Source organism: Rufibacter ruber (assembly GCF_001647275.1).
Lineage (GTDB): Bacteria > Bacteroidota > Bacteroidia > Cytophagales > Hymenobacteraceae > Nibribacter > Nibribacter ruber_C.
Genome location: NZ_LRMM01000039.1, coordinates 1 through 43,809 on the forward strand (window position 1 = coordinate 1; position 43,809 = coordinate 43,809).

31 protein-coding genes are annotated in these 43,809 nt (G+C 50.2%); 4 read left to right on the forward strand and 27 right to left on the reverse strand.

What is annotated here, in order from left to right:
• Positions 1-112: 112 nt before the first annotated feature.
• From A8O25_RS14380 to A8O25_RS14475, 18 genes are all read right to left on the reverse strand, one after another.
• Entirely contained in the window at positions 113-550 is a 438-nt protein-coding gene (locus A8O25_RS14380; RefSeq protein WP_338152751.1) for a helix-turn-helix domain-containing protein, read from the reverse strand.
• 258 nt (positions 551-808) lie between these two features.
• A complete protein-coding gene (locus A8O25_RS14385; RefSeq protein WP_066836073.1) occupies positions 809-1,027 on the reverse strand; it encodes a DUF4287 domain-containing protein in 219 nt (72 codons plus the stop codon).
• A gap of 220 nt (positions 1,028-1,247) precedes the next feature.
• The gene (locus A8O25_RS14390) at positions 1,248-1,865 is read right to left on the reverse strand and encodes a YdeI/OmpD-associated family protein (RefSeq protein ID WP_066836074.1); all 618 of its coding nucleotides are present in this window, start codon (positions 1,863-1,865) and stop codon (positions 1,248-1,250) included.
• On the reverse strand, positions 1,862-2,257 hold the full coding sequence (locus A8O25_RS14395) for a DoxX family protein (RefSeq protein ID WP_066836075.1): 396 nt from the start codon (positions 2,255-2,257) through the stop codon (positions 1,862-1,864). The genes A8O25_RS14390 and A8O25_RS14395 overlap by 4 nt, the downstream gene beginning before the upstream one ends.
• Before the next feature lie 7 nt (positions 2,258-2,264).
• Positions 2,265-2,732, reverse strand: coding sequence for an SRPBCC family protein (locus tag A8O25_RS14400; RefSeq protein WP_066836076.1), 468 nt, complete (start codon positions 2,730-2,732; stop codon positions 2,265-2,267).
• 3 nt (positions 2,733-2,735) lie between these two features.
• On the reverse strand, positions 2,736-3,059 hold the full coding sequence (locus tag A8O25_RS14405) for an ArsR/SmtB family transcription factor (protein WP_066836077.1): 324 nt from the start codon (positions 3,057-3,059) through the stop codon (positions 2,736-2,738).
• A 188-nt stretch (positions 3,060-3,247) separates the two neighbouring features.
• Positions 3,248-3,688: an NAD(+)--rifampin ADP-ribosyltransferase gene (arr, locus tag A8O25_RS14410; RefSeq protein ID WP_066836078.1), complete on the reverse strand. Its 441-nt coding sequence runs from the start codon at positions 3,686-3,688 to the stop codon at positions 3,248-3,250.
• 181 nt (positions 3,689-3,869) lie between these two features.
• A complete protein-coding gene (locus A8O25_RS14415; RefSeq protein ID WP_066836079.1) occupies positions 3,870-4,337 on the reverse strand; it encodes a MarR family winged helix-turn-helix transcriptional regulator in 468 nt (155 codons plus the stop codon).
• Between the two features lie 580 nt (positions 4,338-4,917).
• A complete protein-coding gene (map, locus tag A8O25_RS14420) occupies positions 4,918-5,679 on the reverse strand; it encodes a type I methionyl aminopeptidase (RefSeq protein WP_066836080.1) in 762 nt (253 codons plus the stop codon).
• Positions 5,680-6,069: 390 nt separating this feature from the next.
• Positions 6,070-7,596 carry a malate:quinone oxidoreductase gene (locus tag A8O25_RS14425; RefSeq protein WP_066836116.1) on the reverse strand — a complete coding sequence of 509 codons (1,527 nt, stop codon included), beginning with the start codon at positions 7,594-7,596 and terminating at the stop codon, positions 6,070-6,072.
• A gap of 595 nt (positions 7,597-8,191) precedes the next feature.
• Positions 8,192-9,976: a T9SS type A sorting domain-containing protein gene (locus A8O25_RS14435; protein ID WP_082893657.1), complete on the reverse strand. Its 1,785-nt coding sequence runs from the start codon at positions 9,974-9,976 to the stop codon at positions 8,192-8,194.
• An 18-nt stretch (positions 9,977-9,994) separates the two neighbouring features.
• A complete protein-coding gene (locus A8O25_RS14440; protein WP_153042760.1) occupies positions 9,995-12,799 on the reverse strand; it encodes a hypothetical protein in 2,805 nt (934 codons plus the stop codon).
• Positions 12,800-13,382: 583 nt separating this feature from the next.
• Positions 13,383-14,720: a T9SS type A sorting domain-containing protein gene (locus A8O25_RS14445; RefSeq protein WP_066836085.1), complete on the reverse strand. Its 1,338-nt coding sequence runs from the start codon at positions 14,718-14,720 to the stop codon at positions 13,383-13,385.
• A gap of 1,602 nt (positions 14,721-16,322) precedes the next feature.
• Positions 16,323-16,871: an REP-associated tyrosine transposase gene (locus A8O25_RS14455; protein WP_066836087.1), complete on the reverse strand. Its 549-nt coding sequence runs from the start codon at positions 16,869-16,871 to the stop codon at positions 16,323-16,325.
• A gap of 647 nt (positions 16,872-17,518) precedes the next feature.
• Positions 17,519-18,370, reverse strand: coding sequence for a hypothetical protein (locus A8O25_RS14460; protein WP_066836088.1), 852 nt, complete (start codon positions 18,368-18,370; stop codon positions 17,519-17,521).
• 106 nt (positions 18,371-18,476) lie between these two features.
• Entirely contained in the window at positions 18,477-21,842 is a 3,366-nt protein-coding gene (locus A8O25_RS14465; protein ID WP_066836089.1) for a UvrD-helicase domain-containing protein, read from the reverse strand.
• A 90-nt stretch (positions 21,843-21,932) separates the two neighbouring features.
• Positions 21,933-22,898 carry a glycosyltransferase family 2 protein gene (locus tag A8O25_RS14470; RefSeq protein ID WP_066836090.1) on the reverse strand — a complete coding sequence of 322 codons (966 nt, stop codon included), beginning with the start codon at positions 22,896-22,898 and terminating at the stop codon, positions 21,933-21,935.
• Positions 22,873-24,342 carry an ArnT family glycosyltransferase gene (locus A8O25_RS14475; RefSeq protein ID WP_074987986.1) on the reverse strand — a complete coding sequence of 490 codons (1,470 nt, stop codon included), beginning with the start codon at positions 24,340-24,342 and terminating at the stop codon, positions 22,873-22,875. The genes A8O25_RS14470 and A8O25_RS14475 overlap by 26 nt, the downstream gene beginning before the upstream one ends.
• Positions 24,343-25,069: 727 nt before the next feature.
• On the opposite strand from A8O25_RS14475, the gene A8O25_RS14480 reads away from it, so the two are divergent.
• Both A8O25_RS14480 and A8O25_RS14490 read left to right on the forward strand, forming a co-directional pair.
• On the forward strand, positions 25,070-27,757 hold the full coding sequence (locus A8O25_RS14480; protein WP_066836093.1) for a TonB-dependent receptor: 2,688 nt from the start codon (positions 25,070-25,072) through the stop codon (positions 27,755-27,757).
• Between the two features lie 1,247 nt (positions 27,758-29,004).
• Positions 29,005-30,873 (forward strand): DEAD/DEAH box helicase, encoded by a 1,869-nt coding sequence (locus tag A8O25_RS14490; RefSeq protein ID WP_066836097.1) that lies wholly within the window; start codon positions 29,005-29,007, stop codon positions 30,871-30,873.
• An 857-nt stretch (positions 30,874-31,730) separates the two neighbouring features.
• On the opposite strand, the gene A8O25_RS23255 is transcribed toward A8O25_RS14490, so the two are convergent.
• The 3 genes from A8O25_RS23255 to A8O25_RS14500 form a co-directional block, all read right to left on the reverse strand.
• Entirely contained in the window at positions 31,731-31,880 is a 150-nt protein-coding gene (locus A8O25_RS23255; protein ID WP_161947752.1) for a hypothetical protein, read from the reverse strand.
• Between the two features lie 58 nt (positions 31,881-31,938).
• Positions 31,939-33,165, reverse strand: coding sequence for a BaiN/RdsA family NAD(P)/FAD-dependent oxidoreductase (locus A8O25_RS14495; protein ID WP_066836117.1), 1,227 nt, complete (start codon positions 33,163-33,165; stop codon positions 31,939-31,941).
• Between the two features lie 217 nt (positions 33,166-33,382).
• Positions 33,383-34,207 carry a Rossmann-fold NAD(P)-binding domain-containing protein gene (locus A8O25_RS14500; protein ID WP_066836099.1) on the reverse strand — a complete coding sequence of 275 codons (825 nt, stop codon included), beginning with the start codon at positions 34,205-34,207 and terminating at the stop codon, positions 33,383-33,385.
• A 64-nt stretch (positions 34,208-34,271) separates the two neighbouring features.
• Here A8O25_RS14500 and A8O25_RS14505 point away from each other — a divergent pair, with 64 nt between their 5' ends.
• Positions 34,272-35,735 (forward strand): phytoene desaturase family protein, encoded by a 1,464-nt coding sequence (locus A8O25_RS14505; protein ID WP_066836101.1) that lies wholly within the window; start codon positions 34,272-34,274, stop codon positions 35,733-35,735.
• Positions 35,736-36,241: 506 nt separating this feature from the next.
• Positions 36,242-37,117 carry an SDR family oxidoreductase gene (locus A8O25_RS14510; RefSeq protein ID WP_066836103.1) on the forward strand — a complete coding sequence of 292 codons (876 nt, stop codon included), beginning with the start codon at positions 36,242-36,244 and terminating at the stop codon, positions 37,115-37,117.
• Positions 37,118-37,661: 544 nt separating this feature from the next.
• Here the strand turns inward: A8O25_RS14510 and A8O25_RS14520 are convergent.
• The 6 genes from A8O25_RS14520 to A8O25_RS14540 all read right to left on the reverse strand — a co-directional run bounded on the left by A8O25_RS14520 (position 37,662) and on the right by A8O25_RS14540 (position 43,568).
• On the reverse strand, positions 37,662-39,899 hold the full coding sequence (locus A8O25_RS14520; protein ID WP_066836105.1) for a S46 family peptidase: 2,238 nt from the start codon (positions 39,897-39,899) through the stop codon (positions 37,662-37,664).
• Positions 39,900-40,103: 204 nt separating this feature from the next.
• The gene (locus A8O25_RS14525) at positions 40,104-40,481 is read right to left on the reverse strand and encodes a YkvA family protein (protein ID WP_241499035.1); all 378 of its coding nucleotides are present in this window, start codon (positions 40,479-40,481) and stop codon (positions 40,104-40,106) included.
• A gap of 700 nt (positions 40,482-41,181) precedes the next feature.
• Positions 41,182-41,838: a hypothetical protein gene (locus A8O25_RS14530; RefSeq protein WP_066836108.1), complete on the reverse strand. Its 657-nt coding sequence runs from the start codon at positions 41,836-41,838 to the stop codon at positions 41,182-41,184.
• 246 nt (positions 41,839-42,084) lie between these two features.
• On the reverse strand, positions 42,085-42,381 hold the full coding sequence (locus A8O25_RS22725) for a hypothetical protein (RefSeq protein ID WP_153042761.1): 297 nt from the start codon (positions 42,379-42,381) through the stop codon (positions 42,085-42,087).
• Between the two features lie 281 nt (positions 42,382-42,662).
• Entirely contained in the window at positions 42,663-42,821 is a 159-nt protein-coding gene (locus tag A8O25_RS24380) for a maleylpyruvate isomerase N-terminal domain-containing protein (RefSeq protein ID WP_377047851.1), read from the reverse strand.
• Between the two features lie 210 nt (positions 42,822-43,031).
• The gene (locus tag A8O25_RS14540) at positions 43,032-43,568 is read right to left on the reverse strand and encodes a hypothetical protein (protein WP_161947753.1); all 537 of its coding nucleotides are present in this window, start codon (positions 43,566-43,568) and stop codon (positions 43,032-43,034) included.
• Between the last annotated feature and the right edge of the window lie 241 nt (positions 43,569-43,809).

Here is a 43,809-nt window from a genome sequence, read left to right on the forward strand (position 1 = left end):
GTTTTGGCTGTTTTCTGAAAAACAGCCCGAAAACAGAAATAAAACTCTCTGCAAAACATCTTACTGTCAAAACTCTAAACAGCTTCAAGCTTAACAAAGTTGTCTTCTAACTTTACATTAAATTTGTTTCGGCTTTCAGGGCTTTGAAAACTTTTAAAACCGTGTCTATGGTGGCGCTATTGGTACTATTCTCCAGCTTAGAGATTTGAGCCTTCTGCACACCCACTAATTGGCCTAATTGCTCTTGCGTTAAATTGCGCTGTTGCCGGGCAGTTTTAATCATTTTGCCTAACACCTCCATGTGAAGTTCATACTCGTATTCGTCTCTCTCCTGTGTGCCTACTTTGCCAATGAATTTGTCTTTCATTTCAGCAAGGGAGGAGGATTTTATTTCTTGGGTTGCCATAAGATTACTTTCTCTGTTTGTTCTCGAAATACCTTTTTCTAAACGCTTTAAACCTTTCTTGAAAGTTAGGGCAGGGTCCTGATAAAAAGGTGGCCGCTCTTCAGGATTTGCAATCCGGAAGCAGGTATAGAGGGGATTTGCCATCCCGGTTGCCAGTTCCGTGCCTACTGCAGCGCGGATTGCAAATCCGCGTGATATGTAAGTTCGGGATTGCAAATCCCGAACAGCGGCGAATGGCGGGAATGGCGCTACTTATCCGCTGTTCTAGTTCGCCCACAAGGTCCTTTCAGGATGACAAAAGGTGGAGAAAGTAAAATAAGCTCCGTATAGCGCCAGTACCAGCAGGCACTTACGTGATACGGGGTAAGCCATCTGTAATCAGAGGGCTAAAGTAGCTCCTTCTTATTCCGTCTTCCCTTTAAACGTGGCATAAATGGCCATGGCATGCCCGTGCCCTAACCCGAAGTCTTCTTTTAGCCAATTGGTGATTTCTGTGACTTTAGTGGCGGGGTTCAGGTTCCCGTTTATTATGAAGCCTTTTTCCTCGGCTAGCTTTTTAAAATCGGCGGGCGTCTTGCCTGTCTTGGCTTCAATGTTGTCTATATACGCTTGAAAGGACATGATTTTACAAGTTAAAATGATGGTATGGTTAGGAACAGTTTCGCCAGTAAGACAGGATAGAGAAGGTAGCAAAGCACCAGCAGACGGTTGGCCAGCCGTTGACCCCAATCACCCCCTGCTGTAATTTTGCCAGCGGCGGCGCGTCTGGTCCAAACTCAATGCCCGCTGATTTAAAGCTTGAAAATAACAAAAAGATAGTGACACACAGTTTGGCGCAGCCTTAGTCATGCAGCCCCATTCCCTGAAGAATCTTTTCCCGGCACCTGGCAATGCGGCTGAACCGGGTTTGGGTTTGCTTGGGTTGGGAGAAGAAAAGCACATAGCCCCTTTGGCGGCCGGGGGTGAGGCGGTAGAAGGCGTGTTGCAGGTCGGGGTGCTCTGCAAAGGTGGCCAGAAGCTCGTCTGGTACCGGTTCCAGGTTTTTCTTGAACGCCACTTTTAAGCCCGCTTTCTCTATCTCAATGGCTTCCTGCAGATACTGCTTGATTACCTCCTGCTGCTGCAGCACCTGGTCTGGGCTGGTGAACCGGAGGGACCTGGTCGATTGGGAGCTTTCGCCGTGGGCGGTGAGGAGTTTGGCTTCGTCTTTCAACAAGACCCCTTTGAAGAAGTTGAGGGCGGCGTAGTGCTTGAAGGCGGTGACCATGAAAATGTTTTTGTTGCCCAGGGTGTAGCAGGGAACGCCCCATTTGACTTCCTCGGTGAGGCCGCTCTCCAACGCAAGGTGCCGGAGCAGCACCAACTCGGCTTGCCAGGTATGCACTTTGCACTGCGGGGTGCCGCCGTATGGGCAGCGCATACAACCGTCCAGGAGGTATTTGTCTACGTGTGGGTTCATGCGTTCTTAAAGGTAAGAGGGTGGGTGACTTTTCTTTGGGCAGGTCTAAAATACCGAGAAACAGCGGTCAATACAAGCAGCAGGCCAGGGCCGAAGTACTCCGTTAACGGGTCGCGGTGGGCAAGGTGCGAAAAAAGGGCACTCGTCATTAAGAAGAAGAAGCCTGCATAGGCCCACTCTTTTATCAACGGGAGGCGGGGAAGCAGCACCGCAGTGACGCCCAACACTTTGCAGAGGCCAAGGAAGGGCAGGAGGTAGAGCGGATAGCCCAGTTCGCTTATTTTTTGCGCCTCTTCCTCCAGCTGAAGGAGCTGCACCACGCCCGTAGAGGCCATACCCAAACAAAGCCAGGCGGTGGAAACCCAGTAGATGATGTTGTCTCTCTTTTTCATAGGTTGGCTACTTTCTATTCTCCATAAAGGTCTGAAGACGGTTGTGGGCCATGTTGATGCCTGCTGCAAAGGGTAGTTTCAACATGTTGTCTCGGTCGGTGACCGATTTAAAGATCAGGTGCATGGTAAGCATGCTCCTTTCTGCTGTAAGTTCTTTAAAATCTAGGAACTCCAGCTGCACCGGGAAGGGCGTGTTTTCCATTTCAAAGGTTCTAGTGATGTATTGGTTGGGTGCAAACGAATGAATGGTGCCATTCGCGCGGAACAAGACGTTTCCTTGCGCATCTCGGGTCTCAAACTGATAACCGCCGTGGGCTTTGTTTTCCAGTTTCAGGACTTTGTTGCCCATCCATTGCTCCACCAACTCAGGCTCAGTGTAGGCTTTAAAAAGAAGGGCAAGCGGCAGGTCAAAGGTTCTGGTGATGACAATGTCATGCTTGCCTTCTTCGGCGGTGAGGTGGGTTCTGCTTTCCATAAATTATTTTTTAGATTGATAGGCTTTCATGACCTGCTCCAGCTTATTGAAGCGGTCATCCCAGTGTTGGCGGAAGGGCTCCAGAAAATCGGCAATCTCTTTCATTTTAAAGGCGCTGAGATGGTAATACACCTCGCGTCCCTTCTGTTCCTGCGCCAGCAGTTCACATTCAGTGAGTATCTGTAAATGCTTGGAAACGGTAGGCCGGGCGGAGTCAAAGTTGGCGGCAATAGCCCCCGCCGTCATAGACTGGCTGGCCAGCAAAAGAAGGATGGCCCTTCTGGTGGGGTCTGCAAGGGCTTGGAAAACGTCTCGTCTTAAATTCATTATGAAGTTATTTGGCTACAAATATACATGTAGTTAAATAACTTCATAATGATAGAAGAACTTTTTTCAGAGAAGAGGATAGGCCGGGTGCCTACTCAGGTGAATGAAAACAAAAAGCCTGTGCGGAGCAGGATACAGAAGCTGCTGGATAATGAACAGGTAAGATCTTGCCACCGGCAGCAGCTACCTCACTCGTCGTTTAATAATGAGATTCCCTGCGCTAATAGTTTGGCTAGGCCTGCCCTCATGGCCTGCACTTGCTCCTGGGGGTGCCCTTGCCAGCGCGTCACTTCGCCTACTACCCTGAACGGATGCGTGGAGCGGTACGACTGGGTGGGGTTGCCCGGGAATTTCTTGTCGGTGAGATCAGGGTCGTTTTCAAGGGGACCGGTGGGTTCTACCAGGTAGATTCTTTCCCGTCCTTCGCCCCAGGCCAGCTCCGCGCCCCAGATGGCGGCGTCTAAAGTGGCGGTGAGAAAGATGTACTTGGCCTGTTTCCGTTCCCCGAAGTTGGATGGGTAGCCGGGATTTATCAAATCCCCCAGCTGAAGTTCAGCCTTGGTGCCGTGAAAATATGTTTGGGCAAAAGTAGTGGGTTGTGCCGGGTTTTGTGGTTGGTTCGTTAGCATGGGAGAAGGCGGTATAAGGGTGAATTGATAATTATCAGATAAGTATGGGGAGATTGCCTTTTGCTGACGGCATACGCCCCTGACTGGGGCCTGGCCTTTTCTGTAGAGGCAGGTGCTGTTTTTTTCAGGCACCAATCAGCTCAGAAAAAGAGCCGTCAAGCGGATAAGAAATGAGGGAGTTTTATTCATTCGCATCAGGCTGGCTGAGGATCTCAATTCTCTGGTTCATGATGGCTAGCGCCTGGGAGAAATACCGTTCAATAACCTTGATTTCACTTATTGAAAAGGACGATATCAGGTTTTCGGTCTCACGCCTGAATTCTTCATACAGCGGAATTAACAGGGTCATGATGAGCCCAGTGTTAGGTTTGAGGAGCACCTTGCGTCGGTCTCCCTCGGCAAAGTGCCGGGACAGGAATTTCTTCTTCTCCAGCCGGTCTATCAAACCGGTCACGGCCCCCGTGGTCAAACCAGTGGCCTTTGCGAAGTCACCGGCCGTCATTTCTCCCTTCTCCAGCAAGAACCCCAGGTATTTGTGGTCGGTGCCTGATAGGCCTGCCTTGCGGGCTACCGCCTCGTGCATTTGAAGGGAGGTGTAGGCGTGCTGCTGGGTAAGTTTCCTGATTTGTTTTACCAGCTCCTCTTTCATGGATTATCTTTCTACCTAAATATCTTAGGCGCTAAGATAACTGTTTTCAAATGTGCCGCCAAGTATTTTTTCTAAGCTTCTGAAGAAAGCTATTTAAACGTGGAGCATGTTTGTAATATCTTGTGTGCTGTTAACGGGCCTCTACACAACCTGACTTGGCGGTAGCTGCCTCGCACCTTGGCGCTGCTAAGTGGCTCTAAAAAACACCAAGGAAGAAACTTGCGCTCCCCGGTTTCATCTGCAAGATCAGAAATGAAACAAGCTTTTATCTGCTAATGCCAGATTGGTTCGTAAGGGGGGAATTTCTGTTTTGGGGCTGTTTTCCAAAAAGTAGGCCCAAAACGTGGATTTAAGCAGTGGCTGCACCCGGCTAAACTCCTTAGAAGCAAGAAAAAAGTAGGCTCCCAACAGAGGCAATGTCAGAGACCTGGCGGGGAGGAAAGGGGCGGGGAAGAGGACTTATGGCAGTGAGAAACAGTAGAAATAAAAATGCGTTTTAGTCCTGTTTTTAGAAAAACAGGACTAAAACGCATTTGTTGGTGGCGCGCACATACGCTAATTCTGCGTCTGGCAGAAGTGGTTAGTAAATCAGATTGGCCTCGGTCAGGATCACGGGCGCACTGTCTGTAATCAGCACCGTGTGCTCGTGCTGGGCCACATACCCGCCTTTGTTCCCCAGCAGCGTCCAGCCATCGCCTTTCTCATAGGCCATGGTGCTTTTGTCTGAGATGAAGGTTTCTATGGCAATGACTGAGTTTTTCTTAAACCGCATGCGGTTAGAGGGGTCATAGTAGTTGGGTATCTCTGAGGGGGCCTCATGCAGGCTTCGGCCCACGCCGTGCCCCATCAGGTTTCTGATGACTTTGTAGCCTGCTTTCCTGGCTTCAGTTTCTATCAGGCGCCCTACCTCTGCAATGCGTACGCCGCCCTTGATCTGGCTGATGGCTTTGCGCAGAATGGCCTGCGAAGCCTGTACCAGCGGGTTCAGGTGGCGGTGGTCCTGGCCCAGCACAAAAGAGCCCCCGTTGTCAGCGAAGAAGCCGTTCAGTTCAGCTGAGACATCAATGTTCACCAGGTCGCCCTCGCGCAGCATCACTTGGTCTGACGGGATGCCGTGCGCAACCTCCTGGTTCACACTGATGCAGGTGTACCCGGGAAAGTTGTACATGAGTTTGGGCGCTGGCTTGGCCTTGTACTGCTGCAAAATGGAGAATCCGTACTCATCCAGTTCTTTGGTGGTGATGCCCGGTTTGGCATATTCGCGCATCTGGCGAAGGGTGAGCGCCACCACTTCGCTTATGGCTTTCATGCCGGTGAGGTCAGCGGCTGATTCTATTGACATCTTCTTCTGGGTTGGTGCTTAGACAAGGTACAAAAAGAAATGGAACAACCATTGAATGCACGTCCTTTGAACCGGCGGGATGGTGGCTTGAGGCCAAAAACATGCGTGAGTGATTTCTCTGATAGGAGACTTTCCCCGAAAGCCGAGCTTCAGGATTGTCTTTGAAACCGTTGTCACCAGCGTTCGGTTGCGCTTTTACAGACCCATCATGAGGTAAACTTCTAAGCCTCTCAAGCCAGATCATTGAAAGAAAAGGCTTTGTTTGTGTAAAAGGCCAATGAATAGTCAGGCCGGGTGCTGTCTGTTGGTGCGGCAAATGCCGATAAAAGAAACGTGCGTTTTTTGAGCTGTTTTCAGAAAAACAGCTCCAAAACGCACAGGTAGTATTGGTTAGGATTCCCGCTGGACCAAATGGTTCTCTTTCAGTTGCAGTACGCGGCTGGTGTGTTCCCTGATCTCCTCACACAGCTGCGGGTTGTCTTTCAAAGATTGTCCGAAAGACGGGATCATCTGCTTGATTTTGGCCTGCCACTCCGGTGACTTCGCCCGGTTGGGGAAGCAGCGGTGAATTAGGTCCAGCATGATGGAAACAGCGGTAGAAGCCCCCGGAGAAGCTCCAAGTAACGCGGCAATTGAGCCATCGGCGGAGCTGACCACCTCGGTCCCAAACTCCAGCACGCCGCCTTTTTTGGGGTCTTTCTTGATCACCTGCACCCGTTGGCCGGCCACTTCCAGCTCCCAGTCTTTGGAGTTGGCGGTGGGAACGTATTCCCGCAGCGAAGCCATGCGGTCTTCGGGGGACTGGAGTACCTGGCTGATCAGGTATTTGGTCAAGGGTATGTTGGTGTAACCGGCTGCCAGCATGGGCCGCAGGTTGTTCACCTTTATGGAAAGCGGCAAGTCAAAAAACGACCCTTTTTTCAGGAACTTGGTGGTAAAACCGGCATAAGGCCCAAACAGGAGGGCTTTCTCCCCGTTGATCACCCGCGTGTCCAGGTGCGGTACTGACATGGGCGGAGAGCCAACGGCCGCCTTGCCGTATACTTTGGCCTGATGCTGGGCAATGATGTCTGGGTTGGTGCATTTGAGCCACTGGCCGCTCACCGGGAAGCCGCCAAAGCCTTTGCCTTCGGGAATGCCGGAGGCCAGGAGCAGGGGCAGTGATCCGCCGCCGGCGCCAATGAACACAAACTTGGCCCGCACGCGGCGCTTCTCATCGGTGCTGCGGTCTTTCACCCGCACCCGCCACAGGCCGTCTTCCTTCTGCTTGAGTTTGGTCACCTCATGGTTCAGGTGCATGGTCACGCCGCCCATCTCTTTGAGGTACTTGAACAGGTTGCGGGTGAGGCAGCCAAAGTTCACGTCGGTTCCCATTTCCATGCGGGTGGCGGCCAGGGGCTGTGACCGGTCGCGGCCCTGCATGATGAGCGGCATCCAGTTTTCCAGCTGTTGGGTGTCTTCTGAGTACTGCATACCCTTGAACAGGGGCGAGGTGGTCATGGCTTCAAACCGTTTGCGCAGAAACTGCACATTTTTTTCGCCCCACACAAAGCTCATGTGCGGGGTGCTGTTGATGAAGCTGCGCGGGTTCTGCATCACGCCCTTCTCCACCAGAAAAGCCCAGAACTGGCGGGACTGCTCAAACCATTCGGCTATCACGTCTGCCTTGGAGATGTCAATGGTGCCGTTGGCTTTCTCTGGGGTGTAGTTGAGCTCACAGAAGGCTGAGTGGCCGGTGCCGGCGTTATTCCAGGCGTCTGAACTTTCGGCGGCTACCTCATTCAGGCGCTCATATATTTCAATGGTTAAGTCAGGTTGCAGTTGTTTCAGCATCACGCCCAGGGTGGCGCTCATGATACCGGCCCCAATCAAGACAACGTCTGGATGGGTGACCATAGAATTTTCGTTTTTTGCCATGGTAAAAGTATTGGTACTTGGCATACGAATAAACCAATAGGAAGTGTTTAATTAATTATTGGTCTTTCAGCAGCGGCCATTGCGGTCGCAAAAGTAACCCAAACAGATAAGCCGCCCAATGAACTTCTGCTATTTCCTTCTGTTTTTCGGCCTGTTTTTGTAAAACACGAAAAACAGAAATCCCATTATTTGTTTGCAGTAAGGAGGGGGGGCGCTTTCTTACAGAACCCAGGAAGCTTTTACGGGGTTGCGCTTGTCCCTTTGGAGTCAAGGCGCCCTTCTCAGGTTTGGAGCTGTCATAGTGGGTTGATAGAAGTAGCCAGACGTTAGCCCTGCCTGACTGCCTGCTCAAGGTGTAGGGCTCTACCCAGAAGGAGTTCTTGCTGTTTTAGGCCTGTTTTCAGGAAAACAGACCTAAAACAGCAAGAACTCCTTCTCCTTCTATAAGGTCACTGACATTTCGCCCGACAGTTACAAGGAAACCTGTTTACAAAGGACTGTCAGGAACCGCGGGAAGCCCTGACCGGAGAGGCGTAAAAAAGAAAAAGCCGGTGCTGTGGCACCGGCTCCTTGCTTGGGGGATCTGTCAATTTATTTAAAAGCTCTTCACCAGTTTCTGTACCGCAACCTGGGTACCGGAAACCACCTTCATCAGGTAGATGCCGTTTGGCAGGGTGCCAATATTGTCAACGGTGTACTGTTGTACGCCGGCTCCCCCTGCTAGGTTTTTAGTGTAAACCGGTTTCCCGTTCAGATCCAGGAGCAGCACCTGAATGGTAGCGGCGGCGGCAAGTTTTAGCTCCAGCACAATCTTGTTCTGGAACGGGTTAGGGAAGGTAGAAATGATGGCAATAGATTCCTGCGCACTAGGCGTGTGGTTGATGGAAATCAATTTAGAATACTCAGACTTGCCGTCAAAGTCTACCTGTTTTAAGCGGTAGTAAGAAGTGCCCGCCAGCGGTTTGGTGTCTGTGAAGGAGTAGGAGAGAAGGGTGTTGCTGGTTCCATTGCCTTCTACGGTACCCACCGGCTCAAACCTCTGGGCATTCTTGCTCCGCTCCACCACAAACTCTTTGTTGTTCAGCTCAGAGGCCGTTGTCCAGTTCAACTTAACCTGGTTTCCGGCAATAGAGGCCTCAAACTTGGTAAGGGTTACCGGCAGGGCGTTGTCTTGCAGGTCAAACTCCCGCTGCAGCTCAATGACGCCGTGCTCCAGCCCGTCATAATTTTTAAAGGTGGTGCTGTGGCCTTGTTCCCCGGTGATGGCCTCTAAGTAAATATCAATGGGTTGGAGCCCTTTGGTGGGGTGCATGACCTCATTGAACACCAGGGAAAGCACGTTTTGCGGAGCATTGGGCTGCCACTGATCATCCCGCTGGCCGTTGGCGCTGCTGACAAACCTGATGCGGCGGTTGTAATATGACTCTTTTACTTCCGGGGAGCCGTTTACGGTATAACTTCTGAACACCAACGGGATTTCTTCTAAGGTGATGGACCCGGCTGGCCAGCCAAAATTAGAAGCCAGTGCTAACAAATCTCTGGTGCGGCTGGCGTCATATGAAGTGTTGGCCGTGTTGAAGTAGACATAGAAGCCCACAGAACCAGCCTCCAGGTTAAAGGTTTCCCTGGAGGTCACATTTACCAGGATGGGGTTGTTTACCGTACCCGTTCCGGTAGAGGCCAGAAGGAGCTTGTTCTTGTCCTCTTCCCGCTGTACAAAGATGGTCTCTGCGGTCAGTTGCTTGTTGGGCTCAGAGTCTACTACCTCTTCGTTCAGGAGAATGATCTCAAAGTCGTCTTTCTCGTTCAGCCACTTCAGGTTGGCATACCCTGTGCCAATGATCTTGAACTTGAGGGTAAGGACTGTCTGCGTCTGATCCAGGGGAAGGAACTTGGAGATGTTGGAGGCGGGGTTTACCTGCAGCGTCTCATTCATCAACTGGTTGTTGATGTTGATCTGGTAGGTTTTGTTACCGGTAGTGGTACCGGTAGGCAACAGGCCCTTGGTCACCGTGAGGGTCTCGTAGCCATTGTTCGGCGCTGAGTCTGAGGAACCACGGAGATCATTATGGAAGAAATAGTCACCGGTGCTCAGTTTGTTGTCACTGTCACGGGGAGACTCTGCTATAGGCGTTTCCTGCAGCTGCAGGATAGTTTCATCATAGGTGAATTTGAGGGTGGCGTTGGCCAACCGGCGCTGGGTAGACTGTAACGTGAATGCTACCACCAGGGTGTTGTTGACGCTGCTCACCTTCTGGATGTGCCCGTTCACAAAACTGGTTCCGTTGTTGTTCACTTGCCCAAAGCTTGCCTGCGCCACTAGCACCAGCAGGAAGCAAAGCATCATCTTTTGGGAAACTGTTAATAAAAGAGATTTCATGATTTCCTGTTAATAAGACTATCTGGGAGCCTGGGTTACTTTTCCGTTATTCTTAAGCCATAGTGCCCTATAATCATGCACATTCACCACCCCGTCCATGTTGAAATCTGTCAACTGGTAACCGGTGCGTTGGTTGTCTCTGATCCAGCATTCGTTCCAGTCGGCGGTGGTGACGCTACCGGTACCGTTGCCGTCTCCGGCGTACATGGCAAATTTACCGTTAGGCATTTCCTGCTGAGGGAAAACCCCGGAAGCTTTCTCCAAGGCTTCGCTGAAGTCATACAGCGGGGTGCTGGCGGTAAGGTTCACCGGTTTCTTGGAGATGATGGGCAAGTGGTTGCGGTGAATGACTACTACGTAATAGTTTCCTTCCACCACATTGAGAAAGTCTGGGAGGCTCTTTCCATCCAGGTCAACAATTAAGCCGTCTTTCTTCAGGAAGCAGGCTTTTCTGCTAACCAGCTGTCTGGGGTCAAGTTCAGTTCTGATTTCTACCAGAATCCAGTCTACAATGTCTGGGTTGTTGCTGAAGAAGTTGGAGGCTACTGCCTCATTCCCAGCGTAGTTGTAGGTACCAAAGTTGTACGGCTGGGTAAACGGCAACCGCTTGGTTTGGTTCAGCGACGTGCTCATTAAACCTGTAGAAGGATTGTAAGGCCCTTCCAGCAATACTTTCAGGTTTACGGCCAGGCTGGCGCCTACGGTTAAAATTGCCGGGTTGGTAACCACCTGTTGGCTGCAGCCTGTGATCACGCAACGGTATGAGTAGTTGTTCTCTGCGTAGGTGATCTTGGTCAGCTTAAGGGAGTTGGTAGTAGCCCCTGAATAAATGCCGCCATTCTGGATCGTTACCCAAGAATCATTGCCTGTATTCACCTGCCATTGGTATGTAAGGTTGTACCCATTGGCAGAGACAGTGAAAATGGCATTGCTGTTCATGGTGTTGGTAACCAGGGAAGCCGGTTGCGTAACAATAGACGGAGTGGCGTTTACCGTGAGGAGGGCCGCGTCTGAAGTCAAGATTGTGCCGCTCCCGGTCACAACACAACGGTACTGGTACCCATTAGAAGCGGCCTCCACATTGGTCAGGGTGAGGGTGGCCAGGGTGGCTCCGCTCACTGCTTCCCAGGATGTTCCTTTGTTGACCTCCCACTGATAAGTGACTCCGGAGCCGCTGGCAGTCACGGTGAAGGAGGCATTCAACCCGGCGCAGATGGTAACTGCCTGTGGCTGGCCTGTGATCACGGGTGGGGTAGAGGTAGTGACGGCAAGGGTACCGCAGGTATTGTCTGCCTGCACTTTTACTTCACCGTTCTGGGTGCCCACCTTTACCGTGATGCTGGTGGTTCCCGCCCCTTTGGTAATGGTCCAGCCGGCAGGTACCGTCCAGGTATAGCTGCTGGCGCCAGAAATGGCGCCAGTAGAGTAAGTAACGGTAGAACCCGGGGTAACAGCAGCCGGACCAGTCACAGTGGTGGTGTAGTTACAGCAGAGGGCGGCAGCCGTGTAGTTGCCGCAGTTGGTGACAGTGGCCGCCACGGTGGCACCGTTGCGCGAAGGCTCATCTACTATTTTACCGGCAGAGGCGGCAGAAGGATCATACACGCACTGGCTGCCTTCAATTCTGGCCTGGTCAGAGTTCATGGAGTACCCTTCAATCTTGGTTTTGCCTGAACCGGTGTAGACCGCCTGAGACATGTTGGTAAAGTCTTTCTTCACCTGCACATTCCCGTTGTTGGTCAACGTGGTGCCGGAATTGACATTTAACAGGTTGCCGTTAATAAAGAGCGAACCAGTGTTCTGGAATTTGGCTCCGGCCGTCAGGTTGAAGTTACCCACCACTTTGATAAAGCCTTTGTTGGTAACAGAAGAAACGCTGTTTCTCACCTCAAACACCTGTCCTGAGGTAGACTGCTCCAGATAGGCACAAGACTCATTCACTATGATTCCCTGGTTTACCAGGAACTCCACCGTGCTGATGTATTCGCCTTTGTTGTACAGGGAGGAGGTGTTGTTGAAGTAGGTTTTGCTGGTTTTGAAGTAGCCGTGGTTGGTCAGGTTATTGAAGGCGCTGCTGGAAGGGCCGCTGGCCAGGTTGGTAGTACCTTTCACTTCTGTGCGGCCGTAGTTGTAGAACAGACCGCTGTTGATGTTCAACGCGTCAGTTGCCGTAGAGTTGATGGTCAGGCTGCCGCTGTTGGTGATGGTAGAGCCAACGTTGATATGGACGCCATTTAAACTAATAGTAGCCTTCTCAGCATTTTTAAACGTGATGTTCTTCAGCACAATAGAGGGGGTGATGGTCAACTCCCCGTTGTTCAGAATAGAGCCTTTGCCCAGTTCCTGAATGCTGGAGATGGTGGCAGAACCGTTGTTGAGGAAGAAGGCAGAATCATTCCTGTTCACCCCAAAGGTAAAGTTATTGCTGAGGGAGAGGGTACCGTGGTTGGTCAGCTTTGAATTGTTGTTCAGGATAGTCAGCCTGCCAGAACCGGAAAGTGATGCCCCATCCTCAATGACAATCTCGCGGGCAACAAAAGTGTTGTTGGCTTGGTTGCCCAGGGCAAAGTCAATGTTCAACGTCACATTATGCCCTGCCTTGATCACATACTTAACAATGCTGGGCACTCTGCTGTCACCGTTGTTGTACTCATTGCTGCCGGGGGCATAGGTCTCACCCCAGGTAGCGGTGCTGTTAAAATTCCCAGATTGTTTTGAAGTATAGGTTACTTGGGCAAAAGAAGGGGAAACAAGAAAAAAGCTGCCTACGAGCAAAAGCAGGAACAAGTGTGATTTCTTGGTGTACCCTCTGAAACGAGGCATAAAAGTTCCCTCAACAAATGAAGTGCGAAGGCGGGTAAGCTGTTTTGGATAACCCAAAAATGCAAACTTGTGCATATTTCTTTCCATTGTAATCAGGAAAAATGTGATAATCAAAGGTACTCTTTGCTTTTCCTTAGGCCAAGGGGGTGGTGGCACGCAGGAGGTCAATTTCGATAAACAGTGTGATCCGGGGGGTGAACCTGCTGATATCGACGGTGAATATTCTAATTATTTCTAAGCTAATTTCTGTTTTATCTGATTTTCAGGTAGCAGAACCTAACTTCCTCATAATTACGTTGCAAAAATAGAGTTTAATTTTGTGTCCTGCTAATAAAAAATCAGAAAAAAATAAGTTTAAAGAATGATTTATGTCATTTTCTAAAGTCTTTTTTGAACGGGCATACCAGCTGAATGATATGGTTTTAAAGAAATTGTGCTATAGGTGAGGTTGGCTGAGAGGTTATAACCTGTTATGAATGAGAAGGGTTATCTGAGGTGAGTTAAGGGAGTTGTTTTGAAAAGGCGTTTTTACTTCAGCATAAGAAAACGTTAGGCCTCTCCCGCCCCCAATCAAAACAGGTGCTTAATTTTTCACCACTCTCAAGGTCATGGACTGTTGTCCCTGGCTTACCTTTAAGATATAGATACCAGGCTTCAGGTTGCCTGTCTCTGTAATCCGGAAGCTGTTGGTGCCAGCGGCGGCCGACTGGTTGGCAGCAACTTTTCCGGTCAGGTCAAACAGGGTGAGGGTGGTGGCCGTCTCGGTGCCAGAGGTGAAGTGAACGGTCAACTCCCCCTGAAAAGGATTAGGGTAAACAGACTCTACTGCCAAAACTGGCGCGACAGTGGCTGGTTTAAGGGCAACAGAGATGGCTTTAGAGTATTCATAGGCGCCGTCTAGGTCCACCTGCTTTAATCTGTAGTAGACGGTTCCTTTGGCCGGAGCGGCATCTGTTGTCAGGTAGTTCTGCACGGTGTTGGTGGTTCCATTGCCGGAGACCGTTTGTACCGGCTCAAAATTTACCGCATCATAGCTTCGCTCCAGAATGAATTCTTTATTGTCTCTTTCTGAAGCGGTGGCCCAGGCCAGATTCACCACATTCGCTTTGGTGGTAGCCGTAAATGAAGTCAAGGTTACCGGCAAAGCTCCGTCAGAAAGTTCATAACCCGCCACGGCCAAAGATCCAAAGCTGTAGGTTCCCTGTCTCACCTGCATTTCACCAGTCTTAGCCGTACAGATACAGGTAACGGTGTTGGTTCCCTGTCCGCTTACAATCACCCAACCCTCGGGGGCGGTCCAGATATAAGGTGCATTCAGTTGATTGGCTGGCACCGAGTAAGAAACCCTGGTATTGGCTTCTACCATGGCTGGACCTGCAATCACCAGTTTTGCCGGCTCGCAGGTTTGGGCTCTGAAAGAAACAGTACCCACAGAACCAGAGGCTTTGGCCTCTACTCTGATGGTAGAGAGTTTGGCAAACTCGGCGGCCGTCAAGGTGTAAGAGAAGTGGTCAACGGCTCCGTTCTTGAAGCCTTCAGCGCTGGTGGCCTCAAACTTTAAAGAGTAGAAAGGGTTGTTGGTACCATTTTCATAAGAATAGGTGAACCTGGTGTTGGTGTTCCTGGCGTTGGTTGCTTTAGCGCCCGCAGGCAGCTCAAAGGCCACATGGCTCAAGGCGTTTCCGCAGTTGGTCTTAACTGAAAAAGAAAGGGTGACGGTATGGTTGCTATTCCGGGTAAAGCTGGTGTAGGTAACGTCAAAGCACTCATCAGAAGCTTTACAACCAAGCGAAGTGGTTTGAGCCTGTACCGCATTAAAAGGAAAAGTGAGTAATAAGAAGCAGATTAAAATTGAATAATGTAAAGCTTGAATTGGGTTACTTCTTTTCTGGGGGAAAGGGTATTCTGGAAATTGTTTCATGACTAGGGGTGAAATTGTCACTTTCTTTGTTGTTGTATGATGATGCAAAGGTAAGTGGACCAGGAGGGGCAGAGGGAAACATTCGATCAACCCCTGTATTTCTGGGATGAAGGCAGGAAAACCGTTGAACTGTTCCAGGTTTCAACGGTGAATGGCTGCTTTTGCTCGGTCAATGGAGAGCTTCTGCGCGTTCTTCCGGTGAATACTTCTACAGCGGCTAGCCAGAAAGTGGTCTGTAAGAAAGGAAAGGGTAGCCACTGCAGGATTTTAACGCTTTGATTCCCGCACATCGAAAGAGGGGGCTGCAGCTTGCTTCCGCCTCTGGTGGGGCAGCATCCTGTTTTCAGGACAGCTTCAGGAAAACAAGCCGGAAACGGAACCTATGAATAGAGTGGGTTACCATTTGATGTTACCGTAGAAAAGTGCCGGAGAAAGGTTCTGCTGTAGCAATTTTAGAGCAGTTGTAGCAATTTTAGAGCAGTGTGGTACCCCTCCGGGACGGGAAACGTGGGTTTTTATGGCGTTTGGCAGCGGTAAAGCTTCTTACCCCATGCTCTTAGCTTGGATCTCTTACTACCAAGGAACTGCTGAAAATACCTGGTGCTTCTGTTGCAGTCTCTAGCTTATGCCGTGAGGGGCCAGAACCCCACCCTTCTACTAACAAGCAGCGGTCTCCTAGTGGGAGGCTAACTTAGATTTCCGTTTTTGGCCTGTTTTTCAGAAAACAGGATAAAAACAAAAGACACACTCGTTTTGCTGCACATTTTAAGAAAAGGCAGTTATGGAATGGCCTTTAGGGACCTGTTCCTGCCTTTGGGTTTTCTTACAGGAAACAGGAAAGCTGTTTGGAGTTTTTAATTCTGGTCATAGCGCCCTTGTCTGCTTGCTCCTGCACGCATGGCTGGTCTTTTATTGGTGGTGCCTTGTTCTGCCTAGGCTACGCCGAAGGCAATTCATAAAACCCTTTTTGGCTTGTTTTTCAGAAAACAGGCCAAAAACGGAAGGGCAGAAAAGGAAGCTCAGCCATGTGTGCGGACACAAACGGACGCGTGCGCCCAAAAAGTGCGTTTTTGACCTGTTTTTGTTAAAAGAGGTCAAAAACAAGTAGGAAACACAGCTTGTTTGAAGCAGTGTTCTGTTATTCAGAAATATACAGTTTGACCTTGTTCACCGTCTCTAAGCTAAAGCCGGAGGAGGATTTGAATCTGTTCTTGTCAAGCTCGTTCACTAGCCCGACCCCGTTGTAGTCCATGAGCCAAAGGCCCCCTGGTTGGGCGGGAGGAGTTTTTGGTTTGTTTTTATGGAAAGAGGTGTAAAACATTGGAGGCACAAGCGGACGCTTGCGCCATAGTTTTTAATATTATGAAGCTGTTTAGAGTTTTTGTAACTGCCAGGCAAAGGCTACCGGATAAGTTTTTTCATATACCAGTGGTTTCTGTTTTCGGGCTGTTTTCTGAAAAACAGCGAAAACAGAAATAAAACTCTCTGCAAAACATCTTTCTGTCAAAACTCTAAACAGCTTCTTATAATATTACCTCAGTAACTTTATTAAAAGTGTTTGCACATGGCGCAAGCATCCGCTTATGCCTGGTCTTTACGATTTTACACAATAAGGATTACGTTTAATAATCCTATGCCGCCGGCATAATCCCGGGCACTGCTGTACAAGTAATTCTCTGGTTGATCAACAAAACCAGCTTCCACCGGATTGGTGTGCACGTATTCCAGCTTCTGCTGCAACAGGAAGTTACTGTTCAGCACCAGCGGGTGGTTGTGCTGTTGCCAGAACTGGAACCCGCTGTTGTTGCCATTGCGCCCGCCTGCGCGCTCCATCATCCAGAGCATCCATTCTTTCCGGCTTTCCTGCGGATGCTCTGTGATGGCTTTTCTGAGTTGGGAGGACGTAAAACTTTTAAAGTCCCGCAGAATATCAGCCATCGGGGCACCATGCGTTCCAATAATTAGGTGCACGTGGCTGCTCATGAGGCAGTAGGCATACACCTCCAGCCCTTTCTTTTTCTGGCAGAACGTGAGACTGTCCAGCAGGACTTGCCGGTATTCATCCCGTATAAACACATCAATCCAATGCACCACGGCAAAGCTCACAAAATACAGCTTGTCCTGGTCTCTGAACTTATACTTCCGGCTCATGCCATTTTGTACGGCAATTATAGCAGAGAAGATAAATCACCTACTCCAAAAGAAGTGTTCTATAACTAAAACATGGCGCAAGCGTCCGCTTGTGTCTGCACGCATTGCAAGGTTTTATTTCCTGTCAAAGTTTTTATGCTACGCTAAAAGCTGTAGCGTGAAAAGCATTTCCGGCTTGTTTTGGCAAAATCAGGTCAAAAACGGAAGGTCAGGGAAAGAGGCTCAGGAATACGTGGGGACACAAGCGGACGCTTGCGCCATAAGGTGCATCTACTGCCGTAATCTCTAACGCCAGTTTGGGGCTATCGTCCTCGTCCTCTTGGCAGCCAAGGAAGAAGATACAAAGGCAAAGCAGGGCAATGGGGAGAAACCTCATTTGGGATAATTATATGGTAAAAACCTATACGTCAGGTTGTAGCATTTATAAGTTAAGGTACTAGATTGAGAAGTTGTCTAAAGGAAGTGGTGTGAGCCTAACAGGTCTTTTTATTTCAGAGCCTTTGAGGGAGAGCAAAGTTTAGCTGTTTAGGAAAATCCGTTTTTGCCTGTTTTCGCCAAAACAGGCCAAAAACGGAAGGCAGGGAAAGAAGAGCAGGAATAAGTGAGGGCACAAGCGGATAATTACGCCAATTAGGGGCGGCAGTGGTTTACGTTTTTTTAATGTGGTGCTGAATCCTTGCTAATTCACTATTTACTTCTCTTTCACGCTTAGCTTTTTCTTTTTCAACTAACTTTTCGTCTTGACAGAGCAAGATACACTCTTTAACTGCATTGAAATATAGTAAACATTCATCTCCATCCAATTCATGTAGTCCCTTACTTAAAATAGAATAAATGTGCGGGTTGTTTACCAAGTGTGAAGGCAAATTATCTTTCAACAAGCCTATTTTTTCCTTAAATCTGAGATCTTTATATGTATTTTCCTGCCAATCAGGTTCAAGCTTCCTTTGATTATAAGCGCTATCTATAAAGAAATTTTCTATAATCCTTCTTAAATGCGCAAATGCAGCTATTCCAAACTTGTTTGAATAGAACATTAAAGCATTGTAGAGATCTTTATAATTATCGCCTAATAATTTCTTGTATTTACTTATATTACCTTTTTGTATATCAAATAAGGATGGGCTTTGACCCACTTTAGTAATAGTTTTGTTTTCAACTTTATAAAATATATTTAAGGTATGTGTATCGTTTCTTGAGCAAGCGAAATCTAATTGATATATAGTAGGTTGGATAAACTCATCTAATGGGTCTACCCTCTTCTGGTTATTTCGATACGAAACAATACTATTGTTAAATATTATTTGTTTGTACTCTGATATCTCTTTATCAAAACTATTGATGTTTTTGTATACAGTAGATTTTCGACAATAAGGACAATAGCAATCAATTGTTCCGTTGTAAAATACTATTTCTATAAAGTTTTTTATTGAAGTAATCTCTTTTTTCTTAAATAGAGGCTCTTCTAAAATAAACAATAAAGCTTCATGTCTTTCCATAAAAATTTAAGCAAAATTCTTTTTATAATTTGTTCTGGAGTTTTTAATCAAAAATTAAGATAAAAAAAGCACTGTTTATTATACCTAATGGTGAAATTTTCTGTTTCTACCCAGCCACTTCCCCCACAAACTCCCACTCCTCCACGCGTTCTTCTTCGAAATAGTACACCACGCACGTAATCCTGCTCATCATCAACTCCCTGAACAGCGCCGCGTAAGAGTTCAGGTTCTCCGCATATTCCTCCTTGGCCGGTGGTAATTTGTAGTCAATGAGCGTCACATCTCCCGTCTCCCCGAACACAATGCGGTCTGGTTTGTAGCGGTTGGTGCGCACGTCCAGCACTTCGCGCTCATTCTCCACGGTTACGGCGCGGCTGAAGTAGCGCTGCATTTGGGGGTGTTGAAGCACGTGGTCCACCATCTGGGTGAGGGTGGGCAGTTCGCGCTGCGAGATGATGCCCTGGTGCACCAACTGCCGAAGGGCTTTGGGCGCTTCCTCGGCGTAGGTGATGCGGGCGAGGGCGTAGTGCAGCTTCCGGTTCCAGCGGCGGTGCTCCTGCTGGGTCTCAAAATCAAAGACGTTGTTGGCGTGCTGCTTCAGCTTCAGGTTCTGCGCCCAGTCCGCCGAGGTGAATTTGTCCAGCACGTACACGTCTTCAGAAAGAGTTTTGTAGCTCACCGCCTGCGGCGCGCCTTTGGCGAGTTGATAGCAAAATTGGCCCTCTTGCCAGAGTTCTTTGCTCTCCAGGTATTTGTGCAGCCAGAAACTTACGTTCTTTTGCGCGCCGCCTTTCTTGAAATCCTGGGCCTTGCCAATGAGGTAAAGGCGGTCCACAGGGCGGGTGAGGGCCACGTAGAGCATGTTCAGGCTTTCAATGAAGGTTTTCTCCAGCTTTTGGGCGTACTGGTCGGCTAAAGCGGTCTGCTCCAGTTTTTTGTTCAGGTTCACCACGGCCGTGCGCAGCTTTCCGCACGCGGCCACACTCTCCGGCAACGTGCCCCAGAGCAGCGACGAGGTCTGCGGTTCCAGGCTCCAGTCGCAGAAGGGCACAATCACCACAGGGTAATCCAGTCCCTTGCTTTTATGGATGCTGGTGATGGTGATGGCGTCACGGTCTTTGGGCGTGTTAATGCTCAGGTTCTCCTTGTGCAAATCCCAGTACTGTAAGAAGTTGTTGAGGTTGTTGCTGTACTTGAGCGTGTACTCCAGCACCAGATCTAGGAACCGGAACAGGTACTCGCACTCGTTGTTCTTGCCCAGTAAATCAAACACCCGTATCAGCTTCTCGGTGAGCTCATAGATGGAGAGGTTCCCGGCATCGCGGTACGCCAAATCAAATCCCTGCTGCTGTAAGAACTGGAAGAACGGGTCAATGCTCGGCTCCACGGCCAGCGCGGCAATCTTGCCCGTGGTGGCGCTGTCGGGCAGTTCCTGATGCACTACTTTATACACCAGATACAAAGCCTGCGACCGCGCCAGACTGTTGGCGGGCTGGTTCAGAATTCTAAAGAAGGCGATGATGAGATTGATGACCTCGGCGAACTGCAACGAAAGTGAATCCTGTGAGATAATGTCGTATTTCTTCTGCTTCAGGAAGTTGGCTACTAGTTTGCTGTTGCGGTTGGTACGGCTAAGAATAGCAATATCACGCGGCGCGTAGCCATCGGCCTGGGCCTGCTGCACCATCTGCAAAACCAGCTGCAAGGTGCTTTCCTGGTAGGAGAGGAGGTCGTCTTCGGCGTAGCCTTCGTAAATTTCCTCGGTTTGCTGGCAGGCATCTAAATCCACTTTAAAAGGCGGCACTTCGTCCTGCGTGAAAAGTACCTGCAGATGGGCTTTGCCCGATTCTTTCCCTGCGGGTGATTCCTGCTGAAACTTGTCGTCATAAATGGCCTGCAACAGCGGGAACTGCGGATTGCTTTGGCTGATGAACCCGAACAGCTCATTGTTGAACTGGATGATTTCTGGGGCGCTGCGGTAGTTGGTGTTCAGGTTGGCGGGCGAGAGGGTCCAGCGGAGGGTATCATAGCGTGGGGCCACGTTCTCCTCAAAACGTGAGTTCTGGTACAGGTGGTGCGTCTGGTTGCGGTGCAGGTGCAGAATCTGTTCCATCTCGCCGCCGCGCCAGCCGTAGATGGCCTGCTTGGCATCGCCCACCACCATGTTGAAATTGTCACCGGCCAGGGCATTCTCCACCAGCGGCAGCAGGTTGTTCCATTGCAGCACCGAGGTATCCTGAAACTCGTCAATCAAGATATGCTGGTACCGTTCACCCAGCCGCTCATAGATAAACGGAATAGGCTCTTGCAGCACAATCTCCGTGATGCGCTTGTTGAACTCCGAGATGTGCACCAGGTTCTTGTCCAGCTTTATCTCCTGAATGCAGCGATCCAGCTCGCTCAGCACGCTCAGCTTGTACAAGTGCGGCAGCATGGCCGAAATGAGGATATGGTTCTGCGTCTCGCGTTCCTTCAGGTCCTCAATGGCGCGGTAAATTTGCGAGAGCCTAGGCTTAATCTGGTCCAACGCCACCTTCGCGCCGGTACTGGCTTTGGCGCTGGGCCACTTGTCATCGTTCACGGTTTTGGCGGCGTTGCTGTTGGCGATGGTAATGTCAAAGCCGCTGTTCCATTTACGGAAGTAGGAGTAGATGCCGTTCTTGCCGTAAGACATTTCCTCGGGCATGATGCCGTGGCGGTCAATCAGGTCACTTGCCTCCTGCGCCAGGGCCTGAATCTGCTTTTCTACGTTTACTTTCTGGCTGTACAGCTCACTGCGTATCTTCTTGAAATCTTGCAGGGTAAGCTGCCCAATGTCCAGCAAATGTTCATAGGTCTGCTCGTTCAGAAGATTACGGGCAAAGTCGGCGAGTTCATCGGGCAGCACGTTCCAGCTTTTGCCTTCCTCTGCTTTGTCCAGGGCGTACTGTTGCAGGGTTTCGGCCAGCAGCCGGTTCTCTGCCTGGGTGTTCACCTTGTTTAAAAGCAAACTCACGGCGGTACTTAACAGCGTCTGCGCGTCCATGTCCACTTCAAAATTGTGGGGCAGCTTGAGCTCGGTGGTAAAGGCAGAAACCACCTTGTTCACAAAGGAGTCAATGGTGCTCACCGCAAACTCTGAGTAGTGGAAGAGGAGGTGGTCGAACACCTTCGCGGCCCGCGCCCGCAATCCTTCCTCGGTTAAATCAGGCTGCCCGTATTCTGTCTGTATTTCATGTAATATGTAAAATAGAAGTTGGTCGCTGTTCCGCTTTTCCTTCTCGGGCAAAGCCGTGTCATTGAAGCCCCGCAAGGCCTCCAGAATACGCGTCTTCATTTCCTGGGCGGCATCATTGGTGAACGTGATGGCCAGGATGTTCTTGTAATAGGAGGGTTCCTCGCTCTGCAGGGCCAGTTTCAGGTATTCCTTGGTGAGGTGGTAGGTCTTGCCGGAGCCGGCCGAGGAGGAGTATATTTTAAAAGTAGCGGGCATGTTATTAATTCAACCTGAAGGAAAAGAGAGTAATAAGGAATACGTGCTTCCCTAAATCACGAAGTTTGGCACTTATAGAGACGGGTTTACCTATGCACTCTTTCTAAGATTGGTGTCTTCTATAATATACAGAGGTCTGTCCAATACATTTTTATTTATCCGGCTAATGTACTCCCCAATAATGCCGGTGGTCAATAACTGTATCCCCCCTATAAACATAGAGCTAATGATCAAAGAGGTCCAGCCAGTGATGGTTCTATGCAGGATGAAGTAAGAATAGACGGCGTATAAAATAATAAGGAAGGAGACAAAGGAAATGGTCATTCCCAGAGTAGTGACCAGCCGTAGGGGTTTATCTGAGAAGCTGGTGATGCCGTCCATGGCAAACCGGAACATCTTTGACAGCGGGTAACCGGTTTTGCCATATTTGCGCTCGTCCCGGTTGAACGTGACCTGGGTCTGTTTAAACCCCAGCCACGCTATCTGTCCCCGCAAGAACTTGTTTTGCTCGGGCATCTTCCGCAAGTAATCCACTACCTTCCGGTTAATCAGCCTAAAGTCTCCCGTGTCTAGGGGTATGTCAATATTGGTGATGTGATTCAACGTTCTGTAAAACGCTTTTGCTGTTATTTTTTTGAAAAAGCTTTCCCCTTTTCTACTGATTCTTTTGGCATAGACCACATCATACCCCTCTTGGTATTTAGTATAAAGCTCTAGAATCAGTTCTGGCGGGTCCTGCAAATCACCATCAATGATGACCACTGCATTACCGTTACAGGCATCAAGACCTGCTGTCACAGCTATCTGGTGCCCAAAATTCCTGCTGAAGTTAATGTAGTATGCATTTTCATTAAGTTCACTAAGTTGCTGCAGCACAAGCAGGGAGTTGTCTTTGCTGCCGTCATTTACAAAAATTAGCTCATAGTGGGGGGTGATCATGGAAACCGTCTTTACCAGGCGGTCATGGAGTTCAGGAAGTATCTGCTCTTCGTTGAAAATTGGGATCACTACTGAGATGTCCATAGAACCGTTAGTGTTTTCTTTGCTGTATTTCATAGGTGACAATGTTGCCAGCCTCCTCCATTCTGGTGGTGTGGTAGTTTTCCTCTATGTGCTGCTGAATGGTTTTTTGGTAGGTGGTAATTTTATCGCCCTCTGCTAAAGAATTCCACTCTTTTAGCCCTGTAGTAACCCCCCTCTCTTTGAGCATATGGATATAAAAATTATTGTGGGGGTTGTAACCTTCAAACACAAAGAAACGATCCTGGGTAGGGTGCTTCCCTTTCACCGCATCTTTCAGGTAATAGCCCATTTCATAGAGTTCCACATCAGAAGACGCTTCCACCGGGTTCATTACCTTGTCTTTCATTCTCTTATAGGGGTTTATAAACAGGAGAAAGAGTAAAAGAAAAGGAAGAGGGTTCCACTGAAAAAGGGACGTTATCAGGGTTGACTTCTTTAAGATGGTAAAGAAACAATAAAGTGTGATGGCAGATAAGAGGGCGTAAAAAGGAAATAGAGGCACATCATACCAGGGTAATTTGGTCTTTCCGGTAGAAATGATCAAAAAGAAGGTGAGTGTTACCAGAAATGAGAAGGCAGCCATTTTTCTGAAGGGGCGCTCTTTGCTTGCCAAGCCTATGACCACCCCGCACGGGATGAACAGATAGAATTCGGGGAACCTGTAGTTAATCAGATCATCATAATAAAACCAGAACCCACCGGTATGCCCTTCAATGGCTGTCAGGTACCGTCCCCCAAGTTCGTTTTGGTAAACAGCTTCCAGGTACCCCGGGTTGTACACTTCCCTTAGCCCATAATAACCCAACACAGCCAATAGGCAGCCGGTAAGGCCAACGTAAAAATGTTTATTCCTGATCAGGGGAAGAAACTGTTTTGAATAAAAAGCATAGATAGCCAGCGCTGGCAGAAAGAGCAGCCCAGACACGCTTTTGGTTAGTACCCCTAGCGCCGTAGCGGCAAAAAACAAATACAGATATTTTGTTTTTTTTGACTCACAATGCAGGAAGAAGAAAAGGTTGCCGGCAGTTGTAAACAGCGTAAGCAGTGCATCATAATCTCCTGTTCTGGTGGCATGGTAATGTACGTATCCCTGCGCGCAGACCAGCAGTAAAACAGCAATGAACCCAAACCAGAAGCTTTTCAGATATCTCTCTGAGAAGAAAAGCAGCAGGACACACGTTAAGAAAGCAGCAATGGCTGAGGGGAGACGTACGGCTAAAACAGAAACCCCAAAAACCTTCATGAAAACAACTTGTAACCAGATCAGGAAGGGGGGTTTGGTGTTCCACATATCTGGCTGCCCTTCAAAATAAGTCACCAAGAAGTTGTGGTTCTTGCTCATCTCATAGGCATTGATCGCTTGTCTTGCTTCGTCCCACACCCGTATGGGCACTGTCTCTAGTTTGCCAAAAAGGGGGAGTAGAATTATTCCAAAGAGCAGGAGGTACCTGGAATAGTGAACGACAGACGTTTTCATTAGGGGCGGGTTTAGGCGGAGGGTCTTTTGTTGAGGGCTAGAAGTATAAAACATCAAATATAAATCTTTCCTCCCTTTGTAGGCTTCCCTTATGGTTGCGGCTGGGGAGATAATGGTCTGGTAAGCTGTATCAAAAACGTGGGGCTGCCACAGAAGCCGTAAAGCAGATTCGCCTGAAGGATATTTAAGGTGAGCATAGGCGGAGAGGCTGATTTAAGTAGTAGCAGGCATAGGAGTGAAATTTGTTTAGAAGTAGGAATTCAACGGTAGCCTATTAGATTTCTGTTTCTGGGCTGTTTTCACGAAAATAGGCAAAAAACAGGAGATGCGATCTTATAAATGAAAGGAGGCCGCTGCTAGCCGGGTGAAGGTCACCAGCCCATTCTTCCATTGCTGAGAACACCCCTTCCGGGAGGGGCGGGGGCTGGTTCTATATGTCCGCTCCCCAGTACCGTCTGCGCCTGCTGCTCCATAGTCCCCGCAGAATATGGTAGAAAAGTGAGGGGCTGCGCCACCTGCTATGCGGGCTTCTACTCCCCATCTGTCTGTCATTCATCACCGCAGAACAGTGGGGAGACTACGGCAAAAATCATAAGAAGAGTTCCCCCTATCATTCTGCCTGCGGATTACATGAAAACCCCTATTTTTACGTTTGGTATAGGGGCGGACGGATTTCCTGCTGTCCTGCTTGTAGAAAGTACCACTACCTCCGGTTCCGGTTTCCCCCATGCTGAAATGTTGTTTCCTGTTTTTCCTGGCTTACCTGCTCAGTGACCCTGCCTGGGCGCAACTCAACGTGGTAAAGGGGCAGGTAACCGATTCAACAGGGGCAGGGGTAGAGGCGGCCACCATTAGCCTGGTTTCGGCGCGGGATACGCTCACCGCGCTCAGTAACAGCAAAGGCCATTTCCTTTTCAGGAATGTCAAATCCCGGGAGTTCTCCCTCCACGTTTACACCCTGGAGTACGAAGCGGTGCACCAAACCCTTTCCTTGCAGGAGGGGCAAACGGTGCTGGACCTTCCCGCCATAAAGCTGCAGGTGAAAAACCACGTGCTGCAGGAGGTGGTGATTCGGCGGCCGCCGCCCGTGCTGGTCAAAACCGATACCGTGGAATTTGATGTGGCCCAGTTTGAGACAGATCCCAATGCTACAGTAGATGAGGTGGTGAAAAAGCTCCCGGGGCTGGAGGTGGATGCAGACGGCCGCCTCACCACTGAAGGCCAGGAAATCACTGAATTGCGCATGAACGGGAAAGTCTTCACGGGGGCAGACCTGCAGACAGCCCTCAGCCTGCTGCCCGCTGAGCTGATCCAGAAAATACAGGTAGTAGATGACTATGGCGAAATGGCCAGGCTCAGCGGGGTGAAAACCGGTACGGCGCGCAAAGTGCTGAACCTGCAGGTTGACCCGGAGAAAAACAAGTTCTTTTCCAGCAACGGCTCTGCCGGTATGGCCAGCACCGGCCGGTTCAATGCTTCGTTTAATGCCAACTACATGAACAATGACCGGCAGCTGACCGTGCTAGGGGCGTTGCAGAACAGCGGCGGGGAAGGGGCCGGCAGTTCTACCAGCCGTACCGGTGGGCTCAATTTCAGAGAGGAGGTAGGCAAAAAGCTGCAGGTGTCAGGCGGGTTCAACTACAGTGACCACCAGAACCACAACCTGGGCGAAACCGTGCGGCAGAGTTTCTACGAACGGCAGGTGGTGGTGCAGACCAACCTGAACGCCTATGAAAGCGAAAGCAAAACCTTGAGCAGTAACCTGAGCTTGGAGTACCGGCCCAATGACCGTAATTTTCTCCGGATTTCCCCCAACTTCTCTTTCAACAGCAGCCAGACATCCAGTGAAAGCAAGTACCGCATTCAGCAAGATTCCCTGCCAAAAGGGCAGGAGGAGCTGGTGCTGGAGCAGCTCCCTGAAAAGGAGAAAGGGAATATCCTCTCCGGCAGTACGTCTTCTGCCCCCACGGTAGGCGTAGACATGACCTGGAGCCACCGGTTTGAGAAAAAGGGCCGCACCTTTACCGTCAATGCCAGTTACAACGGCTCCAGCAATGAAGATGAACAGGTGAACCAGACGGCACTGCAGCTGTTCCAGAAAGACCAGGTGAAAGATTCCCTGCAGCACCGCCTGCTGCAAAACCAAACCAGAAACAGGGGGTGGGGGGCCTCCGCTTTTTACGTGGAGCCTTTGAGTGAACACTCTAGCCTGGCCGTGAACTGGAGCTACAGCCATGCCCGCAACCGCAACAACCGTGAAACCCGTGAGATTCTGGATGGGAAGGAACCGTTTATTGTAGATTCCCTCACCAACCTGTACACCTCCCTGGCCATCACCCAGCAGATAGGCTTGTTTTTCAACAGCAAGTTCAAAAAGGGGACGTATGTGGTGGGTATTAATGCCGCGCCCACTATGTTGGAGAACCACACAGAAGGCGTGCAGACGGCCACCAACCGCCGCCGCAGCCTGAACGGCAGCGGCTCGCTGCAGGTGAATTACCCCGTTTCAGAGTCGGCGGCTTTCAACCTGAACTACCAGGCCAACGCCCAGCAGCCGTCTGTGGAGCAGTTGCAGCCCATTCCAGATGTGACTGACCCTAAATACATCATCATTGGCAACCCTAACCTGCAGCCATCTATCCAGCACGGGTTGAACCTGAACTACCGCCACTCTGACCGAACCTCCAACTCCTTCTGGGCCGTGAATTTCTCCGGGAGTTTTACCCAGAACAAGATTGTGCAGAACACCCTTCTGCTGGAAGAGGAGGGAAGCCTCCGGCAGCAGACCCGCTACCTGAACTCCAATGGTGACTATAACCTGGCGGGTGGCTACTCGTATTCCAGGCCGTTTGCAGAACGCAAGTACACCCTCAGCCTGAACGGCAGGGTTCAGTTTGGGAACAATGTGAGCTACAGCAACAACCAGGAAAACCGGCGGCAGAACTGGGGCTGGAGCCAGGGCCTGCAGATGCGGGTAGCCCCGGTGAAATGGACCGAAGTCAACACCCGCGTCAATTACTCCTACCAGAAAGATTCTTACCAGCTCACCCAGGGCGTAGGGTCGTCTGTGTCTTCCTGGCGGCTGAGTTTAGACGGCAGAGCCTATCTCTGGGACAGGGCCGTGACCCTTTCCACTAATGTGAACAAGAGCTTTGACCAAGGGTATGCCCGCTCGTTCCGCACCAACCCCCTGATCATCAATGCCGCCCTTACCGGGCGTTTCCTGAAAAAGAAAACCGCCTCTGTAAGCCTGCAGGCCTTTGACCTTTTAAATGAAAACAACAACGTGAGCCGTACCGCCAACGGGAACACCATCATAGACAACCGCACCAAACGCATCTCCCGCTATTACCAGCTCACCCTGCAAATGAAACTGCTGACCTTCGCCAAAGGCGGAAAGCAGGAGAAAAAGTAAAATCTGTTTTTGGCCTGTTTTCAGAAAAACAGCTCTGAAAACAGGAGAGAACCTTTGCTTTCAGAGGTTTAGGTGTGTTGTGAGGACCTGCAGGTGTATGGCATATGGCCGTACACCTGTCATGCGTGGAGTTACAGGTGTATAATTTTCCTTATGGGCTTTTCACGGTTCCTCTATTGCTCAGTTGTCTTAGCTGTTCGGGATTGGCAGGTCCTAACTTGACACCTGCGGATTTGCAAACCGCAGCGCTTACACATCAAAATGCCGCAACGGAGATTGCAAATACCCTCTTTACCTGCTTCCGGATTGCAAATCCGGAAGAGCGCTGCTGTTCGTAAATCTTAAGAACAATAATCAGGCATGCGTGGACCGGCAGGTGTAAACATCCCCCTTCGCCCCCTTCAAAGGGGGAGTAGCAGAAAGGAGTCCTGAGTCTAGAGTTCTGAGTCATTTAGTCCGCTCTGGCAATCCAGCACGGGTAAACCAGCACTGCGCATGGTCGCTGCCCGGCAGCGAGGGCAGTCAGAGACTACCCATCATCACCAGGCACGAGTCTGGAGACTCGCGCCTGCGGGACCTGCTGCAGCTGCTATAGCTGCCACTATCAGTCAACCACAGCCAATCCACCACCCATGCCTCCTACGGATGTGCGCAGCACGGGCTCGTCTCAGGCTAGCGGATCTGCAACCGTTACCTACAAAAGCAGACAAAGCAAGAGAAGCTGATCAGGGAAGGAACAGAACCCAGTCGTGGGGATGAGCGCCTCTGGTTCTCGGTGCTGCTTTAGCAGCAAAACCGAAGGTTTAGAGAAGCAGCAGTGCGAATCGCCAGGACGGGGCCCCGCGGCCGTGAGCGCAGCGGAAACCATGAAACAGAAAAGTAATTTCGCACCGGAGCAAACGGCAAAGCCTAGGGAACAGCAAACTACACATACCCGCAGCAGCAGCAGCAGCAGCAGCAGCAGCAGCAAAGAAATCATAAAGAACAACTGATCCCAACTCCATTCCTTATAACAGCTCTCCCAATCAACCCCTCTTCCTCCTTAAAAAGCCCCCGCTAGGAAAAATCAGTAATTCTCCGTACCTTTGCCCCACAATACACGCCGAGACTTCGTTGGTCTCATTTTTTGGCATTAAGGCACTTCTCAAGCAAACCTCTGTGCGGCTTTCTCCGCAACGAAATCTTGATAAATGACGAATACCCTAGGGCAGGTGTATTGTCTTTATATATCATACTTATCATAATTGATGGAAAGAATTAAATTCCAGGAGCTTCCGTTGTCGGAAGAAATCCAGCGCGCTATCGTGGACTTAGGCTACGAAGAGGCTTCTCCTATCCAGACTGCCGCCATTCCTGTTTTACTGGAAGGCCGCGACGTTATCGGGCAAGCCCAAACCGGTACCGGCAAAACTGCCGCTTTTGCAATCCCTACTATTGAAGGCATTGACCCTAACAACCGCGAGGTGCAGGCGTTGATCCTGTGCCCAACCCGTGAGTTGGCCATTCAGGTGTCAGAAGAGATTCAGAAACTTACAAAATACAAAAAAGGCATCAGCGTAGTGCCTATCTATGGTGGTCAGCCCTATGAGCGCCAGTTACGCGCCCTCAAGCAAGGGGTACAGATCGTGATCGGGACCCCCGGCCGCGTCATGGACCACATTGAAAGAGGAACCCTCCGTCTGGAAACCACCAAAACCATCATCTTAGATGAGGCCGATGAAATGTTGGACATGGGTTTCAGGGAAGACATTGAGTTTGTTCTGACCAAAATGCCAGAAGACCGCCAGACGGTATTCTTCTCGGCTACCATGAGCAAGCCTATCATGGAGCTCACGCGCAAGTACCAGACCAATCCGGAGATTGTGAAGGTGACCCAGCAGCAGCTCACCGTGACCAACATTGAGCAGATCTACTTTGAAGTACGCAGCAGCGGCAAGATGGAAGTGACCACGCGCCTCATTGACATGTACAACTTTAAAGTGGTGATCATCTTCTGTAACACCAAACGCATGGTAGACGAGCTGGTGAGCAACCTCCAGGCCCGCGGCTACTTCGCAGATGGTCTTCACGGTGACCTGAACCAGAACCAGCGGAACAACGTGATGAACAAGTTCAAAGCCGGTACCCTGGAGATTCTGGTGGCCACCGACGTGGCCGCCCGCGGGATTGACGTGGACAACGTGGAGGCCGTGATCAACTATGACCTTCCGCAGGACGAGGAAAACTACGTGCACCGCATTGGCCGTACCGGCCGTGCCGGTAAATCTGGGAAAGCCTTCTCGTTTGTGGCGGGTAGAGACCTGTACAAACTGCGGGACATTGAGCGCTTCACCAAGGCTAAAATCGTTCGTCAGAACGTGCCAACCTATGAGGATGTAGCCGAAGTGCGTACCACCTTGGTATTAGACCAGGTGAAAGAAGTGATCCAGAAAGGCGGCTTGTCTAAGCATATCTTAAAGATTGAGCGTCTGGTAGACCAGGATCTTACCACCATGGACATTGCCGCGGCGCTGCTGAAGCTGGTCATGAAAGACACCAAAAACAAGGAGAAGAGCGCCGAAGCCAGCGAAGGCAAAGGGGGCCCTAAACCTGGCTTTGACCGTCTGTTCGTGACCCTGGGCAAGAAAGACCGGCTGCACCCCAAAGACCTGGTAGACATCCTCACTGACAACACCAGCATACCGGGTGGTAAAGTTGGAGACATTGACCTGTATGACCGTTTCAGCTTTGTAGAAGTACCTACTGAGTACACCGCAGAAATCCTGAACCGCCTGGCCGTAACTGAAATCAACGGGATGACCGTGAAATTCCAGAAAGCTGAGAAGAAAAACATGGACCCTGCTGAAGGTGGCCGTGAGCTGCAGGAGTTGGAAGACCGCCCAAGAAAGAAATTCTATGACGGTCCGTTCAACAACCGCGGCGGCGGAGACCGTGGTGGTGACAGAGGCGGAAGTCGTGGCGGCTATGGCGGTGGCGACAGAGGCGGCCGTTCCTACGGAGACCGTGACCGGGGCGGCGACCGCGGAGGCAGAAGCTTCGGCGGTGGTGGCGGACGCGACCGTGACCGCAACAGCGGCGGCGGCGGGTTCCGGGAACGGAAAAGAAGAGACTTCTAAAAAAACTTAAATATTTTCTCAGAAACTATAACCCTGGCAAAATTCCTCCCGTATAACTGAGGGACAGAGCTTAAAAGTTAATAAAGGGTTTAGTATCTGTTTTAAAATAAACGCAGCACTCAGAATGCTGCGTTTATTTTTTTGTACCTACCCCAACTGGTTTTGATGAGTTTTTAGAAAAACAGGCGGAAAACGGGAAGATCTATTTTAGATTGGAATCTAATTCAAAAGTTTTCAGGATAGGTAGTTTGCTGCTGCAGCGTAGGAATGCGTGTTTCGCTTTTCCCTTGGCGTGGATGGTTGGCGACTGAATGCCTAAGTGATTAACTCTTTTCAAAGACCCTGCTGCTGCTGCAGGAATGCGTGGCCTGCTGTTTCCCTGGCTTTGGCGCTTGATGCGTTGGTTTACTAGCTGCGTTGTTTCATCTTTTCCGGTAAGCGCTCACGGCCGCGGGGCCCGTCCTGGCGGCTCGCACTGCTGTTAAAACTACGCCTTTGGCGTTGCCTTCGGCACCGTATTAACAGAGGCGCTCCCCGCCAGGACTGATTTATGTTCCTTCCCTGCTACTTCCTTACTTGCTCTGTCTGTTTCTGCAGGTAACCGTTGCTGATCCGCTAGCCTGAGACGAGCCTGTGCTGCGCACATCAGCCAGGGGCAGAAGTGCTAATTAACCCATGTGCCACTAGCAGAAGTGTTGATTGTTCATTACTGCTTGTTGGTTACTTATTGTTGCTTGTTTGCCGCTTTCTCTGGTTCAAGTTTCCAACTTGGACCTATAATGGCGGAAGCTTTCAGCTTCCATGAGGCGGCAGCCTCACATTACTTCTGCCCTCTATGGCTCCCTCTATGGCTCCCTCTATGGCGCGGAAGTTACTTCCGTGCCTTCTAACCATTGCCGATACTTTTCTTGCCGATACTCTTCTTTATTGGAGAGCTGATCAACTTTAAAAGAAGATCTGATACCACAAGGCAGATCCATCGCAGAATAGTTTTTTGATTGCTCCAAAATGCTCCTGTTTTCGGGCTGTTTTTCTAAAAACAGGCCGAAAACAGAAAATATAACTTTATAATCCGGCCATGGCTTTGCCGGCCAGGTAGCCGCCGGTCCAGGCGGCCTGGAAGTTGAAACCGCCAGTGATGCCGTCTATGTCCAGAACCTCGCCCGCGAAATACAATCCGGGAATTTTGCGGCTTTCCATGGTTGCAAGGTTGATCTCTGGTAAGGCAATTCCGCCGCAGGTGACAAACTCTTCTTTGAAGGTGGTTTTCCCATGCACCTCAAACGGGGTCCTGATGAGCAGTTCAATGAGTTTGTTCTGCGCTTTGCCGGGCAGTTCAGCCCACTTTACGTCTGCCGGCACCTCGGCCAGTTCACAGAGGCGCTGCCAGAGACGGTTAGGCAACCCGAAAAGAGCGTTGGTGAGCACCATTTTGCGGGGAGAAGACTGCCGTATGTCAAGCAGTTGCTGGCGCACCTGTTCCTCCGGAACATCTGGTACCCAGTTCACCAGCGCGGTGCCGGTATACTGCTGCCCGTGCAGGAGACGCGCCCCCCACGCCGAAAACCGGAGAACCGCCGGTCCGCTCAGGCCCCAGTGCGTGATGAGGAGTGGCCCCTCGGTTTCCAGTTTTTGACCCGTGAGTTTTACTTTCGCCTTCGGTACAGAGACGCCCTGCAGGTCTTTGAACGGCGAGGAGGGAACGTTGAGCGTGAACAGCGAAGGTACCGGCTGCTCAACGGAGTGCCCCAGGTCCGCCAGCCACTGGTACTGCTCCGTTTTCTGGTTTCCGCCGGTGGCGATGAGGACTTTTTCTGCAGCCAGTATGTCGCCTGAGCTGAGGTGCAAGGCAAAGGCATGGGGGCTGCTAGGCGTAATTTGTTGCACCCCCACACCGGTTCTAATCTGCACCCCGGCGGCATGCGCGGCCTGCAACAGACAGTCCACTATGGTTTCTGAAGTGTTAGACACCGGAAACATGCGGCCGTCTGGCTCAGTTTTCAGCTTTACCCCCCTTTTCTCAAACCAGGCCACCGTGTCTTGCGCCCCAAAGTGGGGAAGCATGCGCTTGAGCGCCTTGTGCCCCCGCGGATAGTGCTGGGCAAAGGGGCCGGCCTGAAAGCAGGCGTGGGTCACGTTGCAACGGCCGCCGCCAGACACGCGCACCTTAGACAGCAGCTTGGTGGTCTTCTCCAGCAAGATGACCTGCACGGAAGGGTTGGCCTCAGCGCAGGTAATGGCCCCGAAGAATCCGGCGGCACCGCCCCCTATCACTACTACTGTTCCCGGCATCTGTTTTCGGCTTGTTTTTACAAAAATAGACAAAAAACAGATGCCGCTTTTTCTGGGCAGCATGCTCCTGCTCCAGGTCAGGTTTTCTGGTTAGTTATTCAGATTAATAGTAGCAGGAAGAGCTGGAAATCTTTCAAAACGCTGGCTAACCTTAAGCCAGAAGTGAAATCTTATCAATCCGCCGTGGGCGGAAGATGTTTTCAAAACTTAGCGCTAACTAAAAATCAATAGATGCCAGACAGGCTACCGGATCAGGGAAATGGAAACGGTAGGCAAGATCAGCGGTGATTTTGTCGCTGTTAATCTGTTTGAAACGTGGGGCCGTAGTAGCCGCAAAGGCAGGGGGCGTCAAAGCTAACGCAGCGGCGGCAGCGGTGTAGAACTCTTGCCGGATGGGGTGCAGCGGGGCGCAGGCATTGTACGTTTCGCCCCACTTTTCCTGCGCCAGCACCTCGGTCAACAGCTGCACACAGTCGGTGAGGTGGATCATGTTGACCGGGCCCTCGGGCAGCGGTACGTCTTTCTTGCCCGCCAGCCACCGGCCGGGGTGCCGCTGCCTGCCCATCAGCCCGCCAAACCGCACCACCGTGGCCGTTATTCCCTGTATGTGCTGCACCAGGTACTCGCACCGCAGCAGAAGGGAGGCAGCCGCAGGCGAGGCAATGGCGTCTGACTCTACCACTTCGCGGTTCAGGTCTGGGTACACAGAGGTGGAGGAAACAAAGAGCAGGTGTTGCAAAGCAGCCGGAGCGGCGGCCAAAACGGTTTGCAGAATCTGTTCATACGCGGCTTCGCCCTGGCTTTTTGAAGGCGGCAGGTTAAAGACCAGCGTCTCTGCCTCCAGAAAGGAAGAAAGTTCTGTTTTGGAGCTGTTTTCCGGAAAAGAGAGCAAAAACGGCTGGATTCCCGCTTCCTGAAGGATTGGCAACTTGCCTGGGGTGGTGGTGGAGCCGTTTACCCGGTAGCCTTTTTTGACCAGTTCCTGCGCCAGGGGCAGGCCCAGCCATCCGCAACCCAGCACGGCAATCTTCTTTGGTTTCATGCCACAAAGAACGTCACCTTTCCAGAGGCCGGCAACAAATTGCCCGGGTTTTGGTTGTACGCAAATGAAGTCAGCAACAACACAGGTGGCAGTGGTCGGTTCCGGGTTCGGGGCTTTGAGTGCCGCGGCCTTACTGGCGAAGGCGGGGCTGCAGGTGACGGTTCTGGAGCAGAACAACTACCCCGGCGGCTGCGCGTCTTCTTACAAGCGCAAGGGCTACTGGTTTGAAACCGGGGCCACCACGCTGGTGGGGCTGGATGAACACATGCCGCTGCACTATCTGCTGCAGGAGACCGGAATTTCTATACCCGCCCAACGGTTGGCCCTTCCCATGCAGGTGGTTCTCAAAGACGGCACCCGCGTAACCCGTTTCCCCCAGCTGGAAGCCTGGATTCAAGAAGCCGAGCGGGTATTTGGCGTACCGGGACAAAGGAGCTTCTGGGAAACCTGTTACAGGCTGAGCCAGAAAGTCTGGCGGACGTCGGTACGGCAGCAGAGTTTCCCTTTCAGTTCGTTCTCTGATGTCTGGCAGGCCGTGAAGGCGCTGCAACCAGAACAGGTGGGGTTGCTGCCGCTGGCGTTCAAAACGGTGCAGGAACTGCTGCAGGCGCACGGGCTGGACCAGAACCAGCCGTTTGTGGAGTTTGTAGACCAGCAGCTGCTGATCACCGCCCAGAATACCCGGCAGGAAGTAAATGCCTTGTTTGGTGCCACCGCGCTTTGTTACACCCTGTACGGAAATTATTATATGCCCGGCGGGCTGAGGCAGTTTAGTGAGCCCCTGATTGCCTATCTGCGGGAGCGGCAGGGGCAAATACACTACAAAACCCAGGTAGAAAGGGTAGAGGCGCAAGGCAACGGCTATCTGCTGCACACTTCCAGAGGCCAACTCCTGGCCGACTATGTGGTGCTGGGTGTTCCGTTGAACAATGTCTTTGACCTTTTCCCGGCACCGGAGATCCGGCGGAAGCTGAAGCCCTACCTGCTTTCCCCCGCAGAGGTGAACGGGGCGTTTACCTGGAGCCTGGTGTTTAGGCGGGAGCAGCCCCTGGAAGTCCTGCACCACCAGCTACACGTGCCCGGCGGAGTGCCCCAGATTGGGAGCGAAAGCATCTTTGTAAGCCTCAGCCACACAGATGACCACGCCAGAGCGCCCCAAGGCTTCTGTGTGGCCTCCGTCAGTACGCACGTACCAAACCCGCCCTCTACCTGGATTACAGATAAAAAACCGTTGGAAGCGTGGGTGGTGTCGTTCCTGGCCAAGGCCGGATTCTTTCAGCCGGAGCAGGTAGTGCTGGTGCAGTCGGCCACGCCCGGCGCGTGGCTGGACTGGACGGGAAGGGCCTGGGGACAGGTGGGGGGCTACCCGCAGTTCCGGCGCATTAAGCCCTGGCAAATGAAAGATGCCCGCCTGGATGGCCGCCGGGCCTATGTCTGCGGCGACACGGTGTATCCCGGACAAGGAATACCAGGGGTGTGCCTGAGCGGGATCATTGCCGCCCAAAAGCTCCTGCGCGACCATTTTTAACCTGGCTGTGGCCGAAGCCAAGTCTACAGAAGAAGGCCGGAAACACTTTCCCTTTTCTCAGGCATGGAAGTTTGGGAGGCTTGGGTACAATAAGTTAGAAGTTGCGTCAATTCTTGAGATTTAAATCATTTTAAGCCACAAGCATGAAGATCAATAGCAGCACATTGTCAATAAGGGAATACGTTTATTGCTTGCCTGGTCCTGTTACTAATTCTATAAAGGACAATTGAATGAAGGCGCTATTTCAGGCATAAGGCTACCGTCACATGACAAGGGAGGGTGCAGTTCCCCAGACTCACCAAGGTGCCGCTGGCATTGGCTAAACCTTGCGTTGGAAGGCGTTAAAAACAACGTGAGTACATCTGCATAGCAATGAAAAGATTTTGTTCTATCTTGTTCAGTTTATGGAACAGGGGAGAAGCGGCCGGCAGACGCTGCAGTTGTGCCTTTTGAGGGAACAACCGGCAGAGGCAGCCGTTTACTTTGTCTAACACAAGAACAAAACTATGGCACACTATACAGAGCCCATGCTGCGGGAGGGCGCACTAACGGGCAAAACGATTATTATTACCGGCGGCGGAACCGGACTGGGGAAGTCTATGGGCATGTATTTCCTGCGGCTGGGGGCCAATCTGGTCATCACCAGCAGAAAGCTGGACGTGTTAGAGAAAACTGCGCAGGAAATGGCTTCCGCCACCGGCGGAAAGGTGTTGCCTGTTGCCTGTGACGTACGCAAACCCCTGGAAGTAGAGGCCATGCTGCAGGCCACGCTAGAGGAGTTTGGCGCGGTGCACGGGCTGCTCAACAATGCCGCCGGGAACTTCATTAGCCCCACAGAGCGCCTCAGCCCCAAAGCCTTTGACGTGATAGTAGATATTGTGCTCAAAGGGACCTACAACTGCACCCTGACCGTGGGCAAGCACTGGATTGAGCAGAAGCAGCCGGGCACTTTTCTGAACATTGTCACCACCTACGCCTGGACGGGGTCTGGGTATGTGGTTCCTTCGGCCACGGCCAAAGCGGGGGTGCTGGCGTTGACCAGATCCCTGGCCACCGAGTGGGCCAAATACGGCATCAGATCTAACGCCATCGCGCCGGGGCCTTTCCCCACCGAGGGGGCCTGGAGCCGTCTTTTCCCGGAAGATCTCTCTGAACAGCTGGACCCCCTGAAACGAATTCCGCTCAAACGGTTCGGCGACCATCAGGAGCTGGCCAACCTGGCCGCTTACCTGATTTCAGACTACTCGGCGTATGTGAACGGCGAAGTCATCACCATTGACGGCGGCGAGTGGCTCTACGGGGGCGGTGAATTCAATTACCTGGACCAGGTGCCTTCTGAGGCCTGGGATGCGATTGAGCAGCAGGTGCGGGGTAAAAAATAGGGAGCCTTAGGTTTGGTCGTTTCCATTCTGAACGAGCAGATAGAAGGGGAGGCATTTGTTTTCAGAAGCAATCCTTCCTTTCAGGGTGAAGCTAGGGATTTCCTGTTTTCGGCCTGTTTTCAGAAAAACAGGCGAAAACAGGAAATCTTTTATGAACCTGGCAGGAGCCCGTTATTTAATAGAGGTTATACAGAAGAAGGAATTATAGCTACTCCAGTAGTTCCTTCCGAGCGTAGCCGAGGAAACAAACGTCTCCAACTTATGCTATAGACGCGGTTAAGAAACTGCTTCAGCTCTGGTTCTTCTCCTTTAAAACCTTATTCCATATAAGCTCTAATGAAAAGCGATATTTAAGCTGGAAAGGTCTGTTCATGTTGCTTTCAGAAAGTAGACTGAAAATGCAAAGGATTGTGATTGCTTGCGCCCAAAGAAGAGCGTTGCGTGCAGCGGAACAGAAAAAAAAATTGACTTGGTACTTTGCAAAAAAATAGCCCGGAGCGTTTCCGGGCTATTTTTTTGAAAACAGGGTAAAACCAGCGGGTGGTTACTTTTTCTTTTTCGCGGCAGGCGCCGGGGCTTTTTTCGGCGTAGCCGCTGGCGCGGAAGAGGAAGCACCCACCAGGGTCATCTCTTTCACCAGGTGACCGGCTCCGGCAAACTTGTCTACAATGAAGAGGAAGTAGCGGGCGTCCAGGCTGATGTTGCGCACGCGGTCCGGGTCATACATGATGTCTGACATGGTACCTTCCCAGTTGCGGTCAAAGTTGGTGCCTATCAGCTGGCCCTGGGCGTTGATCACCGGGGAGCCGGAGTTACCGCCCGTGGTATGGTTGGAGGCGATAAACGCTACCGGCATGGTGCCGTTCACGCCATAAGGGCCGTAGTCTTTCTTCTGGTACAGCTCCTTCAGTTTAGCCGGCACGTAGTAATCTACTATGGTGGGGTCTTCTTTCTCAATGATCCCCTCCAGGGTGGTGTAATACTCATACTGCACCCCGTCTGCCGGCTTGTAACCGTCTACCTGGCCAAAAGAAACCCGCAGGGTGGAGTTGGCATCTGGGTAAAACTTGCGGTTCTGCTGCATTTCACGCAGGCCCTGCAGGTAAGTACGGTTGAGCAGGGTATTCTGGTCGGTCAGGCTGGTGTAGGTAGGCAGTACCTTGGAGCGGTAGGTGCCTACAAAGCTACTGATGAGCTGCACGGCAGGGTCAGCGGCCAGGCGCTTTAAAATCTCGGCGGGTTTCTGGCTCAGTACCTCCTGTACCTTTTCTGGGGTGCTCAAAGAGGTTTTGCCGTACACCTCCTGGGTGAAGGCGTTCCAGTTGCCCTTGAAGTTCTGGGTCTGTGATTTAAACGCATCTGGTTGGAACGTTGGCGGCACATCCTGGGCGTATAGCTGCAGCAGCGCCTCAAACAGCTTCTGGTCTGTGGGCTGGTTATAGTTCTTGAAGAACCCAGGGGCGCCTGCTTTCAGTTTTTTGATCTGTTCCTGCACCTCGGCCTCCGGGGCGTTCTGCTGGATCATACCCGCCAGTTGGGAAAAGCCCTGGGCGTAGCTCAGGAGTTCAACCCCCAGTACGGCCTCATTGAAATAATCGCGGGCCAGGGTGATGCCGTTAGCCAGCTGCGCGTAATTCTGCTCAAACTGCGGAAGCACCTGACCGTAGGTGTTCTTGCGGCTGGTCTCCTGGTTCACCCAGGCGGCGAACTGTTTCTCCAGCTCCTGCTTTTTGGTGACGGCATCCAGTTTGCGGAGGCCGCGCATCTCGCCAATCCATTTTTTGTGGGCGTTGCTCACGCTGGCGTACTTGGCGGCGTATTGGATCCTTACCCTTGGGTCTGCCTTCATGTCCTGGTCCAGGAGCCCCAGTTTCACGGTTCTGATCTTCACCTTGGCCGGGTCTGAAATCTCTACAATCTCACGCACCGCCTGTGACGGAAGGTATTCTGTGGTGCGGCCGGGAAACCCGAACACCATAGTAAAATCGCCTTCCTTGATCCCCGCCAGGGAAATGGGCAGGTGGTGCTTGGGCGTGTACGGCTTGTTTTTGGGCGAATAGTCGGCGGGTTTGTTGTCTGGCCCGGCGTAGATCCGGAACAGGGAGAAGTCGCCGGTATGGCGGGGCCACATCCAGTTGTCGGTGTCGCCGCCAAACTTGCCTATGCTTTCGGGCGGAGCCCCCACCAGTCTGATGTCTTTGAAGGTTTCAGTTACGTACATGTAGTACTCATTGCCGTAGAAGAACGGCCTGATGATGGCGCCGTAGTGGGTGCCTGCGGTGGCCTGGGCCTGCACCTTCTTGATGTTGGCCTGCACGCGCTGCTCCCGCTCGGCCTCTGGGAGGCCCGCCGGAACATCGCCCAGGATCTGTTTGGTGACGTCTTCCATGCGCACAATGAAGGTGGCGGTCAGGCCGGGGTTTGGTTTCTCCTGGTCCCGGTTCATGGCCCAGAAGCCGTTGGTGAGGTAGTCGTTCTCTACCGAGCTGTGCGACTGGATCTGGCCGTAGCCGCAGTGGTGGTTGGTGAGCAGTAGGCCCTGGTTAGAGATGATTTCACCGGTGCAGCCGCCGCCAAACTGGACAATGGCGTCTTTCAGGCTTGATTTGTTGATGCTGTAGATGTCTTCAGCCGACAGGCGCATGCCTTTTTTCTGCATGTCGGCCTCGTTGAGCTGCTTCAGGAGCATGGGCAGCCACATGCCCTCGTCTGGGCGGGCAAAGCCCTTGAGCGAACCCAGGAGCAGCAGCCCCCAAAGCAGGAGTTGTTTGCGGTTTATCATATAGGTGGTGTTTGTGTGGGCCAAAGGTACTAAATGTACCCCAACTGGTCTACTTCCCTTACCACGTAGGCGCTGCCGATAAATTGTGCCAGGGAGGTGTTTTGGCAGAATTAAAATGCCAACCACACGCAAAAGCCTCTGTCTTTGCTGTTTTTAGAAAAACAGGCCAAAAACAGAGGCCTCAGGAACAATAGCGGGGGCTGGCTAGGAGTGACCTACCGCCACCGCACCTTCTTCCCACACCTGGAATTTCTGCAGTTCCTCCTGGAAGGCATTGATGAACCAGGCCATGAGGCTCAGGTCATCGGCGAAGCCGATGATGGGGATAAAGTCTGGCACCAGATCCAGCGGCGTGGCCACGTATAAGATGACGGCAATACCCAGGAGCATAGACTTGGTTTCAACGTTCCGGTAGGTGCCGTTGTAGTAGGCTTTTACCAGCCGCATAAACCGCAGCATGGTGTCTTTGATCTGCTCAAAGCCGCTCTCAGTGCTGTTGGCGCTGGTGAGCTTCTCATAGGCAGTGGTGAGCAGCAGCCCCACTTTCACAGGTTTGCCCATAATGCCGGAAGCTTTGGACATAAGATATTTAAAGAAGGTATTCTTGGAAATGTTAAATCCTTTATCTGCTAGCGAGGCCATACGTCTATGTTTTAAGTGAATGATGCTAGGTATACGCAAGGCCACAATTCTGGATGTACCTGTCCTACGCCGAAGGAGCAAAGGACATGCAGGTGGTGGGGTATATTCAAGCTGCTTAAGTTTGGCCCTGAGAATCTAAGAGAGCCTGTAGTAAGTCAATTTCTGTTTATGGCGTGTTTTCCGGAAAAGAGCCCAAAAACGCTTTCCCCAGATTCTGCATTCTTCGCCTATTTATTTTTAGGCTGTTTTCGGGAAATCAGGCCAGAAACCCATTTTGGACTTGGGTTGCTTGCGTTGTGCATAGGGACAGGGTACGCGTTTTAGGTCAATGCCATTTTTGCGGTTTCTGCCCATTTAAGTGGTAATAGTTGGTCATTATTTGCTAAGGTTATTTCATTCTTTGGCTGGTTGATGTCTGCAACCCTTAAAGAGTAGTCCTCCAGGATTCCAGATATATTTTATGGGTTGCTAGCTGGTTTCCTGCTTTTACAATATACCCTGTGCTTTACAGCCTTCAGGAGGAAGGCTTATTGAAAGTCTAGTTTGGGCTGCTTTCTTTGGCATAATGAAATTGATTGTTTCAGAGCATAATCTTAAACCCTTATTTTTTAAGTTGAGGTTGTACGTCTGTATTGGCACATCAAGACACGGGCGCTTTTGGTTGACCTAAGATTTTGCCTATCCACAAAAAGGCAAATGGCGCTATACCAGCATAACCTAGTATACCTATGTTTCTGATCTGCATATTGTTCAGTGGGACACCCATTAACCCCGCAAGACTTAATATGCTACTAATCATCATTACTTTTTGAAGAAGTTTTTCTTCTCTGCTTGACTTGAACACGAATGACGCAAGGAGGAATGAAAGAGCAAAAAACCAGTCCCATGCAAGAATATCTAAAGCATAGGCTACAGAAATCCATTTGAACGAAAAGAAAAAGCGAAAATCTGCATGTTGGGCAACCTGAGCTTGCTGGCTTCCGGTAAGCATAATAAAGTGAACGCTGGAAGTAATTCCTGTCATTAAACACATAAACAAAAGTGCCGCAAGACTATATATTTTGTCAACAGGTGAGGCATACGCGTGAACGGCCACCATACTAATTGCCATTAGAGGTGCAATGAGTATCGTCAAAACTTCCATTATTGTGAAATAGGGATTTCCGATTGGTTCAGCCGGTGATTTAAGAGATAAAAATCCAAGAAGAGTTGTAGCAGCATAAATCATTCCAAGAATAAATACAGCAAGACAGGTAAACTGTCCTATCTTTTGATACTTGCTATAATAAAATGTCATGGTACAAATTGCTGTGAGTGGGCAGTATTTAAAATTTAATTAACCACATGAAATGTGCAAGTAAGCGTTCATAACGCAATGAATAATGATGAGGGCTAAATTTATTAATGGAGTTCCTTCTGAAAGGGAATGATGTACAACGGTAAGTTTATGATGCGTTGCCGTACCGAAGGGAGGCTTTGCTCTAAATACCTTGTTAGAGATAGTTTTATGCTATTACTGATACCATTTCTAGTACCTTTTTTCTTAATGTTCATCTCCCTTTGTTTCTAATTTATTCATTATTTCATGTGGCCGAATGCTTTTTGTAAATAAAATCCAGGAGAATTCAATAGGTATACAGACAACGGCTACAGGGGTTGATGTAGCTCCTAATTCAAGTTTCCATCTGTCTGTATTTTTAATTAAGGACCAAGTACCACCAGCTTCGGAAGCTACCCTTGTTTCAATAGCTGTACCTTTTTCAGCGGCTTTATCACGGAACGTATGTGGTAAAGCTTGAAAGAACGTATTAAAAACAGGATAGAATAACTCTCTAGACATGATCCCTTGTTTATTGACCGCTTCTCTAACCTGTTGCTGCTGATGCCAATATTCGGTGCATTCTCGGGCTACGTGCATCCAATTATAACTAGTTGATTCTCCATCCCAGGCAACGGGAAATACCGCCTCATCCCAAGGATCCTATGAAACGTACTATTCCGTTACCAAATCTCCTACGGATAAGAGTAATAAAATTAGTGTTTGCGGGCTCAGTCTTTTTGCTGAGCTAACCCAATCGCTATTTAGTTGATTTAGCCATCTAACCAAATTATTATATCCATTCATTTCTGGGTTTGTTCTCCGTAATATCCATCTCGTTGAAAAGAAAGTGCTCGAAGTTGTGTATCTAACATATGGCTTATTACATCTTTTACCGTCCATTGTGTAGCTATTGTTTGTCTATGCCAATCATCTTCATTTAATGATTTCAACAATTCAATTAGCTTGGTAGTAAAGGTTAGAAAAGACTTCTAGTATCAATTGGTATGTCTTTTATAAATTTTCTCTAACGGACTCGTATATGAGGCGTGCAAGGCCGTCGTCCGAAGGATGGTGTTTGCACAATGTTGGCGGGAGTTATTGATTTATTTATTTATTTATTTATTTATTTATTTAATTTCTTGTGATGATTAAGCACCTACCTTTTTAAGCTACTCTTTAGGAATTGGGGGGTTAGCCTTGATAAAATAATGGAGTTCTTTTTCCAATGGAATTTCTTTTAATTTAAAGAAACAGTCCAAGAAAGAGTTTCTATCACCTAACCCTAGATAGGGCAGGTTCTCTGATTTACTCACTTCTTTGACATAGTGTTGAACCAAAGGCTCGTAGTAGAGACTGTCAAGCCTGTTGAAATTCAACTTACTATGAAAGTATTTTGAAATCCCTTCTTTAAAATACCTTGAACTATCATATTTAGATTGGTAATACGGATGAATTAATCGTTTTGTCAAATATTGGCTTAGATGGGAATATTGTATTGATTCCAGGTAGTCCGCCTTTGCTTTCTCTGACTTCCATTTTACGTAATCTTGGTTTCTTAGAAACATATACTCATGGCAGTGACATAAATTAATCAGCTCAAACTCCTCAATTTCTGCCTTAGAGAAACTTTTCATTGGCTTATCTTGGCAGTTTGAAGTCAAAGCACTGCAGACTATAAAACAAATTATAATAATAAGATTATTCATGTATCTAATTTCATTTGTTTATTTCAGATTTCTCTTATTAGGTTTCTATTAAAATATACTTTCGATTTTTTTAATTACAGTCAACGAACTAGTATAAAAAACGTGCTAGGCCGTCGGCCGTAGCATGATTTTTATACAGTGCTATGCAACGTATTTTTCAGTAGTACTCATACTCAAATTGCTCTACAGAATAACCCTCAGTTTTTGTCAGCAATCCATTTCTATCGTAAGAGTATTTGAC

Bases quoted from the DNA above. Each gene is read 5' to 3' on its own strand.
- A8O25_RS14520 (WP_066836105.1), bottom strand. From the start codon at position 39,899: ATGATAAACCGCAAACAACTCCTGCTTTGGGGGCTGCTGCTCCTGGGT.
- A8O25_RS14540 (WP_161947753.1), bottom strand. From the start codon at position 43,568: ATGAATAATCTTATTATTATAATTTGTTTTATAGTCTGCAGTGCTTTG.
- A8O25_RS14490 (WP_066836097.1), top strand. From the start codon at position 29,005: ATGGAAAGAATTAAATTCCAGGAGCTTCCGTTGTCGGAAGAAATCCAG.
- A8O25_RS14470 (WP_066836090.1), bottom strand. From the start codon at position 22,898: ATGAAATACAGCAAAGAAAACACTAACGGTTCTATGGACATCTCAGTA.
- A8O25_RS14390 (WP_066836074.1), bottom strand. From the start codon at position 1,865: ATGAACCCACACGTAGACAAATACCTCCTGGACGGTTGTATGCGCTGC.
- A8O25_RS14465 (WP_066836089.1), bottom strand. From the start codon at position 21,842: ATGCCCGCTACTTTTAAAATATACTCCTCCTCGGCCGGCTCCGGCAAG.
- map (WP_066836080.1), bottom strand. From the start codon at position 5,679: ATGTCAATAGAATCAGCCGCTGACCTCACCGGCATGAAAGCCATAAGC.
- A8O25_RS14385 (WP_066836073.1), bottom strand. From the start codon at position 1,027: ATGTCCTTTCAAGCGTATATAGACAACATTGAAGCCAAGACAGGCAAG.
- A8O25_RS14475 (WP_074987986.1), bottom strand. From the start codon at position 24,342: ATGAAAACGTCTGTCGTTCACTATTCCAGGTACCTCCTGCTCTTTGGA.
- A8O25_RS14510 (WP_066836103.1), top strand. From the start codon at position 36,242: ATGGCACACTATACAGAGCCCATGCTGCGGGAGGGCGCACTAACGGGC.
- A8O25_RS14460 (WP_066836088.1), bottom strand. From the start codon at position 18,370: ATGGAAAGACATGAAGCTTTATTGTTTATTTTAGAAGAGCCTCTATTT.
- A8O25_RS14440 (WP_153042760.1), bottom strand. From the start codon at position 12,799: ATGCCTCGTTTCAGAGGGTACACCAAGAAATCACACTTGTTCCTGCTT.
- A8O25_RS14400 (WP_066836076.1), bottom strand. From the start codon at position 2,732: ATGGAAAGCAGAACCCACCTCACCGCCGAAGAAGGCAAGCATGACATT.
- A8O25_RS14405 (WP_066836077.1), bottom strand. From the start codon at position 3,059: ATGAATTTAAGACGAGACGTTTTCCAAGCCCTTGCAGACCCCACCAGA.
- A8O25_RS14530 (WP_066836108.1), bottom strand. From the start codon at position 41,838: ATGACATTTTATTATAGCAAGTATCAAAAGATAGGACAGTTTACCTGT.
- A8O25_RS14445 (WP_066836085.1), bottom strand. From the start codon at position 14,720: ATGAAACAATTTCCAGAATACCCTTTCCCCCAGAAAAGAAGTAACCCA.
- A8O25_RS14495 (WP_066836117.1), bottom strand. From the start codon at position 33,165: ATGCCGGGAACAGTAGTAGTGATAGGGGGCGGTGCCGCCGGATTCTTC.
- arr (WP_066836078.1), bottom strand. From the start codon at position 3,688: ATGCTAACGAACCAACCACAAAACCCGGCACAACCCACTACTTTTGCC.
- A8O25_RS14500 (WP_066836099.1), bottom strand. From the start codon at position 34,207: ATGAAACCAAAGAAGATTGCCGTGCTGGGTTGCGGATGGCTGGGCCTG.
- A8O25_RS14435 (WP_082893657.1), bottom strand. From the start codon at position 9,976: ATGAAATCTCTTTTATTAACAGTTTCCCAAAAGATGATGCTTTGCTTC.
- A8O25_RS14395 (WP_066836075.1), bottom strand. From the start codon at position 2,257: ATGAAAAAGAGAGACAACATCATCTACTGGGTTTCCACCGCCTGGCTT.
- A8O25_RS14415 (WP_066836079.1), bottom strand. From the start codon at position 4,337: ATGAAAGAGGAGCTGGTAAAACAAATCAGGAAACTTACCCAGCAGCAC.
- A8O25_RS14455 (WP_066836087.1), bottom strand. From the start codon at position 16,871: ATGAGCCGGAAGTATAAGTTCAGAGACCAGGACAAGCTGTATTTTGTG.
- A8O25_RS14380 (WP_338152751.1), bottom strand. From the start codon at position 550: ATGGCAAATCCCCTCTATACCTGCTTCCGGATTGCAAATCCTGAAGAG.
- A8O25_RS14480 (WP_066836093.1), top strand. From the start codon at position 25,070: ATGCTGAAATGTTGTTTCCTGTTTTTCCTGGCTTACCTGCTCAGTGAC.
- A8O25_RS14425 (WP_066836116.1), bottom strand. From the start codon at position 7,596: ATGGCAAAAAACGAAAATTCTATGGTCACCCATCCAGACGTTGTCTTG.
- A8O25_RS14505 (WP_066836101.1), top strand. From the start codon at position 34,272: ATGAAGTCAGCAACAACACAGGTGGCAGTGGTCGGTTCCGGGTTCGGG.
- A8O25_RS22725 (WP_153042761.1), bottom strand. From the start codon at position 42,381: ATGTCTAGAGAGTTATTCTATCCTGTTTTTAATACGTTCTTTCAAGCT.
- A8O25_RS14525 (WP_241499035.1), bottom strand. From the start codon at position 40,481: ATGTCCAAAGCTTCCGGCATTATGGGCAAACCTGTGAAAGTGGGGCTG.